Source organism: Gordonia sp. VNK1 (assembly GCF_040049135.1).
Lineage (GTDB): Bacteria > Actinomycetota > Actinomycetes > Mycobacteriales > Mycobacteriaceae > Gordonia > Gordonia oleivorans.
The window spans coordinates 57,672-106,754 of record NZ_JBDZDJ010000020.1 but is presented as its reverse complement, the minus strand read 5'-3'; the positions used below and the strand labels follow the sequence as shown (position 1 = coordinate 106,754).

The 49,083-nt window shown below is 66.7% G+C and carries 52 protein-coding genes, 1 tRNA gene and 1 pseudogene (1 of these 54 cut by a window edge); 30 read left to right on the top strand and 24 right to left on the bottom strand.

Translation table 11 applies throughout. The features are described from left to right. Positions 1–304: 304 nt before the first annotated feature. Both ABLE94_RS20620 and ABLE94_RS20615 read right to left on the bottom strand, forming a co-directional pair. A complete protein-coding gene (locus ABLE94_RS20620) occupies positions 305–1,063 on the bottom strand; it encodes an MBL fold metallo-hydrolase (RefSeq protein WP_348807371.1) in 759 nt (252 codons plus the stop codon). Between the two features lie 10 nt (positions 1,064–1,073). Beyond that, positions 1,074–3,014 (bottom strand): galactan 5-O-arabinofuranosyltransferase, encoded by a 1,941-nt coding sequence (locus ABLE94_RS20615; RefSeq protein ID WP_348809723.1) that lies wholly within the window; start codon positions 3,012–3,014, stop codon positions 1,074–1,076. Positions 3,015–3,112: 98 nt separating this feature from the next. Here ABLE94_RS20615 and ABLE94_RS20610 point away from each other — a divergent pair, with 98 nt between their 5' ends. Then, positions 3,113–3,772: a hypothetical protein gene (locus ABLE94_RS20610; protein WP_348807372.1), complete on the top strand. Its 660-nt coding sequence runs from the start codon at positions 3,113–3,115 to the stop codon at positions 3,770–3,772. 178 nt (positions 3,773–3,950) lie between these two features. On the opposite strand, the gene ABLE94_RS20605 is transcribed toward ABLE94_RS20610, so the two are convergent. The 5 genes from ABLE94_RS20605 to ABLE94_RS20585 form a co-directional block, all read right to left on the bottom strand. Then, positions 3,951–4,418 carry a hypothetical protein gene (locus ABLE94_RS20605; protein ID WP_348807373.1) on the bottom strand — a complete coding sequence of 156 codons (468 nt, stop codon included), beginning with the start codon at positions 4,416–4,418 and terminating at the stop codon, positions 3,951–3,953. A 173-nt stretch (positions 4,419–4,591) separates the two neighbouring features. After that, positions 4,592–5,353 carry a decaprenylphospho-beta-D-erythro-pentofuranosid-2-ulose 2-reductase gene (gene dprE2, locus ABLE94_RS20600; RefSeq protein ID WP_348807374.1) on the bottom strand — a complete coding sequence of 254 codons (762 nt, stop codon included), beginning with the start codon at positions 5,351–5,353 and terminating at the stop codon, positions 4,592–4,594. Between the two features lie 28 nt (positions 5,354–5,381). After that, entirely contained in the window at positions 5,382–6,806 is a 1,425-nt protein-coding gene (gene dprE1 / locus ABLE94_RS20595; protein ID WP_348807375.1) for a decaprenylphosphoryl-beta-D-ribose oxidase, read from the bottom strand. Between the two features lie 42 nt (positions 6,807–6,848). Next, on the bottom strand, positions 6,849–8,417 hold the full coding sequence (locus tag ABLE94_RS20590; protein ID WP_348809718.1) for a phytoene desaturase family protein: 1,569 nt from the start codon (positions 8,415–8,417) through the stop codon (positions 6,849–6,851). Positions 8,418–8,445: 28 nt separating this feature from the next. Further along, positions 8,446–9,675, bottom strand: coding sequence for an alpha/beta hydrolase family protein (locus tag ABLE94_RS20585; RefSeq protein WP_348809717.1), 1,230 nt, complete (start codon positions 9,673–9,675; stop codon positions 8,446–8,448). A gap of 87 nt (positions 9,676–9,762) precedes the next feature. Here ABLE94_RS20585 and ABLE94_RS20580 point away from each other — a divergent pair, with 87 nt between their 5' ends. From ABLE94_RS20580 to ABLE94_RS20560, 5 genes are all read left to right on the top strand, one after another. After that, on the top strand, positions 9,763–10,593 hold the full coding sequence (locus tag ABLE94_RS20580; RefSeq protein WP_348809716.1) for an aldo/keto reductase: 831 nt from the start codon (positions 9,763–9,765) through the stop codon (positions 10,591–10,593). A gap of 113 nt (positions 10,594–10,706) precedes the next feature. Then, a complete protein-coding gene (locus ABLE94_RS20575; protein ID WP_348809722.1) occupies positions 10,707–11,138 on the top strand; it encodes a GtrA family protein in 432 nt (143 codons plus the stop codon). Between the two features lie 39 nt (positions 11,139–11,177). Further along, on the top strand, positions 11,178–12,581 hold the full coding sequence (locus ABLE94_RS20570; protein WP_348809715.1) for a phytoene desaturase family protein: 1,404 nt from the start codon (positions 11,178–11,180) through the stop codon (positions 12,579–12,581). Between the two features lie 85 nt (positions 12,582–12,666). Beyond that, a complete protein-coding gene (locus tag ABLE94_RS20565; RefSeq protein WP_348809714.1) occupies positions 12,667–14,493 on the top strand; it encodes a glycosyltransferase in 1,827 nt (608 codons plus the stop codon). A gap of 6 nt (positions 14,494–14,499) precedes the next feature. Continuing rightward, on the top strand, positions 14,500–16,005 hold the full coding sequence (locus tag ABLE94_RS20560; protein WP_348809713.1) for a glycosyltransferase family 39 protein: 1,506 nt from the start codon (positions 14,500–14,502) through the stop codon (positions 16,003–16,005). Positions 16,006–16,027: 22 nt separating this feature from the next. Here ABLE94_RS20560 and ABLE94_RS20555 read toward each other — a convergent pair whose 3' ends face one another. Next, positions 16,028–16,906, bottom strand: a complete 879-nt coding sequence (locus ABLE94_RS20555) for a TIGR03619 family F420-dependent LLM class oxidoreductase (RefSeq protein ID WP_348809712.1) — start codon at positions 16,904–16,906, stop codon at positions 16,028–16,030. Positions 16,907–17,147: 241 nt separating this feature from the next. On the opposite strand from ABLE94_RS20555, the gene ABLE94_RS20550 reads away from it, so the two are divergent. Together ABLE94_RS20550 and ABLE94_RS20545 are read left to right on the top strand one after the other, a co-directional pair. Next, a complete protein-coding gene (locus tag ABLE94_RS20550) occupies positions 17,148–17,942 on the top strand; it encodes a DUF222 domain-containing protein (protein WP_348809711.1) in 795 nt (264 codons plus the stop codon). Continuing rightward, complete coding sequence (locus ABLE94_RS20545; protein WP_348809710.1) at positions 17,869–19,173, top strand: 13E12 repeat family protein; 1,305 nt, start codon at positions 17,869–17,871, stop codon at positions 19,171–19,173. Before ABLE94_RS20550 ends, ABLE94_RS20545 begins: the two co-directional genes overlap by 74 nt. A 1-nt stretch (position 19,174) precedes the next feature. On the opposite strand, the gene glfT1 is transcribed toward ABLE94_RS20545, so the two are convergent. The 4 genes from glfT1 to ABLE94_RS20525 form a co-directional block, all read right to left on the bottom strand. Continuing rightward, positions 19,175–20,083, bottom strand: a complete 909-nt coding sequence (gene glfT1, locus ABLE94_RS20540) for a galactofuranosyltransferase GlfT1 (protein ID WP_348809709.1) — start codon at positions 20,081–20,083, stop codon at positions 19,175–19,177. Continuing rightward, complete coding sequence (wzt, locus tag ABLE94_RS20535; RefSeq protein ID WP_348809708.1) at positions 20,080–20,940, bottom strand: galactan export ABC transporter ATP-binding subunit Wzt/RfbE; 861 nt, start codon at positions 20,938–20,940, stop codon at positions 20,080–20,082. The genes glfT1 and wzt overlap by 4 nt, the downstream gene beginning before the upstream one ends. Positions 20,941–20,945: 5 nt before the next feature. After that, positions 20,946–21,806 carry a galactan export ABC transporter permease subunit Wzm/RfbD gene (gene wzm, locus ABLE94_RS20530; RefSeq protein ID WP_348807386.1) on the bottom strand — a complete coding sequence of 287 codons (861 nt, stop codon included), beginning with the start codon at positions 21,804–21,806 and terminating at the stop codon, positions 20,946–20,948. 71 nt (positions 21,807–21,877) lie between these two features. Next, a complete protein-coding gene (locus ABLE94_RS20525; protein ID WP_348807387.1) occupies positions 21,878–22,450 on the bottom strand; it encodes a bacterial proteasome activator family protein in 573 nt (190 codons plus the stop codon). A gap of 93 nt (positions 22,451–22,543) precedes the next feature. On the opposite strand from ABLE94_RS20525, the gene ABLE94_RS20520 reads away from it, so the two are divergent. Both ABLE94_RS20520 and ABLE94_RS20515 read left to right on the top strand, forming a co-directional pair. Then, the gene (locus ABLE94_RS20520; protein ID WP_348807388.1) at positions 22,544–23,740 is read left to right on the top strand and encodes an aminotransferase class V-fold PLP-dependent enzyme; all 1,197 of its coding nucleotides are present in this window, start codon (positions 22,544–22,546) and stop codon (positions 23,738–23,740) included. Between the two features lie 101 nt (positions 23,741–23,841). After that, complete coding sequence (locus ABLE94_RS20515) at positions 23,842–24,321, top strand: MarR family winged helix-turn-helix transcriptional regulator (protein ID WP_348807431.1); 480 nt, start codon at positions 23,842–23,844, stop codon at positions 24,319–24,321. Positions 24,322–24,325: 4 nt separating this feature from the next. On the opposite strand, the gene ABLE94_RS20510 is transcribed toward ABLE94_RS20515, so the two are convergent. Together ABLE94_RS20510 and ABLE94_RS20505 are read right to left on the bottom strand one after the other, a co-directional pair. Next, on the bottom strand, positions 24,326–25,300 hold the full coding sequence (locus ABLE94_RS20510) for an NAD(P)H-quinone oxidoreductase (RefSeq protein ID WP_348807389.1): 975 nt from the start codon (positions 25,298–25,300) through the stop codon (positions 24,326–24,328). A gap of 163 nt (positions 25,301–25,463) precedes the next feature. Next, entirely contained in the window at positions 25,464–26,039 is a 576-nt protein-coding gene (locus ABLE94_RS20505) for an SHOCT domain-containing protein (RefSeq protein WP_348807390.1), read from the bottom strand. Positions 26,040–26,168: 129 nt separating this feature from the next. Here ABLE94_RS20505 and ABLE94_RS20500 point away from each other — a divergent pair. Then, positions 26,169–26,254 (top strand) — tRNA-Ser (locus ABLE94_RS20500). Here ABLE94_RS20500 and ABLE94_RS20495 read toward each other — a convergent pair. Then, complete coding sequence (locus tag ABLE94_RS20495; RefSeq protein ID WP_348809707.1) at positions 26,236–27,645, bottom strand: SPFH domain-containing protein; 1,410 nt, start codon at positions 27,643–27,645, stop codon at positions 26,236–26,238. The two genes, ABLE94_RS20500 and ABLE94_RS20495, sit on opposite strands and share 19 nt — an antisense overlap. 110 nt (positions 27,646–27,755) lie before the next feature. Beyond that, complete coding sequence (locus tag ABLE94_RS20490) at positions 27,756–28,316, bottom strand: hypothetical protein (RefSeq protein WP_348807409.1); 561 nt, start codon at positions 28,314–28,316, stop codon at positions 27,756–27,758. Positions 28,317–28,526: 210 nt separating this feature from the next. On the opposite strand from ABLE94_RS20490, the gene ABLE94_RS20485 reads away from it, so the two are divergent. Next, positions 28,527–28,724 carry an antitoxin Phd gene (locus tag ABLE94_RS20485; RefSeq protein ID WP_348807410.1) on the top strand — a complete coding sequence of 66 codons (198 nt, stop codon included), beginning with the start codon at positions 28,527–28,529 and terminating at the stop codon, positions 28,722–28,724. A 51-nt stretch (positions 28,725–28,775) separates the two neighbouring features. Here the strand turns inward: ABLE94_RS20485 and ABLE94_RS20480 are convergent, their stop codons facing one another. Then, on the bottom strand, positions 28,776–29,159 hold the full coding sequence (locus tag ABLE94_RS20480; RefSeq protein WP_348807432.1) for a DUF5997 family protein: 384 nt from the start codon (positions 29,157–29,159) through the stop codon (positions 28,776–28,778). An 80-nt stretch (positions 29,160–29,239) separates the two neighbouring features. Between ABLE94_RS20480 and ABLE94_RS20475 the strand changes: the two genes are divergently transcribed. From ABLE94_RS20475 to ABLE94_RS20460, 4 genes are read left to right on the top strand one after another with little or no spacing between them, the layout of a single operon-like run. Further along, positions 29,240–29,998 carry a LysR family transcriptional regulator substrate-binding protein gene (locus tag ABLE94_RS20475; protein ID WP_348807411.1) on the top strand — a complete coding sequence of 253 codons (759 nt, stop codon included), beginning with the start codon at positions 29,240–29,242 and terminating at the stop codon, positions 29,996–29,998. 40 nt (positions 29,999–30,038) lie between these two features. Further along, positions 30,039–30,623, top strand: coding sequence for a hypothetical protein (locus ABLE94_RS20470; RefSeq protein WP_348809706.1), 585 nt, complete (start codon positions 30,039–30,041; stop codon positions 30,621–30,623). A 30-nt stretch (positions 30,624–30,653) separates the two neighbouring features. Further along, a complete protein-coding gene (locus ABLE94_RS20465) occupies positions 30,654–31,133 on the top strand; it encodes a hypothetical protein (protein ID WP_348807413.1) in 480 nt (159 codons plus the stop codon). Beyond that, a complete protein-coding gene (locus ABLE94_RS20460; protein WP_348807414.1) occupies positions 31,130–31,549 on the top strand; it encodes a DUF2628 domain-containing protein in 420 nt (139 codons plus the stop codon). The genes ABLE94_RS20465 and ABLE94_RS20460 overlap by 4 nt, the downstream gene beginning before the upstream one ends. A 48-nt stretch (positions 31,550–31,597) precedes the next feature. On the opposite strand, the gene ABLE94_RS20455 is transcribed toward ABLE94_RS20460, so the two are convergent. After that, positions 31,598–32,212 carry a dihydrofolate reductase family protein gene (locus ABLE94_RS20455; RefSeq protein ID WP_348809705.1) on the bottom strand — a complete coding sequence of 205 codons (615 nt, stop codon included), beginning with the start codon at positions 32,210–32,212 and terminating at the stop codon, positions 31,598–31,600. Positions 32,213–32,218: 6 nt separating this feature from the next. Continuing rightward, entirely contained in the window at positions 32,219–33,115 is an 897-nt protein-coding gene (locus ABLE94_RS20450) for an SDR family NAD(P)-dependent oxidoreductase (protein ID WP_348807417.1), read from the bottom strand. Positions 33,116–33,139: 24 nt separating this feature from the next. Here ABLE94_RS20450 and ABLE94_RS20445 point away from each other — a divergent pair, with 24 nt between their 5' ends. The 6 genes from ABLE94_RS20445 (at position 33,140) to ABLE94_RS20420 (ending at position 37,161) form a co-directional block, all read left to right on the top strand. Beyond that, complete coding sequence (locus tag ABLE94_RS20445) at positions 33,140–33,556, top strand: CoA-binding protein (protein ID WP_348809704.1); 417 nt, start codon at positions 33,140–33,142, stop codon at positions 33,554–33,556. Positions 33,557–33,581: 25 nt separating this feature from the next. Then, complete coding sequence (locus tag ABLE94_RS20440; protein ID WP_348809703.1) at positions 33,582–34,295, top strand: hypothetical protein; 714 nt, start codon at positions 33,582–33,584, stop codon at positions 34,293–34,295. After that, the gene (locus tag ABLE94_RS20435; protein WP_348809702.1) at positions 34,292–34,759 is read left to right on the top strand and encodes a MarR family winged helix-turn-helix transcriptional regulator; all 468 of its coding nucleotides are present in this window, start codon (positions 34,292–34,294) and stop codon (positions 34,757–34,759) included. The genes ABLE94_RS20440 and ABLE94_RS20435 overlap by 4 nt, the downstream gene beginning before the upstream one ends. A gap of 10 nt (positions 34,760–34,769) precedes the next feature. Further along, positions 34,770–35,258, top strand: coding sequence for a hypothetical protein (locus tag ABLE94_RS20430; protein ID WP_348809701.1), 489 nt, complete (start codon positions 34,770–34,772; stop codon positions 35,256–35,258). A gap of 65 nt (positions 35,259–35,323) precedes the next feature. Then, positions 35,324–36,388 carry a type IV toxin-antitoxin system AbiEi family antitoxin gene (locus tag ABLE94_RS20425; protein ID WP_348809700.1) on the top strand — a complete coding sequence of 355 codons (1,065 nt, stop codon included), beginning with the start codon at positions 35,324–35,326 and terminating at the stop codon, positions 36,386–36,388. Continuing rightward, the gene (locus ABLE94_RS20420) at positions 36,343–37,161 is read left to right on the top strand and encodes a hypothetical protein (protein WP_348809699.1); all 819 of its coding nucleotides are present in this window, start codon (positions 36,343–36,345) and stop codon (positions 37,159–37,161) included. Before ABLE94_RS20425 ends, ABLE94_RS20420 begins: the two co-directional genes overlap by 46 nt. Before the next feature lie 7 nt (positions 37,162–37,168). Here ABLE94_RS20420 and ABLE94_RS20415 read toward each other — a convergent pair whose 3' ends face one another. Further along, positions 37,169–37,708: a DUF1697 domain-containing protein gene (locus ABLE94_RS20415; protein WP_348809698.1), complete on the bottom strand. Its 540-nt coding sequence runs from the start codon at positions 37,706–37,708 to the stop codon at positions 37,169–37,171. Between the two features lie 16 nt (positions 37,709–37,724). Beyond that, positions 37,725–38,864, bottom strand: a complete 1,140-nt coding sequence (locus tag ABLE94_RS20410) for a citrate/2-methylcitrate synthase (RefSeq protein ID WP_348809697.1) — start codon at positions 38,862–38,864, stop codon at positions 37,725–37,727. Positions 38,865–38,919: 55 nt separating this feature from the next. Between ABLE94_RS20410 and ABLE94_RS20405 the strand changes: the two genes are divergently transcribed. Further along, positions 38,920–40,176, top strand: a complete 1,257-nt coding sequence (locus ABLE94_RS20405; protein WP_348809696.1) for a citrate synthase — start codon at positions 38,920–38,922, stop codon at positions 40,174–40,176. Here ABLE94_RS20405 and ABLE94_RS20400 read toward each other — a convergent pair. Beyond that, positions 40,135–40,902 (bottom strand): methyltransferase domain-containing protein, encoded by a 768-nt coding sequence (locus ABLE94_RS20400; RefSeq protein WP_348809695.1) that lies wholly within the window; start codon positions 40,900–40,902, stop codon positions 40,135–40,137. The two genes, ABLE94_RS20405 and ABLE94_RS20400, sit on opposite strands and share 42 nt — an antisense overlap. A gap of 36 nt (positions 40,903–40,938) precedes the next feature. Here ABLE94_RS20400 and rnhA point away from each other — a divergent pair, with 36 nt between their 5' ends. From rnhA to ABLE94_RS20375, 5 genes and pseudogenes are all read left to right on the top strand, one after another. After that, complete coding sequence (gene rnhA, locus ABLE94_RS20395) at positions 40,939–41,430, top strand: ribonuclease HI (RefSeq protein ID WP_348809694.1); 492 nt, start codon at positions 40,939–40,941, stop codon at positions 41,428–41,430. Then, positions 41,427–42,338, top strand: a complete 912-nt coding sequence (locus tag ABLE94_RS20390) for a D-isomer specific 2-hydroxyacid dehydrogenase family protein (protein WP_348809693.1) — start codon at positions 41,427–41,429, stop codon at positions 42,336–42,338. The genes rnhA and ABLE94_RS20390 overlap by 4 nt, the downstream gene beginning before the upstream one ends. Positions 42,339–42,395: 57 nt before the next feature. Beyond that, positions 42,396–42,863: a MerR family transcriptional regulator gene (locus ABLE94_RS20385; RefSeq protein WP_348806545.1), complete on the top strand. Its 468-nt coding sequence runs from the start codon at positions 42,396–42,398 to the stop codon at positions 42,861–42,863. Then, positions 42,860–43,848 (top strand): annotated as a pseudogene (locus ABLE94_RS20380) (aldo/keto reductase). Before ABLE94_RS20385 ends, ABLE94_RS20380 begins: the two are co-directional and overlap by 4 nt. Positions 43,849–43,923: 75 nt before the next feature. Continuing rightward, on the top strand, positions 43,924–44,730 hold the full coding sequence (locus ABLE94_RS20375; RefSeq protein WP_348809692.1) for an SDR family oxidoreductase: 807 nt from the start codon (positions 43,924–43,926) through the stop codon (positions 44,728–44,730). Between the two features lie 27 nt (positions 44,731–44,757). Here ABLE94_RS20375 and ABLE94_RS20370 read toward each other — a convergent pair whose 3' ends face one another. Continuing rightward, positions 44,758–45,327, bottom strand: coding sequence for a YdeI/OmpD-associated family protein (locus ABLE94_RS20370; protein ID WP_348809691.1), 570 nt, complete (start codon positions 45,325–45,327; stop codon positions 44,758–44,760). A gap of 45 nt (positions 45,328–45,372) precedes the next feature. Between ABLE94_RS20370 and ABLE94_RS20365 the strand changes: the two genes are divergently transcribed. Next, positions 45,373–46,050 (top strand): hypothetical protein, encoded by a 678-nt coding sequence (locus tag ABLE94_RS20365; protein ID WP_348809690.1) that lies wholly within the window; start codon positions 45,373–45,375, stop codon positions 46,048–46,050. A gap of 117 nt (positions 46,051–46,167) precedes the next feature. Beyond that, complete coding sequence (locus tag ABLE94_RS20360; RefSeq protein WP_348809689.1) at positions 46,168–47,118, top strand: hypothetical protein; 951 nt, start codon at positions 46,168–46,170, stop codon at positions 47,116–47,118. A gap of 79 nt (positions 47,119–47,197) precedes the next feature. Here ABLE94_RS20360 and ABLE94_RS20355 read toward each other — a convergent pair whose 3' ends face one another. Further along, positions 47,198–49,083, bottom strand: partial view of an ABC transporter ATP-binding protein gene (locus ABLE94_RS20355; RefSeq protein WP_425476255.1) — the 3' portion only. Its footprint extends 73 nt past the window's final position; only the last 1,886 of its 1,959 coding nucleotides appear in the window; its start codon lies beyond the right edge, outside the window; the stop codon is at positions 47,198–47,200.

Genomic DNA, 49,083 nt, shown 5'->3' with positions numbered 1-49,083 from the left:
GGCATCCTGCACGGCTGCCTGGTCCGCGGAGTCCCCTACGACCCCGAAATCGCATGGAAAGACCAAACGCCCGAAGCCGCAGCTTGACAACTTAACGCCCTGGGATGTCTCGACCGGCGAAACAACGGCTCGACCGGCTGGCAAAGGAGCTCGACCGGCGAATGGGAGGCGCTCGACCAACGGGGTAAGACCCTCGCCCACAGATAGATAACAGACCAACCAACCCGCACCCGGCTCCGGCCGGGACCGCATCGGTTCCTTGAGAACTCCATAGTGAATTGGGACGCCGACCTCGGGTCGACGGTCAGCGCGACAGCGCTTCTCGCGCCATGTCGGCCACCGAACCGTCGACTCGAGGTCCGTGTCCCGGGAACAGTACCGTCGCATTCAACTCGGTGAATGCCTCGACGCTACGACGGGCCGCGGCCACATCATGCTGGAAGACGTCCGGAATGCATTGGCAGCCATGGATTCCGGAGATCGGATGGTCGCTGACCAGCGCATCGCCGGACACCAATGCAGCCCCGTCGGCGACGAGGTAGGCGCTGTGGCCGTCGGTGTGGCCGTGTGAGGCCACCGGCACCGGCGATCCGGGTAGGTCAAGGCGCTCCGGGAAGGCCTCCGCCGAGTCGATTCCCTTGCGGCTCAACACTCCCAGCGGGGTCACTTCGGCCAGCCATCGCCACACCCTCGGCCGATACGCCACCGACGCGATGTCGAGCGGCGACGCCTGCTGGAGGTGATCGCGATGGGCGTGGCCCACCTCTGCGGGATCGACGAACACCGGAAAGCCGTACCGCTGCACGAGTTTCGCCACCCCGCCGATGTGGTCGACGTGCGCATGGGTGAGCAAGGCGCCACGAATGTCCTCGGGGCGTGCGCCGATCCGGGAAATCGACTCGACCACCAGATCGGCCTGGCCGGGGTAGCCGCCGTCGATCAGGGTGAGTCCGGACTCATCCTGGAGGACAACCCAATTGACGGCATGGGTGCCGACGAACCAGGCCCGTGACGACGCGCCGTCGACATGACTGAGGTCGAACTTCTCGGCCGGCACGATCACCTCCTTGGTGTCACTGACGAACCACCAACACGAACGGCCCGATCTCGGTGACCTCGAAACGAGGATCGTCGAAGGCCTTCGGATCGAAGGTGACGGTGTAGCGCTTCACATTCGGATCGTTCGGATACACATCCTGCGCCAACCGCAAAGCGTAGCCGTCCGCGGAGTAGCGGAACAGGAAGACATTCGGTGCGGGCCAGGCGGCGTGGTCGAGCTGATCGATCATCTCGTCGGGCGTGGTGACCTGTGCCCACTTGGCGATGGTCGCGGCCCGTTTGTCGAACTCGGCCAAGGGATTCGCGTAGTGCGACGTCAATCCCTGGAAACCCCAGTAGGGATACACCGAGAGGAATCCGTAATCGGCCGTGAGAACCACATTGTCGGTGGCCGGACGGCCGGTCTGCGCGGTGATCTTCCGGTCGATCTCCGGGAAGAAGGACTCGGCACCGGCCGGACGCTGGTCGGCGCGAACGCCATAGCCGTCGGTGTCGGTGTAGGCGGTGGTGATCTCACCCGACAGGTACTCGGGAATGCCCTGTGCCGCAGCGATTGCAGTGGCGGCCGCGACGACTCCGATCAACGTCCGGATATCACCGAACCGGCCGACCGCCCACCGTGACAATTCGGCGACACCGAGGACACCGGCGGCGGCCAGCACGGCCACCAGGATCGGTTCGAGCCGGAACGACAGCAGCGTCGACCCGACGGCCGTGCGGATCATCGACAGCAGGCAGAACAGATAGATCCCGACCACCGTCACACCCAGGGCGAGCGCGATGGTGCGCTCGCGGAACCGCAGCAGCAACCAGATCAGCCCGATCATGGTGATGACGCCGACGATGGTGAGGTGGAGCATCGGGAGTGGCAGAACCGCGCCGCGCCCGGGCAGATAGTGCTCGGCGGTCCCGCCGCTGGACGGCGCATTGCTCACCCGCGCCAACAGGTAGGGCGTCCAGACAAGCAACGCGACGATCCCCGACACGGCAGCCATCACGATCAGACGCACACCCACCGCGACGATCACGGCCCGCCGCGCCGCGGACACCTCGGCCGACGGCAGCGCCTTGTTGCCCGCCCGGACCCACCCGAACCCGATCAGCACCAGCGCCATCAACACGGCGACACCGGCGAACAGCCCGGCGTACAGCGTGTAGAACGTCGCACAGAGTCCGAGGAACAGCCCGGCAGCGATCACCGCAGGCCAACTCGTCCCCGCCCGCAGCGACCCGGTCGGCCCGTCGGCCATCCGGCTTCGACCCCGCAATGCGTACAGCATTGGGATCAGCATCGGCACACCGATGAGGACCAACACCGCGGCGTACGGCTCGGGGGAGGCCTCCATCAGCGTCACGACGGTGACGGCGAGCGCGATCGCCGCGCCACGATCCGCGCCGACCATCCGGTTCCACAACACGACACCGACGGCCGCGGCGACCGCGATGGTGAGGATCGCCCACGGCTTGTACGCCTCCCAGCCGGGCATGCCCTGCGCGGCGGCGAACCGACCGCCCCACCAGAACCAGCCCGCCGGGTAGTAGGGCGGCAGATCGAGGTAGGTCATGTCGGCCAGATGCGGGCTCGAGGTCATCCGGGTCAGGTATTCGGTGCGGAACTGCTGATCCGCCGACAACCCGAATAGATACAGCCGGGTCGCACCCAACGGCATGCCCAGCGTCACGGTCACCAGGCCCGCCACACCGGCCGTCGACAGCACGGTGGTCAGCCATCGGGACCGGCCGTACCGATACAGCAGGGCGGCTCCGACCAGCACGATCACCGCGATGACCTGGCCGACCGTGGTCAGTGCACGCGTCACGTTGGAGGAGTTGAACGCCGGCCACTGGACCGCGTCGATGACCTTGAGGCCGACGACGGAAATCACCACTCCGAGGGTCACGGCGATGACGAGGTCTGCGAGATCGGAGAGGAGGGGTCTGATCTGTCGCAGCACTCGGGTCTGCCGCTCTCGGGTCTGCGCAGTCACGCAGTCAGTTGTAGCAAGACGCGACAGTCATTCGGAGAGGGGACGTCGGTAATGGGCATCGTTAGGTGTGCGAAATAACTCGCGAGGCCCATCCACCACCCGGAAGGACGATCACGAGGACTCGCTTCACCGTCGCCGGCGCCACGGCATCGCTGGCCACCGCCCTGCTGCTCACCGGATGCGGGGCGTTGAGTTCGCCCAACGACCCGACGTCGACCACCATTCACACCTCTGCGGCAGCGCCCACCGAGGTCGCCGATACTGTCACCGCCACGGTGACGACCGACACGACTGCCACGAGGCCCATCGCTACAAGGCCCGCCGACACCACAACGTCGACGACAGACCCCACGCACACCCTCCCGCCCGGCCACGGGACCGGCATCTCGGCCTTCGCCGGTCACTGGCAACGCCACGAGTCGTCCCTGGACACCACACTCACCGGAACACTTCTGATGGGGGCGTCCGCGATCGACGACGAGAAGTGGAACTTCACCTGGGAACGTCGCGATACCGACTCCGACACCCACATCGTCGGCACCCTGACCACGCAGATCAACAAGTCTGGGACCGGCGTCGGATTGCACGCCGGACAGACGTTCACCGCCCGACTCTCCACCGATGCGTCGAACACGACGATCCTGCTCACCGACGGACTCGGCGACACCGGAGGCACGCTCACCTGGTGCATGGTTGGAGCGCCTTCACCCGATTGTGGGGCGTGAAAGCTCGGATCCGGTACCGCTGAACGGTGTTCGGCAGGGGAACGCTGACCGGCTGGTTCAGGGACGTGGGTCACAGCGACTTTGTGGTGAAAGTTGCTGCCGCACAGGGCTAGTTCGTGGATTCGTTCCCTGCTCACCACCGCGCTGCGATGCTGCCCCGCTGCCTCCCAGCGGGCGGTCAGGAGACGGTAACTGACAGCCGCAGGAAGCGTTCTGGGCCGGGGTACAGCGCGCAGACCCAATTCGCATTGAACACACTCGCAATATAATTGTGCGAATCGAACGAAATTCCGACGCCCAGGAACAATTCCTGATTGATCTCTACAGGAACAATGTGAAAGTCGTCAAGATACTGCTCAGCAGGCCGGTCTCTGATTCCAAGATAGCGGGAGACGGAGGCAGGCAGTCTGACCGATTCGTCCGCTGACGCACGCCGGATCACTGTCTCGAGGATGATTACGGGATCGCTGGGAAATTCACGCCACGCATACTCGTTCCGATGTACGTCAGCCTCATGTGCGGTGGTGAGCCATAGATCGCTTCCATCGTCAAGTGACCACCAGTAGGCCGACCCTTCTGTGGGTTTGATACCAGTGGGGCCATCAGCGAACCAAACCCGATTCGACGAGTTCAAGAAGGATTTCATTCTGCCCATGCGAACCATCGAACCACGGCGCCAGGATCCGGTAGATTCCCGCAGGCCGAGGCCAGTTGGCGATCACTCAACGGTAGGAACGAGTGATCGAGTCCAGTGGTCGTGTGACGTCGGGATCGCTCTCACGCCTCGGAGACGAGCTGAGATGGCACCTCTAGACCGCTCTATACCGGCAGCTTGCGGAACACCTTCCGCGGGACGTGGCGCAGCACCATCATGATGAAGCGGAACGTTCCGGGGACCCACACGATCTCCTTGCCGGCATCGACCGACTTTGCGACCGCCCGCGCGACGTCATCCTTGTTGACGGTCAGCGGTGCCTCGGCGACGTTGGCCGACAGCCGGGTACGCACCTGGCCCGGCCGGACGACGAGGACGCCGATGCCCTCGGGTGCGAGTGCCTCGCCGAGGCCGAGGTAGAAGCCGTCCAGACCGGCCTTGGATGAGCCGTAGAGGAAGTTGGACCGCCGAACACGTTCTCCGGCAACCGAACTCATCGCAACGATCTGTCCGTGTCCCTGCCCGCGGAATTTCTCGCCGAGCAGCACGCCGACGCTGACCGCGGCGGTGTAGTTGATGGTCACCTCGGTGACCGCCTTCTTCTGGTCCTGCCAGACGGCCTCGTCGTCGAATTGCACACCCGCGGCGACGATGGCGAGATCGATGTCGCCACCGGCAAACGCCTTGTCGATGACGGCGGCGTGGGTGTCGGGTGCCAGCGCGTCGAAGTCGATCAGTTCGACCTCGGAGGCGCCGGCGGTCTTCATGGTGGCGACGGCCGCCTCGGCGGTCGGATCGCCGGGGACGACGGCGAGAACGACCCGCGCCGGGCCGCGGGTGAGGAACTCACTCGCGATGGCCAGGCCGATCTCGGAGCTGCCGCCGAGGATGAGGATGGACTGGGGGGCGCCTACGGCGTTGAACAAGGTTTCTCTGCTTTCAGATCGGATCGGGTCAGGCCAGCTCGAGGCGCCGGGCCATGTCGGACATGAACACACCGGTCGGGTCGATGGTGCGGCGGGTGGCGATCCACTCGTCGATCTGCGGGTACATCTTGTGGAAGTTCTCCGCCGAGGTGCGCGAATCCTTCGCGGTGTAGAGGCGCCCGCCCATCTCCATGACGCGCCGATCGAGGTCGTTGAGGAACTCCGCGAGCCCCTTGCGGACCGGGAAGTCCAGGCACACATTCCAGCCCCGGAACGGGAAGGACAGCGGCGCGCGATTGCCGTCGCCGAACAGCTTGATCACGTTGAGGAAGCTGACGTGCCCGGAGGCCTGGATGTCGAGGATGAGCTGCTTGAAGTCGCCCTCGTTGCCGGTCGGCACGATGAACTGGTACTGGGTGAACGCGCCACCGCGGCCGTAGGCGTTGTTCCAGTTCCCGATCAGATCGAGCGGGTGATAGAACTGCGGCAGGCTTTCGATGATGCCGCGCTTGTTGGAGCCCATCCGGTAGTACAGCTCGCCGATCAGCGAGAAGTCGAACTTGTTGTCCAGGCCGCGCGGGAAGACATTCGGCAGCGAGATCAGCGGCTTGACGTCGAACTTCAGTGCCTTGTCGCGCAGTTTTGCGGGCAACTCGTCGAGGGTGGCCAGGTTGCCGCGGCTGAAGGAACCGCGACCCAGCTTCGATCCGCCGCTGATGGTGTCGAACCACCCCGAGGCGTATTCGAAGCCGTCCTCGTAGCGCTGCTCGAGGTGCAGGTCGATGGTCTCGTCGAGGTTTGCGGTGGTGAAGGTGTCGGCCAGGAAGTACGCGGTCTCGGTGCGCTTGAGGGCGATCTTGGCGCGCAGCACGATGCCGGTCAGGCCGATACCGCCGACGGTGGCCCAGAACAGGGTGCCGTCGGGATCATCCGCCGATCCCTCGGGCGTCAGGATCAGGATCCGCCCGTCCGCGACCAGCAGGTGCATCTCGACGATGTGATCGCCGAAGGTGCCCGTCGCGTGGTGATTCTTGCCGTGGATGTCGTGGGCGATACCGCCACCGATGGTGACCTGCCGCGTTCCGGGCATGACCGGCACCCAGAAACCGCGGGGTACGACGACCCGCATCAGGGCATCGATGGACAGTCCGGCGTCGACGTCGACGATGCCGGTGTCCTCGTCGAGGGAGTAGATCCGCGTCAGCGGCGTCATGTCGACGGTGAGGCCGCCGGAGTTCTGCCCGGACTCGTTGTAGGAGCGTCCGAGTCCGCGGGCGATCACACCGCGCTTGAGGTAGTCGGGTTTATCGGCGTTGTCGTCGGCGACGCGCGCCACCGCCTCGGCGATGACCTCGGGATACGGCGTCGAGAGCACGTGGCCTAGGACCGGTGTGGTGCGTGACCATCCGACCAGTTCACGGGTCGTGATCGGCAGCAATTCATCTGTAGACATCGCTCAAGAGAGTACCCGCATCGGTTTTGCGGCCCGCGGCGTTCACCATCCCAGGACGGCGGCCGCGGCATTTCGTCCGGGGATTCCGCTGACGCCACCACCGCGGCGGGCGCCGGCACCGCACAGTTGCAGTCGTGGGTGGCGGGTCTGGACACCCCAGGTGCCCACCTCGGTGGCCTCGGGCGCCCAGGGCCACTGCAGTGAGCGGTGGAAGATGTTGCCGCCGGGCAGACCCAGTGCGGTCTCGAGGTCGAGCGGGGTCTTGGCCTCCAGACAGGGATTGCCGTGGACATCGTGGGCGATGACCCGTTGAACCGGTTCGGCCAGAACCGAATTCAACGACGCCAGGGTCGCCTCGACGGCCTGTGCGGCGGCGCCACCGGCGGCGAACACCGCCGGCGGCATGTGCAGGCCGAACAGGGTCAACGTGTGTTTGCCGGCCAGTTCGGGACCGAGGATCGACGGATCGGACAGGGTGTGGCAGTAGATCTCGCACGGCGGCAGGGCCGGCACCTCGTCATTGCGGGCCTGCTGCCAGGCCGTGCGCAACTGATCGTAGGACTCGTTGATGTGGAAGGTGCCGGCGAACGCGGCGGTCGGCGACGTCGTGGGGTCCCGCAGTTCGGGTAGCCGGTCGAGCAGCAGGTTGATCTTGAGTTGGGCACCCGCGGTACCCGATTCGGTGGTGAGGGGTTCGTCGAGCATGGTGTTGAGCACGTCCGGCGCGCACGCCCCGTGCACCATCTCGCCCCGGACGGTGGCCACGCGTTGCCGGGAACTGCCGTGATCGGTGGTGAGGTATTCGACGATCCCGTCGCCCGGGTCGATCCCGACGACGGTGCTGGTGGTGTGGATGTCGGCGCCGGCGGCCAGTGCGGCCTGATACAGCGCGCCGGAGACCGCACCCATGCCGCCGACCGGCACATCCCAGTCGCCGGTGCCGCCGCCGATGAGGTGATAGAGGAAGCAGATGTTCTGCCGCAGGGAGGTGTCGTGCAGGTCGGCGAAGGTGCCGATCAGGCCGTCGGTGGCGACGATGCCGCGGATCAGGTCGTCGTCGAAGTACCTCTCGATCAGCTCGCCGAGGGGGCGTTCGGTGAGCATCTCCCAGAGTTCGGCGCGCGACGAGTCGCCGTCGACGACGAGATCGGTCATCTCCTGCGCCGAGCGCAGCGGCTCGATGAGGGTGGGGAACACCGCGCGTGCGATCTCACCCATCCGCTCGTAAAACCATTGCCACGCACCGAATTCCGTGTCGCTGCCGGTGACCCGGGCGAAGGAATGCGCGGTGGCGGCGTCGTCTGCGGTGTCGACGAGGACACCGCGCGTCGGATCGGCCGGCAGCGGTGTGTACGAGGAGTACCGGCGCCGGATCAGGGTGACGTCGAGGTCGAGGTCGGTGATGATCCGGGCCGGCATCAGCGACACCAGGTAGGAGTAGCGCGACAGGTGGGCGCTCATCCCGGGGAACGGCATCGCCGACACCGCCGCACCCCCGACGTGATCGGCGGACTCCAGCACCAGCACACTGCGGCCGGCGCGGGCGAGGTAGGTCGCCGCGGTCAGCCCGTTGTGACCGGCCCCGATGATGACGTCGTCGTAGGTTCTCACGGCGCCGCCGGCCTCATCGCCTGATCCGTCATCGCATGATCCGGGCGAGGAACGGGGTGGAGTCGGGGATCGAGGCGAGCACCGTACCGGAATGGTCCTTCGTGGGGTAGACGTGCAGTTCGACGGGCTGCCCGGCCGCCACCATCTGCCCGTACAGCGACAGTGCCGACGGGGCCGGGACGTCGGAGTCGAGCAGCCCCTGGCCGAGGAAGATCGGGCGGTCGTAGCCGGAGTACGGGGTGCCCATGTAGTCGGTCAACGCCTCGCGGATGCCGGGGATGGAGCTGACCGGCCGGGACAGCAATTGATCCAGCCGAATCCCGGACGCCAGCGGGGTCATCTCCGGGTCGCAGACGGTGCGCGCGTCGGCGACGAGTTCGCGGCCCTTCGGACCGAGGACCTGCGCGATGTCGATGTCGGGTCGGGCGTCGGCGAATCCGGCGAAGATGTAGGCCGTGTAGACCGTCAGTGCCGCGGGCAACGCGACGGGTGCGGGTGGGGCGAGGGAGACGATCTGCTCGATGTTGGCGGGGGTTCCGGTGGCGACGACGCCGCGGTAATCCAGCCCGGAGCCGGCCGACAGCGCGGTGGCACGACGCGCGGCGTTGAGGGCGGCACTCGCACCTTGCGACTGGCCGACGATCGCCCACTTCCGGGCGAGCGGCAGCCCCATCTGATGAGCGGCGATCACCGAGTCGACGACGGATTGTGCCTGCGACACCCCGCTCAGATAGTTCATCAGCCCCGGGGTGCCGAGCCCGACGTAATCGGTGGCGACGACGGCATAGCCCTGATCGAGCCAATGATCGAGGTAGGTGGTGTCGCGGGAGCTGCGTGGCTGCACCGACGGGGCGCAGTCATCGCCGAGTCCGGTGGTGCCATGTGCCCACGCGATCACCGGGTAACCGCCGGCGGGTGCGGCGCGTTTCGGCAGGAACACCGCGCCGGAACTCACCGCGGGCCGGCCGTGCACGTCGCGGGAGGCGTACAGGATGCGGTAGGCGCGACCGGCCGACGGCAGGGTGAGGGGACTCGCGAGCGGAACCTGTGCGATCAGGGTGCCGGGCGCACCGATCGGGCCGGAATAGCCGGTCGCGTCGAGACCCGAATCGATCGGCGTCGCGGTGGGTGGCGGACCGTCGGCGCGGGCCTCGGCGGGGACGAGGAGGGCCGGGATGAGTCCGGCGAGGATCAGGGACACGATCAGCGCCACGGAAAACCCGAGGGTTCTCGGCGCACCTCGACGGAGCACGGCCATGATCTCGACCATAGCGCTGGTCACCGGAGCCCGATACCGAAGCCTGTTACCCGACACCGATCGACGGTTGGCCCATATTCTTAGACGGTGGAGATCCCTTCGGTCACGCTCGCGTCCGGTTTTTCGCTGCCGCTGGTCGGCCTCGGCACCTACGACATGCTCGGGATGCCCTGCGCGCATGCCGTTTCGCATGCGCTGGGCGCCGGCTACCGGCTGCTCGACACGGCGTCGCGCTATTCCAATGAACGCAGCGTCGGGATGGGGATCGAGGAGTCGGGCATCGACCGTGCCGATGTCGTGGTGCAGACCAAGCTCGGCGGCGGTGATCAGGGATTCGACGAGGCGATCAACGCGGCCAAGGACAGTGCCCGGCGGCTCGGGGTGGCCTACCTCGACGTCTACCTCATCCACTGGCCGTGCCCGAGCCTGGGCAAGATGGTCGAATCGTGGAAGGCCCTGCTGACCCTGGCCGAGGAGGGATTCATCCGGGTGCCGGGTGTGTCGAACTTCAAGGCGCATCATCTGCAGGCGCTCTACGACGAGACGGGGAAGTGGCCGGAGCTCAACCAGATTCAGTGCTCACCCGCACTGGCGCGTGACGGCCTGCGAGAGTTCATGCAGCACAATGGAATCCATGCGCAGGCCTGGCATCCGACCGGCCGCAAGGAGGGCATGCTCGCCGACGCCGTCGTCATCCGGCTGGCCCGCAAGTACGGCAAGTCGCCCACCCAGATCGCGTTGCGCTGGTCGGTGCAGCAGGGTATCGGTGTGGTGCCCAAGTCGGCACACAAGGGCCGCCAGCTCGAGAACGCCGACCTGTTCGATTTCGAACTGACCGAGGCCGACGTGACCGACCTCGCGAGCCTGGATCGCGGTGAGAAGGCGGCCCGCGACTCCGATGTGGAAGAAGAATTCTGACCCGGCTGCCACGTGAATTCTCAGCGCCATGACCTAGGGTGATGCGCGTGGTGGACCAGAGTTCCGACGAGCCGAAGCACACGCACGACGAGTTCGCGACGCGTCATGCGCCGATGCCGCCGGAACTGCCCCTCGACGACGGGGAGGCCTCCACCGACGTCCCGCTGATGACACAGATCATCCGGTTCGTCATCACCGGCGCCGGGTCCGGGGTCATCGACTTCGGTCTCACGGCGCTGCTGCAGTACCTCGCGGGACTGCCGCCCGGTCTGGCCAAGGCCATCGGCTTCATCTGCGGCACCACCACCGCTTACTACTTCAACCGGCGGTGGACGTTCCGTGCTGAACCGAGCATGGCCCGGTTCATCGCGGTGGCCGTGCTCTACGGCATCACCTTCTTCGTCAACGTCGGCGTCTACGTCTGGCTGTCGCATCTGTGGCCCAAGGAGCTGATCTACAGCCTCGTCGCCTACGTCATCGCGCAGGGCTTGGCGACGATCATCAACTTCGTGGTCCAGCGGGCCGTCATCTTCAAGATCCGGTAGCGCGCCGTGGCCGGGGGCTCGCCGCGCACCGCGGCGGTCGTGGGTTCGGGGCCGAACGGGTTGGCCGCCGCGGTTCGGCTCACGCAGGCGGGCGTGGCGGTCACCGTGTACGAGGCCGCCGACGAGATCGGTGGTGGTACGCGATCGGGTGAGCTGATGGTTCCCGGCGTCGTCCACGATCACTGTTCGGCCTTCCATCCCCTCGGGGTCACCTCACCGTTCCTGGCGTCATTGCCGCTGCACCGGCACGGACTGCGATGGCGGTGGCCGGAGATCGACTGTGCCCATCCCCTCGACGACGGCACCGCGGCGCTGCTGTATCGCGACATCGAGGTGACGGCCGCCGGGCTCGGCGTCGACGGTCCGCGCTGGAAGCGTCTGTTCGGCCCACTCGCGCGGCATTTCGACGACATCGGCACCGACATTCTCCGGCCGTTCCTGCACGTGCCGCGACATCCGGTCACGTTGACCCGATTCGGTGTGCGGGCGCTCGCCCCGGCGACCGTGTTGGCGCGGACGATGCGGACACCGGGCGCTCGGGCCTTGTTCACCGGGATGGCCGCACACGGGTTCACGCGGCTGGACCGGCCGGGATCGTCGGCGGCCGGGGTGATGCTCGTCGCCGCCGGCCATCGCGCCGGGTGGCCGGTGGCCGAGGGCGGATCGTCGGCGATCGCGGCGGCCATGGCCGGGCTGCTGCGCGAGCTCGGTGGCGAGGTCGTGACGGGCCGTCGGATCGACCGTATGTCCGATATCGCCGATGCCGACGTCGTGATCCTGGACACGGCTCCCGAGTTCGCGGCGGATCTGCTGGGCACGGCCATCCCGCCGCGCATCGGCCGGACGTTCCGCGCGGTCACCCACCGGACCGCGGCCTTCAAGGTCGACTATGTGATCGACGGTGAGGTGGGCTGGACGGCGCCCGGCTGTGACCGGGCCGGCACCGTGCACCTCGGCGGAACCTCGGCCGAGATCGCCGACGCCGAGCAGAGCGTGCTGGGTGGGCGGATGCCGCAGCGGCCGTTCGTCCTGGTGGGGCAGCAGTGGCTGGCCGACCCGGGTCGCGCGTCGGGCTCACTGCGGCCACTGTGGGCGTATGCGCATGTGCCCAGCGGATACCGGGGACCGGTCACCGAGCTGGTGACCGCGCAGATCGAGCGATTCGCGCCGGGTTTCGCCGATCGGGTCGTCGACGTCCGGACGCGAACCCCGGATGAACTCGAGATGGACAATCCGAACTACGTGCGTGGTGACATCGGCGGTGGACCCAACGACCTGATGCACCTGGTCGCGCGGCCCCGGCTGACGACGACGCCGTATGCCACCGGAGTCCCCGGGGTGTACCTGTGTTCCTCGGCGACGCCGCCCGGTGGTGGTGTGCACGGAATGTGTGGATTTCACGCGGCGCAAGCGGCACTGGATCATCTGATTACGCGCGCGTGATTTCCGGCTGGTAGGTCGCTGTGAGTTAGTCTCGACGGGAATCGCGCCGAATCATCGAATCGATCCGTACGACAGCAGAGGCCTGATGCACAACGACGACCTGATGGTGGTCCAGCGAACCGTCTTCGCCGGACCCAATTCCCGTGTGAATCCCGGGATGTACGTCGACGCGGACATCGCGGCGGTACGAACGGTGCGGACCGAGGTCCGGATGGATGCGGGCGCGACACTCAGTACGAATACGTATTTCGGGCGATTTGCCGCGAGTTATTGGCAGCGATATTCCGCGATCACGGAGGTACGCCTCGAATTCGATCACGAGGTTGCCGACGATGCCATCCTGCGTTTCGAGGTGCATGCCTCCGACGCCAGTGGACGGGACCGTCCGGTGGAGATCATCGAGATCACCGGGACGGGTCGGGTGTGCCTCGACCTCGCGGTGCGGCGTTTCGTCGACGGGGGTGCCATCTGGTTCGATGCCACCGCCATCGGCGGGGGTGCGCGACTGGCGAACGTGACGTGGTCGGCGCCGCGACCGGAGCGGGTCCGGCCCGTGTCGGTGGTGATCTGCACGCACAACCGGCCATCCGAGGCGACCGCGACTGCCTTGGCGCTGGCATCAGAGGATTTGGTGCACAACAAGATTGCTGCGGTCTATCTCGTCGACCAGGGCACTGATCGGGTGGATTCACATGCGGACTTCGAACGGATCAAGGCGGCGCTCGGCGACAAGCTGCATTATCTGACGCAGCCGAATCTGGGTGGGGCCGGCGGGTTCAACCGCGGATTGTTCGAGCTCACCCGCGGCGACGTCTGCGACACCGACGTGCTGCTGATGGACGACGACATCCTGGTGGAACCGGAGTCGCTGCTGCGGTTGTCCACCTTCGCCGCGAGCACCGTCGAGCCGATGCTGGTGGGCTCGCAGATGCTGCTGCTGTCGGAGACCTACCGCGTTCACATGACCAGCGAGTGGGATCGACTGGGGCGCTACCGGGCGGGCATGAAGGGCGCATACAGCCGCAACGGCATCAACGCCCTCGAGAAACAACAGGAGATCCGGGTCGACGCCGGATACAACGCCTGGTGGTCATGCCTGATACCCGCGGAAGCTGCTGTATCACTTGGGCTCTCGCTTCCCATGTTCTTCCAATGGGACGACGTGGAGTACGGCATCCGTGCCCGTAGGCAGGGATTCGGTACCGTGACCCTGCCCAATTCCGGTGTGTGGCATGCGGATTTCCACCTCAAGGACTACGACGACTGGTCCCGCTACTTCGCGTGGCGTAACACGTTCATCGTCACCGCCCTCCACGGAACGGTGGAACCGCGTGGAGCCGTGACGGTTTCGTTGAGGGAGATCGGTCGTCAGCTCAGCTGCATGGAGTACGGGCTGGCCGCGACGTTCATTCTCGCCCTGCGTGACTTCTTGGCCGGACCCTCGGTCCTGGCCGACGGTGGTCAGGGAAAACTCGCCGAACTCGCCGAACTGAGATCACACTATCCGGAGACCAAGGTCCGTCCGGCTGCGGAGGTGGGACGCGAGATCCGTTCTCCGATCGTCGCGCGGCCACCGGAGCCACGAAAAGGCAAGCTGGACCGCGTGCTGGTCAAGCGGGCCGTGAAACAGGGTGTGGGCCGGGTGATTCCGGGTCCGGTGACGATGGCCAAGCTGGACGCCACCTGGTGGCACGTCGCCTTGTTCTCCTGGGTGGTGGTGACCGATGGGTCGCAGACGGGTGTTCGCGTGCGGCGCCGCGACGCCGACACCCTGCGACGACTGACCCGGGAATTGGCGGAGGTCTGTTGGGAGCTCTACCGACGCGGCCCCGAGGTGGCCGCCCAGTGGCGCGATGCCGCCCCCGCGCTGAGCAGTCGCGAGAACTGGCAGCGCCTGTTCGACGGTGACTGACCGATCATGAGCCGGCTGCGTGGCGTCAGCGCGCCCCTGCTGGTGGGTCTGATCGGTGCCCTGGTTGCCGCGTGGGGATCGTGGCGGCCATCGCTGTGGTACGACGAGGCCGCCACCATCTCGTCGGTGAATCGCACTGTCCCGCAGATCTTCCACCTCGTCGACACCATCGACGGGGTTCACGCGGCGTATTACCTGTTCATGCGGGTGTGGACGCTGGCATTCGGCTTCTCCGAGTTCTCCGTTCGGTTACCGTCCGCGTTGGCCGTCGGGCTGGCTGCGGGCCTCATGGTCGTTCTCGGACGGATCGTGTGGGACAACGCTTTCGGTGTGCTCTGCGCGCTGGTGTTGTTGACCGTGCCGCGAGTGATGTGGGCCGGTTCGGAGGCGCGCGGGTACGCGGGCGCGATGGCGTTGACGGTGGCGGCAATGCTGTTGCTGCTGATCGCCCTGGATCGTGGAAGGTGGTGGTGGATCGCCTACTCGGTCACGGGTGTCGCGATGGTGGTCTGGTTCTTCCTGTCGATCACGGTGATCCCGGCCCAGATCGTGATGATTCTGGTGTTACGCCGTCGAATTCCCCGGGCGGCGGTGTTCGCCATGGTTGCCGTCGTGGTTGCCGTGACTCCGTTCGCCTGGTGGGTTTTCGGTCAACGCCGCCAGATCGACTGGCTGCCCCCGATGACGTTGGATCGGCTCGAGACCCTGATCCTGTTCGAGATCCCCGATGGCTCCTGGCCCTACCTGATCGGGGTGAGTGTGGTGGTGGTGGCGGGAGTCGCGGTTGCGGCGTTCCGGTCTGCCGCGCAGCCGTGGCCGATCCTGATTGCCGCTGCGAGTTGGTGGTTGATCCCGACGGGTGTGATCGTGATCTATTCGTGGTTGGCGTCGCCGACCTACACCCCGCGCTACCTCATCTTCGCGGTCCCCGGCTTTGCGATCGTCGTTGCCTGGGCGGTGCGGGCGATGACGGGGGATCGTCGCGTGTGGCAGGCGGTGCTCGTCGGGCTTCTCATCGCACTCATGGTGCCGTCGTACCTCGCCCAACGCGGTCCCTATGGGCGCACCGGCGAGACCGACTTCTCACAGGTTGCCGAGTACGTGCAGACGCACGCGCATCCGGGCGACTGCGTGGCGTTCGGTCCGAGCCCGGGGTGGAGTCCGGTGTCGATGAGGGCGGTACTGCGTGGAAAACCCGATTCCTTTGTGGGCCTGCGCGATATCGGAGCGCGCAGGGGTGCCGCGGTATCGGGGTCGCTGTGGGACGAGGATCGACCGGTCGAGCGCTACCGTGAGTTCGCCGCAGGATGTTCGGTGATGTGGGTGATCGGGGATCGGGACCGCGATACCGCCGCGCAGACGTTCCCGGGCGGGATGCAGGTGTGGACCTTCCGTCGCGAGCGATTCGTCGACACTGCGCTCCACCGGGAGCTGTCAGACTCGGGACTACATGTGGTGCAACAGATCCCGTTCACCAATTCGCAGGTGATACTGATGGAGCGGGATCGATGAGCGCAGAGAACTCTGCCGGGACTCAGCCGTTGACCTTGGCGATGACGTTGTCCGCGTACCAGTTCAGGTGATCGATCTTCTTCTGTAGTGGTTCGGTGTCCTGACCGACGACGTAGGGCAGCCGGAATCCGACGATGACGTCGGTGATCCCCTTGTCCTCCAGCTTCTTCACGCCGTCGACGGTGTAGGCGTCGAGGGAGATGACGTGAATCTCGAAGGGATCGTTGGTCTTTCCCTCCGCCTTGCGGATGTCGGCGATGGTGTCGAGGAGGGCGTCGAGTTCCTCGGCCGGTCCGCCGCCGTGCATCCAGCCGTCGCCGCGGATCACCGCCCGTCGTAGCGCGGCGTCGGCGTGACCGCCGACGAGCAGCGGGATGGGTTCGGTGGGCGCCGGTGCCATCTTGATCTTGGGGATGTCGTAGAACTCGCCGTGGAACTCGAAGTATTCGCCGGAGGTGAGGCCGCGGATGATGTCCATGCATTCGTCCATCCGCTTGCCGCGCCGGCGGAAGTCCACGCCCATGATGTCGTAGTCCTCCGGCCATGGGCTGGTGCCGACGCCGAGCGCGAGCCGATTGCCGGTCAGGTAGGCCACCGACGCTGCCTGCTTGGCCACGAGTGCCGGTGGCCGCACCGGAAGCTTCAGGACGAACGGGGTGAAGCGGATGGTGGAGGTGACCGCGCCGAGGGCCGCCGCCTGGATGAAGGTCTCGATGAACGCCTTGTCCTCGAGGAACTCCCGATTGCCGTCGGGAGTGTAGGGATACTTCGCGTCCGACTCCTCGGGGTAGGCGAGGGAGTCGGGGATGGTGAATCCGGCATACCCGGCCTTCTCGGCGGCCTGTGCGAGCGGCGCGTAGTAGGCGGGGTCGGTCATCGCCTCGGCGAAGGTGAAACGCATCGGTGTGCCCCTTTGGTTCTCGTGGACCGGCTTACTCAGAGTAGAACACGTTCTAGTTTTCTGGGAGAGGGTTGGGGGATCGGGAGGCTTCTTGCCGGCCGCAGAGCGGGGAGCAAGGTGCGAACATCAGTTCGATTTCGAGGATCGGATCGTGGCGGTTCTGTCGGTGGCGTCGGCATAATAGAACATGACCGCGAACACACATGTATTCGTGTTGAGATGTCCGAGGGGGTGGCACCGCATGACCGAGGCGATGAGCGAGGGGACGGGTCGGCGGTGGTCGGCCGCGGATTTCTGGTTGGGGGAGTCGTTGTGGCCGGCGTTGCTCGACGAGTTCGTCAGTGATGATGTGGTGGCCGAGGTGATCGCCTCGTACCGTGCCGATGGTGATGACACGCCGACGGGTCCGGTGATCGGCGTCAGTGATGAGGCGGTGAACGGTTGGTCGGGGCAGCTGATCACGCTGCAGCGCGGCGCCTGCTATCTCGCTTATCACAGGTACGTGGCGGTGCGGGAGATCGCGCAGCGGGTGCGGCGGTTACGTCCGGCCGATGAGGTTCATGACTTTCTGTTGGCGGATACCACGGCGTTGATCGGTGCGCGGGTCGGGCAGTTGCTGAGCATCTCGCAGCGGGCGGCGGAGGTGCTGGTGGAGCATGCCGATGTGATGCATGAGCGGGTGCCGAAGGTGTTCGAGCAGTTGCGGCAGGGTCGGATCGTGCCGGAGTTGGTGCCGGTGGTGGTGGCGTGCACCGAGTTGCTCGACGGGTGCGACACGGCGGCGGCGGTCGATGCCGAGGTGGCCGAGGAGTTGGCGCGGCATGGTGGGGCGTGGTCGCGGGCGCAGTTGGCGACGATGGTGGATCGGATCGTGTTCCGTCATGATCCGGATGCGGTGCGGGAGCGGTGTCGGCGTGCCGGTGACAAGCGGTCGGTCCATCGCTCGGCCGCGTCCGGATGGGATGGCCTCGATCACGGCGACGATGACCGCGGAGAATGTGGCGATCGCGATGGCGGGGATTTCTCGGTTGGCTGATGCGGTGTGTGCCGAGGATCCGCGGACGCGGCGGCAGCGGTGTTCGGATGCGTGTTTCGCGTTGTTGTCGGGGACGGCGTTCGAGTGCTTGTGCGGTCGTGAGGAGTGTCCGGCGGTGATTCCGGAGGCGGGGACGGTGCCGCCGGCTGCGGCGGCGGTGATGGTGCATGTGGTGTGTGATGAGCGCACCTATGCGGCGGCCGAAGAAGCCGCGGCGGCCGAGCGGGTCGCGGCGCAAGAGCGGGCTGCGGCGCAGGAACGGGCTGCGGCGCAGGAACGGGCTGCGGCGCAGGCGTTTTCCACCGAGCCGCCACCCGCCGCGGAGGCGTCGGAGTCGCGGGGCGGGGTGCAGCAGTGCGTCGCCGACGGTGAACCCGCGGAGTCGCCTGCCGCCGAGCCGTCCACTGCTGAGTCGTCCACCCCTGAGTCGTCCACTGTTGGCGGTGGCCTCGTCGTCGGTGCTGCGGCAAGCGACGCGAATGTCGCTGCCGGGCAGTCAGATACCGGCGATGCGCCTGCGCCTGCTGGTTCTGCGGCGTTCATCTTCGGGCAGGGTGTGGTCTCGGATGTACAGGCGTTCGGGTTGATCACCCGGCCCGATGCGGTGGTGCGGCGGTTGATCGGGCCGCATGCGGTGGTCGGTCCCGATGGCGGTATCGAGGTGTCGGCGACCGCGCCGGGGAATCCGTATCGGCCGTCGTCGGTGCTGGATCGGTTCGTACGGATCCGTGACGGGTGGACGGTCACCCCGGGTGAGGATCGCTCGGCGATGAGCGCCGAGGTCGATCACGTCGCCGAGTTCGACCACCGCAACCCCGGTGCAGGTGGTGCGACGGTGCCGGACAACCTGAACGCGAAGTCACGGTTTGCGCACCTGCTCAAGACGTTTGGGGTCGGCTGGCTCGATGAGCAGTACCGCGACGCCGATGGCCGGTTGCGCACGGAGTTCCTCACTCCCGAGGGCATGGTGATTCTCGGTAATCCGTTCACCCTGGAAGACCTGTTTCCCGGGTTGGCGCGCATCCGGTTCCGGGCACCACCCACGCCGGCTCCGGATGAGGCAACACCTGCCGAGTCGGCGCGCATCCTGCATCCCACCCGACGCATGAGTCGGGTGGAGGCCAAACACGCCCGCCGACGCCAGGAACGCGAACGTAACAAACGCCGCCGCGAAGCGCAAGAGCACCGCGAAGCCCGGGAACGCCGCGAAGCCGAGCAGTCGGGAGGCTGATTCAGTCCGGCCGGATGAACCGTTCGCGGCGGCCGAGGCGCTGCAACCGCAGCCACTCGGCGAAACCCTTGACGTCGTGTTGCTGCACCAGGAAGTACCAGCCGAAACGGGCGTACTCCTGGGGGAGGAGCTTGCGCATGCCCGGTTGACTCATCAGGTAGCCGCGGTTGCGGTAGGTGAAGAAGCGTTTGGTCGGGTTGTCCGGGTACTGGGTGTGCATGCGCCCACCGAGGATCGGGCGGAACTCGTCGGTGCCATACGGATGCAGGTAGGCGGTGGTCAGGCAGGTACCGAAGGCGAGGCCCGACCGCTGCAGCCGACGGTGCATCTCCACCTCGTCGCCGCGGAAGAACAAGCGCAGGTCGGGCACGCCGATCATCTCGAGGGTGTCCGCGCGGAACAGTGCGCCGTTGAACAGCGACGCGATGCCGGGCAGCAGGTCGTCGTCGGGGTTGCCGGGTTCGAACAACTCGGATCGCTTGCGCCGCCACACGACTCCCCGGCGCAGCGGGAAGGCGAGGGTGTCCGGGTCGTCGATGTTGGCGACCACCGGGGAGACCTCGGCGAGATCGTGCGTGATCGCGCAGTCCATCAGCGTCGCGAGAACCTCACTGCCCTCGGGCCGGCCGTCGTCGTCGGCGCACCATACCCAGTCGGCACCGAGCGCCAGCGCGTGCAGCATGCCGAGGGCGAATCCGCCTGCGCCGCCGAGGTTTCGCTTCGATCCGAGATAGGTCGTCGGAACCGGCTGTGCGGCAACGAGATCGGCGACGACGGCCTCGTCGGCATTGTCGACGACGACGATGTGGTCGACCGGACGTGACTGCGTGGCGAGGACTTTCAGTGACGCCGACAACAGCTCGGCGCGACGGTGGGTGACCACCACCGCGACCACGATGTCGGTGCTCATGCCAGCGCGTCCCCGTCGGAGGTGTCCCCGTCGGAGGTGTCACTGGCGGCAGCCTCTTCACGCTTCATCCCGGCCAGCACCTCACGCACGTGCGCGGCGGCGTCGGGACCCTCGTAGGCGCCGACCACCTCTTCGATTCCGCCGTCCATCCGGACCTCGCCGTGATCGATCCACAGCGCACGGTCGCAGAGTTGGGCGAGGAACTCGTTGGAGTGGCTGGCGAACACCAGGATGCCGGACCGTTCGACGAGGGCCTGCAACCGGATTCGGGCCTTCTTCATGAATTCGGCGTCCACCGCGCCGATGCCCTCGTCGAGGATCAGGATCTCCGGATCGATGCTGGTGACCACGCCGAGGGCGAGTCGCACCCGCATACCCGTCGAGTAGGTCCGCAGCGGCATCTGCAGGTAGTCGCCGAGTTCGGAGAAGTCGGCGATCTCGTCGATCTTGCGCAGCATCGCCTTGCGCGTCAGTCCCAGGAACATGCCGCGGATGATGATGTTCTCGTAGCCGGAGATCTCCGGATCCATGCCGACGCCGAGGTCGAACACCGGGGCCACCCGTCCGGTCACCCGGCAGGCCCCACGCGTCGGCTCGTAGATCCCGGACAGCAGACGCAGCAACGTCGACTTGCCGGCACCGTTGTGGCCGACCAGACCGACGCGGTCACCGTGCTCGAGGTGCAGGTTGATGTTCTTCAGGGCCTCGACGACGATGACGTTGGAGTCGTTGGCGCCGATCACCCCGCCGGCCGCACCCATCACCGACTTCTTCAACGACCGGGTCTTCGCATCGAAGATCGGGAAGTCCACACACGCATCCCACGTGTCCACGCGCACCGAACTGGTATTGCTCATCGCCATCACACCCAATACGCCACGCGGGCCCGGTAGTTACGCATGACCGCCAACGCGGCGAGCCACCCGATCGCGGTGCAGCCGATGACGATCGCCCAGTGATAGAACGCCACCGACTGGCCGAGCAGGGGCCCCCGCGCGATGTCGAGGTAGTGATACATCGGGTTCAGTTCCACCAGCCGCAGGCGCGGATTCTCCCCGCCGACCTGGCTCAGGCTCTGCGTCGTCCAGATGATCGGCGTCATGAAGAACACCAACTGCACCGCCGTCGTCAGCAACTGCCCGATGTCACGGAACCGGGTGGAGAGGATGCCGAACACGATCGACACCCACACGCCGTTGATGACGTACAGGATGATCGCCGGAATCACCAGCACCACAGTCCAATTGACCGGCTGCGGGAAGACGATCAGGATCACGATGTAGATCACGATGTTGTGGGCGAAGATGATCAGCTGCCGCCACACCATCCGGTACACGTGCACGCTCACCGGCGCGGGTAGCTGCTTGATCAGGCCTTCGTTCTTGGCGAAGACCTCCGCCCCCTCGAGGATGGAGTTCTGGATGAAGTTCCAGAAGATGAACCCGAGCGTGACGTACGGCAGGAACGTCTTGATGTCCATGTGGAAGAGCTCGCCGTAGAGCAGGCCCATCGCCACCGCGGTCACGCCGGTGGCGATGGTGATCCACAGGGGACCCAGCACCGAGCGGCGATACCGCTGTTTGATGTCCTGCCACCCCAGATGCAGCCACAGCTCCCGCGACCGCATACCTTCGGCCAGGTCGCCGAAGGCCCGGCTCATCGACCGAGATCCCGCGCCCGGCGGGGGCGGTGGCACCTGCCCCTCGATCACTTCCGCTGACACGAGGCTTGAGCATACAGAGCGCTCATGTGGTCACCCGGCACAGAGGTTCTCGGGGGAGCTGCCGAGGTGCCCTACAGGTACTGCCCGGTACTTCCATGTCCGCTCCCCGAAGCCGGCATCATTCCCGGCGGCAATGCGCCCTGCCGCATCTGCTCGAGCTGCGCCCGGGCGGCCATCTGCTGGGCGAACAGTGCGGTCTGGATGCCGTGGAAGAGGCCTTCGAGCCAGCCGACGAGCTGTGCCTGCGCGATGCGGAGTTCGGCGTCCGACGGGGTGGTGTCGTCGGTGAAGGGCAGCGCCAGACGCTCGAGTTCCTCACGCAGCTCCGGCGCCAACCCGTCCTCGAGCTCACGGATCGACGACTCGTGGATCTCGCGGAGCCGGTTGCGGCTCGCCTCGTCGAGAGGTGCCGCCCGCACCTCCTCGAGCAACTGCTTGATCATGGTGCCGATGCGCATCACCTTCGCGGGCTGCTCCACCATGTCGGCGACGCTCGTGCCGTCGTCCGACGACTCGGCGGAGGCGGCGGCGGTGCCCAGGGGAGCGTCCGCACCCACCACCACGATGGAATCGTTGCCGGGTTCGGACGCGCCGTCGTGATCGGGACTACCGAAGGGGCTCGCAGGTGTGCCGTCGATGACCATGCCCCCATTGTGCCCAAGCCGTCGACGGGTCGGGGCGATACCCGTCGGCGATACCTCGCTGAGACGCGATGACGCCCGTCTATGGTGGGGCCCATGGCCTTCGATGTCGCCCATGCGCGCGGACTGTTCCCGTCGCTCGGTGACGGCTGGATCCGTCTCGATCCGCAGGCCGGCATGGTGATCCCGGATTCGGTCGCCAGTGCGGTGTCGACGGGATTTCGCCAGCTCGGAGCGGCGCCGTCGGGCCGGTATCCCGCCGCCCGCGCCACCGCCGACGCCCTCGACGGTGCGCGTCGGGCGATCGCCGACATGGTGGCCGCTCAGGCCTCCGGCGTGGTCCTCGGCCCGTCCCGGTCGATGTTGCTGTGGACGCTGGCCGAGGCGATCAAACCCAACACGTGGCTGTCGGGCAATGTCGTCGTCAGCCGCCAGGACGACGAAGCGAACATCCTGCCGTGGGTGCGCACCCTCGGTCGGGTGGGTGGCCAGCTGCGCTGGGCGGAGATCGACGTCGAGACCGGCGAGCTGCCCACCTGGCAGTACGACGACCTCATCGACGATCGCACCGCCGTCGTCGCCGTCCCGTTGGCGTCGTCGACGTTGGGCACCCTCACCGACGTCGCCGACATCGCCAAACGCACGAGGGCGGTCGGTGCGCGGCTGGTCGTCGACGCCACCAGCGCCGCGCCCTATGTGCCCCTCGACATCACCGAGCTCGGTGCCGACGTCCTGGTGGTGTCGGCCGAACGGTGGGGCGGTCCGCGGATGGCGGCGATGGTGTTCGCCGACCCACGGGCGATGGACAACCTCTCGTCACTCTCGTCCGATCCCCATGCCGTCGGACCCGAACGTCTCGAGGTGGGCGAACACCAGGGCGCACTGCTCGCAGGTCTGGTGGCGTCGGTGGAGCATCTGGCCGCCCTGGACCCGGACGCGTTCGGCAAACGCCGCCGACGCGTCGTCGCGGCCCTCGACGGCGTGTCGGAGTACCTGCAGCGACTCGGGTTCTATCTGGTGACCACACTCGACCAGCTCAATCACGTCTCGGTCATCGGCAAGAGCGACAACCGCGTCCCGCTCGTCAGCTTCGCCGTCGACGGGGTCGGTGCCGACACCGTGGTCCGCCGGCTCGCCGACAACGGGATCTGCGCGTTGGCCGACCTTCCCAGCCGGGCGCTGACGCGGATGGGTGCCGGCGACTTCGGTGGTGCGGTCACCGTGGGCCTCGGGCCGTACTCCACCCCGTACGAAGTGGATCATCTGGTCAGGACACTCGGCTCCCTCGCCTGAATTATCGCGGTGTCCGACAGTGTGTCGGTCGGGGTGTCGGTCGGACGACCCACACCGTTTCGTAAATCGACGCACACCGCACTATCTTCGACACAGTGAATATGCGGGAGCCCGAGTCGGGGCGCGGCCACGCGCCCACAGGTGATCCGTGCCGTCTCACCGAGAGTCAGCAGCAGGTCTGGCACAACTTCGTCGACGGTGGTTGGGCACTGATGGCCCAGGTCACCGCAGGGTTCGCCGCAGCCGGTTTCTCGGCGACCGACATGCGCCTGCTGGAGATCCTCGCGCCCCGCGACGCGATCGGTATCAGCGAACTGGCTGCCACCCTGCACGCCGGCGTCAGTACCGTCTCGCGCATCGTGAGCCGACTCATCGACGACGGAATCCTCGAGCGGGTGGCGTCGCAGGCCGACGCCCGTCACCGGCTGGTGCGGATCACCGAGGCCGGGCGGGTGGAACTCGACCGGCAGTTGAGCGTGCGCGACGGTCTGATCAAACGCCTCGTCGTCGACGTGGTCGCACCCGAGCAGTACGAATCCATCGGCGATGCCTTCGAGCGGATCCGCAAGGCCTGCGACTGACTTCTCAGTCCGACACCCGCAGCAGGACCTTCCCGATCGACTCGCCGCGCTCCAGGCGCTGATGGGCGGCGTCGGCGTCGTCGAGGCCGAAGACGCTGTCGATGACGGGGACGACCTTTCCGGCCTCGATCAGCGGCCACGTCAGTTCCCGGGTGCGCGCGACCACGTGTCCCTTGCCGTCGTTGCCGTCCACCGGCCGGGAGCGCAACGTGGTGCCGATGACCGAGGCCCGCTTGGCCATCAGTGTTGCGATCGACAGTTCGGCTTTCGTGCCGCCCTGCATCCCGATGATCACCAGCCGCCCACCCGTTCGAAGCGCAGAAACGTTGCGCGCCAAGTATTTTGCGCCGACGATGTCGAGGATGACGTCCGCGCCGCCATGCTCGGAGATGATCTGGACGAAGTCCTGCTCGGCGTAGTTGATGGTGATGTCGGCGCCCAGCTCGCGGCAACGGTCGAGTTTGTCGGCGGTGCGGGCGGTCACCGCGACCCGTGCGTCGAGGGCTCGCGCCAACTGGATGGCATGCGTGCCGATCCCGCTCGACCCGCCGTGGATGAGCAGGAGTTCGCCGGGGACCAGGTGGGCGGCCTCGATGACGTTGGAGACGACGGTGCAGGCCACCTCGGGCAGGGCGGCGGCGTCGGCCACCGACACCCCGGCCGGGACCGGCAGGACCTGGGCGGCGGGCACGGCCACCTGCTCGGCGTAGCCGCCGCCGGCGAGCAACGCGCACACCTCGTCGCCGGGCGCCCAGCCGACGACATCGGAGCCGACCGCCCGGATGCGTCCGGACACCTCGAGTCCCAGGGTGTCGGGCGCCCCGGGGGGTGGTGGATAGAGGCCGCGTCGTTGCAGCAGGTCGGCGCGGTTCACGCCGGCCGACACAACGTCGATGACCACCTCGTCGGGTCCGGCGACCGGATCGTCGATGGTGGCGATACTCAGTTCGCCGGAGTCGGAGACGGTGACCGCGCGCATGAGTCGATGGTGGCACATCGGTGATGGCCGGCAGTCCCGGACTGCGCGTCCGGTCGGTGACGCGGTGCCTGTTCGGTCGCGCGCTACCTGCGCGTACGCGCGGTCATTGCACTGCGGGCGTGGGTGCGAACGTGCCGCGTGAGCGATTGCGCCCCAGCGGGATTCACGTTCCGAGCAGGCGCCGCTTCTCCGCCTCGAACTCCGCGGTGGTCAGCGCGCCACTGGCGTGCAGGGCGGCGAGCCGCTCCAGGGCATCCAGCCGTGCGTCACTGTCCGCCGCTCCGTCGACGACACCGTCGCGGTTGAGGTCCATCCCGGTCGCCGCCTCGAACCGGCCGATCTCCTCGGGCGAGGCCGGTCGTCCGTTGATCATCACCGACGCCGCGCCTGCGGAATGTGGTGTGGCCGTTCCGGTTCGGTTCATCTGATCGGCGATCTGCCGGGCCGTTGCGGCGCCACGTTGCTGCCACGACGCGACCTCGTCCCAGAGAATGGTGAAGCATCGGGGGTTGGTCGCATCGGCCACGATGGGGAGGATCGTTCCCGGCGCGGGCCACTTGTCCACCTTCACCAGGAACTGGTCGTCGACGGGGAAGGCGGCGTATCCCGGGACCGAGACGACGAGGTGCATGCCGCAGCTGGCGGTGTGGGCGGTGTAGGGCGGCCGTGACGTCGAGACCACCTGCGCGCTACCGCGCACGGGGTTGCTGACCGTGCGGAACATGTCCATCAGACCCATGTCGACTCCTACCGCGGGTGGTTGCGATGGTAGTCGCCGTACCCGACCTCTGTCTCCGCTCGGAACGCGTTGCTCGGGCCGGGAGCCGATTCGGTCCCCGTGTGACCTCTCACGTACCCTTTTGCGCAGGGAAGCGTGGCAGAGCGGCCGAATGCACTCGCCTTGAAAGCGAGCGTGCCTAAACAGCACCGGGGGTTCAAATCCCTCCGCTTCCGCTGGGTTTGGGTTGCGCAGCCGGTACGGCAGCCTTGCTGATCCCGCCGAGCATCTCGGCCAGATCGATACCGGTCGTCGAGCGGATCGTCTCCAGTGCGCCCACAGCACTCTTGGCCACCGACTGGGTGATCCCGTCGGTATCGGATCCGATGAGGGTGACCGAGGCTCCTGCCAGCGGCTTGGCCGCGGCCTCGACGATGGCAGGCATCTTGGTCAGGATGAGTTCGAGCTGACCGACGGTGTCCATCTCGGCCAGCGCCTTGGCACGGGCCTCGATGGCCTGCGCCTCGGCCTCACCGCGCAAACGGGTCGCCTCGGCGTCGGCACGACCCCGGAGCTCGGTGCTCTGCGCGTCTGCCTGCGCGGCGGCGATCTTGGCCTTCTTCTGAGCCTCACCCTGCAGTTCGACGGTGCGGGCCTGCGCCTCGGCCTCGGCGATGCGTTGGGCTTTCTCCGCGGCGGCATTCTGCTCGGTCTCGAAGCGGCGGGCCTCGGCCGGGCGCTTGACCTCGGCGTCGAGCTGTGTCTGGCGCAGTTCGGCGGCCTTGGCGGCGACCTCGTTGTCCTTCTCGGTCTGGATCAGCCGGCGTTCTGCCTCGGCCAGCGGGCCGGCGGCATCGGCCTCGGCCGCCGCGCGCTCGGTGATCTTGCGGGCCTCTTGGCGTTCGACGTCGAGCTGGCGCTGCTGTTCGATCACGGCCTGCTGATTGGCGATGCGCGCCTGCTCGGCCTCACGCTCGGCCTGGGCCGCCGCGATGGCTGAAGCACTCTCGGCGTTCGCCTGGGCGATATGGGCGATCCGGGACTGTTCGGCGCGCTCGGCGGCGGCCAGGTCCTGGAAGTAACGTCCGTCGGCGTCGGAGACCTCGTTGATCGAGAAGGAGTCCAGGGCCAGACCCTGCGTGCGCAGGTTGGTCTTGATGGCCTCGGCCACCTGGTCGATGAGCGCCTTGCGGTCGACCAGGATGGCCTTGGCCGTCATGGTGCCCACGATCGAGCGCAGTTCACCCGAGAGTTGCTGGGTGACGAAGGCCTTGATCTTGTCGGTGTCGTCACGGAAGCGCTGACCCGCCTTGAGCACGTCCTCGGGCTCGTCGCCGACCTTGACGACGGCAGTGGCCGACACGGCCAGTTCGATGCCATCGTTGGCGGGGGTCGAGGTGTTGAGGGTGGCCTGGACTGAGCTCAGGGAGACACGGGTGGATTTCTGGACCACCGGCAGCACAAATGTGCCGGTGCCGCGGTAGACCTTGCCGGTCTGTCCCTTGCCCGTGCCGGTGACGACGAAGGCTTCGTCGGCGCCGGGGACCCGGTAGCGCGAGATCAGGGCGACGATCAGGACCACGAGTGCGGCGACGGCCACCCCGACGATGACGATGATGCTGGACAACGGTGCTTCCTTCTCTGGGTTGGTTTCTCGGAGTTGATATCTCGGACCGTCCGGCGCGGTTGTGCCGTCACGGGTAGTGCTTCGGCAGAGCCGATGTCATCGCCCGAAGGTCAGTCAGAACCCGTCGTCGGGCGATCGATCGACCAGAGCGACGTGGCGTACCAGATCTGTTCGTCGGGGTTCTTCGGCGATACCAGGTACGCGGTGTCACCCGGTCGGAGGGTCAGGCCGCGTGCGGTCATATCGGGGTCCAGACACACCGTGATCAGCTGCGAGCCATTGGGCGTGATGGCCTCGGCCTGGGCCAGTCGCTGCGGCGTGTCCAGACCGTCGACCATGCTGACCTTGTGCCCGGCCAGTTCGGTGGGCTCGGATTCCTTGCCGGCGCGCAGCAACATCCGCAGCACCGGGTACATGAGGACCATGGTGGCGGCCATCGCCGCCGCCCCCACTGCCAGGGCCACGATCGTCGGTGCCGTGTCCCCCAGGAGCATGAGTCCGCTGACGCCGGCGCCGATGGTGACGCCGGGGGTGAGCAGACTGAGCATGCCGACACCGGAATCCCCGATGTGGACGTCGATCGGCCCCAGATCCAGGCCGATGAGAGACAGCAGGCTCAGGCACAATCCGGTGGCGGCGACAATGAGGAGCACCATCGCCAACGGGTCCATGTGCTCGTTCTCCCTCTGGTGGTACCTGCCTTGTGTGCTTCATCAGGTCGTGCAGAATCATCTGGTCGCCACAGTAGAGGGTCGTCCCGCGAGTGTCGGCCAATCGTTCGACCAAACGAACGACGGACGCAGCAGGTCACGGGCGTGAATGAACACAACGGAGGTATCGTATTCGGTACCTTCCGGGTACCACGCGGAAAGGGTCCCTCGATGCCCTCACTCAACCTCACCTTCAGCGACGACGAGCTTCAGGAGCTGCGTGAGGCCGCTGAGCGTGCGAACGTCTCGCTCGAGACGTTCGCACACGATGCCGTCACGGCAGCGGCGAGTTCGGAAAAGCGTCAGGTCGCCGAGACGTCCAAGAGGGTCGCCGAGATCTCGGCGGATCTCAACCGCCGGTTGGCGTGAGGGCGAACTACCTCGATCGAGGCCGCCATGCACATACTCGACGGGTGGGGATCATGCGTCGTCCGGCGTCTCCGCCTCGTCGCGTCGCCGATCAGCGTGCAACGACTTGATGCGACGCTCCTCACGCAGCACCTCGACGTGCTTGGTACGTTCGGCCGCCAGCCAGTCGGGCATTTCGTCGAGGAGTGCGTTGATCTGGTCGGTCGTCAGCGCTTCGGTGATCTCGCCCCGGATCAGGCCGGAGTTCGAGATCCCGAGTTTGGCGGCGACGAGGTTCTTCGGGTGCGGACCGTTGGCGCGCAGGTCGCGCAACCATTGCGGCGGGTCGGCCTGCAGCGCGGCCAATTGCGCCCGCGTGATCGGGCCGGCGCGGAACTCCTCCGGCGTCGCCGGCAGGTAGACGTCAAGCTTCTTGGCGGCGGTGGCCGGTTTCATCGACTGCGAGCTCATGCTCGCAGCGTATCGCCGTTGCCGCGATTCTCCGAGGCGGTCAAGCTCCGGGGTAGCCTCGGGACGTGAATCCGCCCGCAGATGCCGACCCGTCGAGCCCGGCGGTGTTCCGGCTCGCCTACGTGCCGGGCACGACCCCCGGGAAATGGGTGCGCATCTGGGGTGAGCGCCACCCGGACATCCCGCTCGAGATGAATTCGGTCGAGGTCGCCGACACCGCCGCGGTGATCGGACGAGGCGACGCCGACATGGCGATCACCCGCCTGCCCGACGCGCTCACCCACGCCGATCCCGGGCCACACCACACGATCACGCTCTACGAGGAGACGACGGTGGTCGTCTTCGGCAAGGACCATCTGTTCAGCGCGGGCGACGAACTACAGCCCGATGACCTCGCCGACGAGGCTGTGCTGTGGCCGCTCGACGAACCACTCGCCGTGACCGACCGTCCCGGGACCGCGATCGAGCATCGCCCCGAAACCACCGCCGACGCCATCGAACTCGTCGCCGCCGGTGTCGGACTGCTGGTGGTGCCCCAGTCGCTGGCCCGGCTACATCACCGGCGCGACCTGGACTATCGACCGGTCGCGGGTCTGCCGACGAGCACCGTCGGACTACTGTGGCCCGATCCGACGTCGGAGGCGGCCGAGGAATTCATCGGGATCGTCCGCGGCCGCAAGGCCACCTCGTCTCGTGGCGCCACCGACGCACCGCCGAAACGGTCGGCCAAGGAGAAGGCGGCCGCCAAACGGGCGGCCCGGGAGGCGGCCGGGAAGGTGCCGGGGACACGGCGTTCGGGGAATCGCGCTCGTCGCCCGCGATGAGATCCCTCGTTGCCGAGATGCTCTCGATATGGTGGCGACCGTGAATGCCGTGGGGGAAATCGAACTCGTGATCCGGGCAGGGGTGCGGCCCACTGGTGCGGTGCTGTTCGGCGTCAACCTCGTGATCGGTGTCGTGATGACGTTCGCCGGGATTACCTTGATGGCAACGGCTTCCGATCCGGGCTTCTTCGTCATGTCCCTCGTCGCCGCGATCAGCGGAGCGCTTCTCCTCGTCGCCGTCGTGGTGATCGGTCTCGCCTGGTGGCGCGGAGAGGCTCTCGCGGTCATCACCGACACGTCGATCACTTTGTGCGCCATCGACGATCCTGCCCTGCGTGAGTGGGCGTGGTCGGACATCGTCCGAATCGACGTCGACCAGGAGATCGCAAACGGGGTGAGGATCGCGACCGTATATCGATTCACGCTGATCCCCGGGGAGCGAACCGACGCGTTGATGACCTCGATGCCTACCCGTACCCGGTGGCTGTTCACCAGACGCCCGGCCGATCCGACGTGCATGCGGGTCACGTCATTTCATACGCCGGCACCGCGGAGGATTCGGAAGTTCCTGTACTCCGTTGCGCCGAGGCGGGACGTCATTCGGGTGGATGGGCGACCGGCGTAGCCGTCCCGGCGCCGTGATATCACAGGTCTCGTGCCGAATCGCTCACTGACGTCGCTTGCCTCCTGGGAACCGATCATCCGTTCTCTGCGTGACGCCCGCGCCGACATCGCGTCGACCGACACCGTTGCGGTCACAGGTCATCTCAGCCGCTCGATGTCCGGGACGTGCGTGTTCCAGGAGCCCGGATTCGCGTCCGTCCGCTTCGAGTCCGGACTGTTGGATCCCTCGTCCGGCAGCGTCACCGGGATGACGCAGACGCTGGGCCGGTTACCGGCCCTCGAATACCTCAAGGTGCCGTATGCGACGTGGCTTGACCTCGTCGCCGCCGACGCGGTGCCGCCGTCGCTGATCGCCTGCGAAATCGCCGATGCACCAGGTGATCTGGTTCCTTGGATGGCGCTGACCAACAGCTTGCTGCTGGGGCGCGGACTCGATCCGGTCGAGGTGACGCGGGTCAGTGACAGCGGAGTCGACACGTTCATTCCCACCATCGCGGATACGAGGCCATGACCGACACCGGATTTCCACGCTCGCAATCTGTCCCATCGCACTGGGAGAGCCGATTCGCGTTCTACGATGCCCATGGCAACCCGGCTGATCCCGCCGGACGCGCAGCGTTTCGGGCGCTACCATTCGGGCGACGAATGCGGTTGGCGTTCAACGTCTTGGCCTTTCTGTTCGGCCCGATCTACTTCGCGGTCAAGGGGATGTGGCGCAAGGGGCTCACTCTCGTCGCCATCGGCGTGGCGGTCGGGGTTGTCATGGAAGTGGGCGGTTTGCCACCGTCGCTGAGTACGCCGGTCGCCGCCGCGATGGGAGCGCTCGCCGGCTCCACCGCGAACTACGCCTACTACCTGCACGTCCGTGCGAAGTCGCGCTCCTGGAACCCCTTCGAGGGGATGAGCGGGACGAAACGCACTCAGTGACACGGTCCCCGCGCCGCCGCGGAGGTGGCGTGCTGGTCCGCGCGGTCGTCACCGTGGTTCGGGCTCGACCACCGCTGTTCTGCGCTCGTACTCGTTGATGAGCACCCCGGACTCGTAGGCGCGACTGCGGGTGAGGTCGAAGCCACGCACACCGGACAGTGCGTCGGTGAGCATCGGAGTGCCGGCGAACAGCGGGATGCCCGCGCCGAGCAGGATCGGATTCACCTTGAGGATCAGCCGGTCGATGTCGTCGATGAGCGAGGCCGCCAACACGCCACCACCGCACAACCAGATACCCTGGCCCTCTTCACTTTTGAGTCGGCCGACGACATCCGAGGGCGACTCGGCGGTCACCGTCACGTCGTCGGGGACCGCACGATCCGACCGTGAGAAGACGAACTGCCGCAGATGCGGGTACGGGCTGGACAGGCCGACATCCGCGCCCACGGCATAGGTGGCGCTACCCATCAGGACGGTGTCGAACACCGTTGTCGGAGGCGTGATGCTGAGCGCGTCGAGAGCCGGTTTCGGTAGCGCGTCGGCGAAGTCGGACAGGATGGTCGCCATGTGATCGCCCTCGGCGTCGAAGGCGTCAAAGTTGCCGTCGGTGTCGGCGATGAATCCGTCGAGACTGACTGCAACGTAATAGATCAGTGGACGCATGGTGACCTACTGTACGGAAAGCGTGGTCCCCGTGGCCTTCTCGGCCGTATCCCACAACCGGCCCGCGAGCCCGAAGTCGCAGGCGGTGCGCGACCTGCCGAACAGCACCGGCGCACCGCGTAGTGCGCCGAACCCGTCGACGCCGACGTAGCTGCCGGTGGCGATCGGTTCGGTCAGGCAGTACAGCGTCGTCGCCGCGCCGGCGTCGACGTCGTTCGCCAGTAGTCGCGCACCGCCCTGCACGATCCGATGCGCGATACCGAGGTGCGGCTTGTTGGAGATGTTGGACGCCACCCAGCCGGGAGTGGTGAGCATGGTCTCGATGGGTGAGCCCGCCGACCGCAATCGGCGGTCGAGTTCGAGGCCCCACAACATCACCGCGAGCTTGGACCGCGCATACGCGCGCGGGGGACTCCACTGTGCCGCAGACAGATTCAGATCATCGGGGTCGATCCGGGCGACCTTGTGGGCGTCGGAGGCCACGCACACGATCCGTCGACGGATCTGGGGCGCAAGCAGATTGGTGAGGGCGAAGGGCCCGAGGAAGTTGGTGCCGATGGTTCGCTCGTGGCCGTCGACGGTCTCGCCGCGACCGGTCGGGAACATGCCGGCGTTGTTGATCAGGAAGTCGATCGGCCCGTCGATGGCCTCGGCGCACGCACGCACCGACGACAGGTCGGCCAGATCGAGCGGTACCACCGCACAGTCGCCGCCGAACTCGTCGGCCCGCGCCCGACCCAACTCGACGTCCCGGGCGGGTATCACCACCGACACGCCGGCCCGCGCGAGTGCTCGTGCGGTGGCCATGCCGAGTCCGTTCGTCGCTCCGGTGACCACCGCGCGGGTCCCGGCGAGGGCGGCCAGGTCCAGCTCGGCGAACGGTTCGGTCGTGGTGCGCCTCATGAAACCGACCATAGACTCGTCGTCATGAGCACAGACGAGATCGTCGAGAAGATCCTGAACACCTACGACACCATCACCGTCGTCGGCGCCAGCGCGAATCCGCACAAGCCCGCCAACGAGGTTCCCGCCCTCATGCAGGCCAAAGGCTGGCGCATCATCCCGGTGAATCCGACGGCCACCGAGATCGTCGGCGAACAGGTGTATCCGACCCTCGCCGAAGTGCCCGAGCAGGTCGGGTTCGTCGACGTCTTCCGTCCGTCGGCCGACGCCCCGGAGATCGCCCGGCAGGCCGTCGCCGCCGGGGCGGGCGCATTGTGGCTGCAACTGGGCATCACCTCGCCGGAGGCACGCCAGATCGCCGAGGACGCGGGCCTGCTCTACGTCGAAGACCGCTGCCTCAAGATCGAACAGGCCCGCACCGGGATCATCGCCGGCGCCTGAGCGCACCGATCAGGAGGTCGCCGAGGTGGACTCGTTCTGGAATGAGCCGAAGGTGCCGTTGGCGTTGCTGTTCGTCGCGTTTCTGGTGACCTTCCTGATCACCCGCACCATCACGCGGTTGATCCGGGCCGGTAAGGGTCCGTTCCGCAACAACATTCAGGGCGGCGTGCACATCCATCACGCGGTCCCGGGTCTGATCCTGCTGCTGATCGGTGCGGTGACGTCGGTCGCGGTGGCCGGGCATGCACCGGGATCGCTGATCGCGGCGGTCCTCATCGGTGTCGGCGCCAGCCTCGTCCTCTACGAGTTCGCGCTGATCCTGCACCTCACCGACGTGTACTGGACCAAGGAGGGACAGCTGTCGGTGCAGGTGGTGAGCCTGACCGTCGCACTCCTCGGCCTGCTCGCGCTGGGTATCGATCCGTTCACCGAGGACGATCTCTCCGCGGTCGGGCACCTCGGCCTCCTCGTCGTGCTGCCCGTCCACATCGCATGCGTGCTGGTGTGCGTGGCGAAGGGTAAGTACTCGACCGCCGCGGTGGCCGCCTTCATCCCGCCGGTGGGATGGATCGGGGCGGTACGCCTCGCCCGGCCGGGTTCGCGGTGGGCGCGCCGTCACTACTCCGACGCCAAGAAGCAGCGCGCCCGCGACCGGGCGAGCGCGTTCGACGCCCGCTTCGGTCGCTGGGGCCTCGACGTGGAGGACCTGGTGGCGGGCAAGCCTACGATGGGAGAATGACCGAACCGGACAATCCGCTGCTGCTGGAACGGCAGGTGTGTTTCGCCCTGGCCGTGGCCAACCGTTCGGTGCTGCGGATCTACCGGCGACTTCTCGATCCACTCGGACTCACCCACCCGCAATACCTGGTGATGCTGGCTCTGTGGGAGTCCGCCCCGCGCGGCGTCAAGGAGATCGGCGCGGTCCTGCAACTGGATTCGGCGACGCTCTCACCGCTGCTCAAACGGCTCGAGGCGAATGGACTGATCGAGCGGCGTCGGCGCGACAATGACGAACGCAACGTCGACATCGACCTCACCGACGCCGGGCGCGCCCTGCGTACGAAGGCCCTTGACATCCCGCCGGCCGTCGTCGACGCGCTCGGCGTCGACATCGCCGACCTCGAAGAACTCCACGGCGTCCTGACCCGGGTGAATGCCGCCGCCGTGCGCGCCGAACGGCCCGCGGCCCGGGCCGAGGGATAGGGTCGAGGTCATGTCGCCCGTCGCGATCATCGTCATCGTCGTCATTGTTGCCGTCGCGTTGTTCACTCTCGGTGGAGCGATCTGGTTCGCCTGGGATTCCGACAAACGCATCCGCGCGTTCGCCCGGTCCACCGATCTGATCCCCGGCAAACCGAGTCGTGCGCCCAAGGAGTGGACGACGGATACGAGCCCGGAGGCGTTGCTGCACCGGCGGGTGCGCTACGCGATCGCCGATGTGCACCAGAATCCGGCCATCCCGCACGACGACGAGACCGTTGCGGTGCGAGATCGGCTCGACGACAAGGTTTTCGATCTCGACGATCAGCTCATCGCGGCCGCCTCGTCGAGTGGCGACGAGAAGACCGAACGACTCGAGGAACTCGAGACCGCCGTCAAGGCGCTCGAAGAGCTGCCCCGGCAGTTGTGGGAAGCGCCGTTCGCCCAGCAGCGTGACGATATGAATGCCGTCATCGGGGCGATTGATCGGGTGGTGTACTGAACCACCTCGGGCGTTCAGTTTTGTCGAGTGTTCAGTTTCTGTGAACACTGCGCTATTCTGAACGCATGTCGGATGTGATCCCCGCTGCACTGCTGACATCGGTGCGACATTGGCTGGAGATGTATGGGGTGCAGCTGACCTCGTCGGCACTGGGAGATCTGGCAGAGAACGAGAGCAGGACGATCAAATTCACGATCGTCGGCGGTGAGAAAATGGCCGTCGAAGGACGCTATCTAAGTGAATTCTCCATGGCGGGATTGGGGGAGATCGGTCGGATGTCCGAGGGGCAACGACAGGCCGGGACCCAGGTCTTGGTGATCGCGCCGTACATACACCCGCGGAGTGCCGAAACCCTTCGCTCCCTGAATATCTGGTTCGCCGACGGCGCCGGGAACGCGTACTTGCGCGCACCTGGTCTGGTTGTCGACGTCCGAGGTCGCAGCCGGCCCACGAAGCTGCTGGACCAGATCTCGGTATCCAGATCACGGTCATCAACCTTGTTCACCCGCAAGCGGTCTCAGGTGGTTGCAGTGATCCTCGCTGATCCAAGGTTGGTGGATGCGCCGCTGCGCGTGCTCTCGGAGTGTTCGGGTACTTCGGTCGGGTTGGTCAAGAACCTGATGGATGATCTGGTCGATACCGCCTTCGTCGAGGTATGGGGTGAGCATCGCAGGCCAGGCAACCTCGTTGCGCTCCTCGATTCTTGGGCCGTGTCTTATGCGAACCAGGTCGACACGATTTTCGACGGCGAGGGCACGGTGAATCCTGTTGTGCCCAAGGGCACCCGACTGTTCCTCAGTGGAGAGCGCGCTGTTCCGGAGCTGATCCACCACGCTCCAACACTCACCGCCTACGTCAACAGCAGCCCAACGCAACCGATACCGGTAGACCTCATCCGAGAAAACCGTTGGAGGAGAAGCGCAACGCCGAATGTTCACCTCCGCAGATGGTTCTGGAATGGCATTGAGGGGATGCACACGGGAGCCGACGGATTCGCCGTCGCGCCGACACCGATCGTCTACGCCGATCTCCTGGGCTCCAATGAGGAGCGGCAACGCGAGGCCGCAGAAGGGGTGAGGCGGGGATGGATCAAGGCGATCGAGCCTACCGTGGCGAGCATGCGGACATAGCCAGGGTGGTTGCCGAGATCGCCGACGTCATCGATCCGGCGCAGATCATGCTGGTGGGTGCGCGTTGTCGAGACATCCTCCATGCGCGGCTTGCCGATGGTGCCCGGTTTCGTGCAACCAACGACACAGATCTTGCCGTGGCCATCCCTGACTGGTCAGTTTTCGAGGAACTTCACGCTCGTTTTGGATCCACGGAACCTGCGTGGCAGAGAATGATGATTGCAGGGATACCCACCGACGTTGTGCCTTTCGGCGCACTTGAAGAGCCTCGTGGGACGATCTCGCGCGAGATCGGCAGGATCGAGTTGAATGTCCACGGCTTTGCCGACGTCTTCGACGCTGCAGACGTCTTGGCGCTCAACGATGCTCTTCGCATTCGAATACCCACCCTCCCTGGATACGCCGTGTTGAAAGCTCATGCCTGGCTCGATCGGCTGGAGAAGTACGAATACAAGGATGCGCAGGACCTCGCGCTGTGCATTCACTGGACCTCGCTCCGGTCCGACGACCTGTGGGGCGACGCGTTTTGGGCCCTCGAACGGGAAGACTTTGATCTCCATCGAGGCGCAGCGGCACTGCTTGCCGCGGAGATGCTGGCGCTCTTGAGTGTCGAAGAGGCGGCGGTGCTGCGAGATCGGATGGGGTCGATGAATGTGGAACTGCTTGCGCAGCAGTGTGTTCTTGCTGCGCCAGGCTGGCCGACCTCTGCAGACGCACGTCGAGCGGTGGTGGCTGCGCTCGTTCGTGGAGTCACTGATGTTCCTCAGTGCTGATCGGAGATCACGTCGTGCCTTCCGCGATCTCGATCAGTGTCCGCACCGTCTTCAGGTTGCGTCCGGTGCCCGCGACGCCGAGCCCGCGCGCGATCTTCGGTGAGCTGAGCGTGCTCTTGCCGACGCCGCCGGCGTAGTAGATGTGCAGATCGGCGCCGATCACGGCGAGTTGATCGTCGCCGAAATCCGTGTCGAGGAAGGCTTTCGTCTTGTCCGGATCGGGGATTCCGGTGAGGAAGTAGAGGTGGGCGAACTTCTCGTCGTCCGCCTCGAAGGGGAAGGCCGCCACCGCATTCCGCAACTCGTCGACCGACCGCACGATGACCTCGCGGGAGAACCCGTGGCGCGCTTCGATCAGTTCCTCGAGGGCGCTCGCGAATGCCGCCGGTGACTGTGGTGGGGCGCAGATCAGGTTGCCCGACGCGATATGCGTACGGACTGCGGTGGCACCGAGTTCGGTTGCCTCGGAACGAAGGTCGGCCATCGGCAACGTCGCGCCACCGACGTTGATCGCGCGGATCAGGAAGATGTGCGGGAGCGAGGCCATGCCTCAGTGTGGCACGTCACGGCCGCTGCACGTCGGGACTCGGGCCCACATAGCGCGCCGCGGGCCGAATGATCTTGCGGCTCTGCGCCTGCTCGAGGATGTTCGCGCACCAGCCGACCATCCGGCTCACCGCGAACGTCGGCGTGAACATCGATCGGGGAACGCCACAACATTCCATCACGACGCCGGCGTAGAACTCCACATTGGCATACCGCGGCTGCTCCGGATGTGCCTGCGCGAGGACGTCGGTGATGGCCTCCTCGGCCGCCACGGCCCGTTCGACCAGTGGTCCACCGAACCCGAGTGCGATGTCGCGCAACATCATCGAACGAGGATCGGCGGTGCGGTAGACGGCATGCCCGAATCCCATGATGCGACGGTGTGCGGCCACCTGCTCCGCCGCCCAGGTACGCGCATCCCCGTGGGCGGCGATCTCGTCGAGGGCATCGAGGGCCCGATCCGGGGCCCCGCCGTGCAGCGGGCCGGAGAAGGCGCCCAACGCGCCGCAGACCGCGCCGAAGACGTCGGCTCCGGTCGACGCGATCACCCGGGCGGTGAATGTCGACGCGTTGAACCCGTGATCCATCGTGGCGATCAGGTAGTGCTCGATGGCTCGCGCCTCCTGCGCCGTCGGTTCCCGGCCGGAGATCAGATACAGCCAGTTGGCGGCCACACCGAGGTCCGCGCGAGGTTCCAGGGGACTCTCACCGGCGCGGATGCGGTGCAGGGCGGCCAGAATCGTCGGGGTGAGAGCGGTTGCGCGCAGGGCGTCGTCGACGCGTTGCCGCGGGTCGGCATCCCAGAGTGGGCGGGCCCCGGTCGCGGGTCCGGTGGCCGAGAGGACGGTTCGCAGGCCGGCGAGGGATTCGCGCTCACCGCCCAGCAGCGCCGCCGTGCGCAGGATGCCGGCGAGCTCGTCCGGAAGCGTGCGCAGGGCGGTTGTGCGCGTGATGAACTCGGCCAACGCGGCGGCGTCGGGGAGATGGCCGTGGACGAACAGGTACCAGACCTCCTCGAAGCTGCGGGTGCGTGCCAACTCGATCGCCGAGTACTGGCGGTAGTGGAAGAAGCCCTCGGCGCCGCGGACGTCACCGATCTCGGTGTCGGCGACGATCACGTTCTGCAATCCGGGTGGGGCGATGAGTTGTTCGGTCATACCCACGACGATGAACCGTATTGAGCGGTCCGGTCAATGTTGATTCAATCAACATGTGACCCGCACCCACACCCGCCGCTATCCGACGCCCATCCACCACGACGGGCGGGACTATCTGACCACCGAGCAGGTGGCAAAGATGCTGGGGGTCAAGGTGTCCACCGTCTACGCGTATGTCAGCCGTGGGCGTCTGAGCAGCCGGCGCATCGACGGCCACGACGGCAGCATGTTTCCGGTCGACGAGGTCGACGGGCTCCTCGACCGCACCCGCCATCGTCCGCCGACCGGGGTCGCCGAACGCATCCGCACCCAGCTCACCTTCCTGAGCGGGGATCGGCTCTACTATCGTGGCCACGACGTCGTCGAGCTGTCCCGTACCGCCTCCTTCGAGGATGTCGCCGCGCTGCTGTGGGATCGGCCGTGGACCGTGCCGTCGTCGTCGGCAGACCAGCGGGCCATCGGGGCCGCGGTGCGACGTGTCGCCGGTGTCCGGGCGCGCGGTGTGGACCGAATCCGACTGACGGTCGACCTGGCCGGGGCGCGAGATCCGTTGCGCCATCAGATCGATCCCGAAGCGGTGACCACCAAGGCCGCGTCCGCGATCGCCGCTGCCGTTGAAGCACTGGCTGACGGACCATCGGAAGGGGCTGTCGCGCAACGGCTCTGGCCGCGGCTCACCGATGAACCCGCCACCCGGCGGACGGTGGCGCTGGTGAATGCCGCGCTGGTTCTGCTCGCCGATCACGACCTCTCGGCCGGTGCGGTCGCCGCACGCGTCGCCGCGAGTGCCCGGGGCAGCGTCTACGCGGTGATCGGCGCCGGACTCGGCGCCTTCGACGGTCCGAGTCACGGTGGCGCAACGACATTGGCCTACCGGTTCCTCGTGGGTGCGCTCGACGACCCGACCGCCGCCCTCGCCGATGCACTGCACACCGGAACCCCGATCCCCGGGACCGGTCACGTGATCTATCGGCACTGCGATCCTCGGGCCGAGGAGATCATCGACAGGCTGGGTGCCATGGGCGGGGGAGACCGGCGGGTGATGCCCGCGGTGCGGACCATCGTCGATAACCTCGGTCCGGGACAGTTCGTCAACTCCGATTTCGCGTTGGCGGCCATCGCATTGCGGTACCGGATGAGTCCGGATGCCGCCGAGACGATCTTCGCGCTCGCCCGGATGGTCGGGTGGACCGCACACGCTCTCGAGGAGTACCGGGAGCCGCGGCTGCGCTTCCGTCCGGAAGGTGTCTACACCGGTATCCGGCCCGGATCAGGGCCGGGTGGCCACGGCGAAGGTGCGCCGGAACGGTAGCGGGGTGCCCCACGAGTGGGTTGGATATGCCTCGCGCAGGCGAACTTTCACCTCGTCGGTGAACGGCGCGACGAGATCGTCGGGCAGCGCCTGCAGATAGGGCCGGGCACCGGTACCCGAGATCCAGTCGAACACCGGGTCCGCACCGGGCAGCACGTGGAGGTAGGTGGTCTCCCAGGCGTCGACGAGATAGCCGCGGTCGGCAAAGAACTCCAGGTAGAGCGCCGGGTCCGTGGTCGGCAGACGACGCGCGTGAGTGAGGTGTTCGGCGAAGGGCTCCTGCTGCGCCACCTCGGCGAGCGTCACATGCGTCGGCGAGTCGGCGTTGTTGGGGACCTGCACGGCGAAGGTGCCGCCCGGCGCGACGAACTGCAGCAGACGGGCGATCACCTCGAGCTGATTGGGAACCCACTGGAACATCGCATTCGACACGAACAGATCGACCGGCCCGTTCGGCTGCCACGTGGTCACGTCGACCGCGTCGTAGTTGGCGAAGGCATCGAAGTTGGACCGGATCGCCTCGTCGATCATCTCCGCCGACGAATCGATGCCGAGGATCCGTGCCTGCGGCCAGCGGGCCCGCAGATACCGGGTGAGGTGTCCGGGGCCGCAGCCGAGGTCGACGATCGAGGCGGGTGCGCCGGGCACCTGGGCGATCAGGTCGAGAAACGGCCGGGTGCGAGAGTCGGCGAACTGGAGGTAACGATCGGGGTCCCAGACGGGCATGGTTTCACCCTAGCCCCGCTGGGTAACCTCTGAGGAATGGCGAGCGACCCGCAGGACACCGCACCCGACCCGGCAACCGACGATTCCGTGGTGGAGATCTCGACCGACGGCGCCTGCCTCGGCAACCCCGGACCCGGCGGCTGGGGCGCGGTGCTGCGGTACAAGGGCACCGAGAAGAAGATCTCCGGCTCCGCCCCGGACACCACCAACAACAAGATGGAGCTCCAGGCGGCGATCGAGGGGCTCGCGGCGCTCACCCGGCCGTCGACGGTGATCCTGTACACCGACTCCAGCTACGTCCGCAACGGCATCATGAAGTGGGTCGCCGGGTGGCAGCGCAACGGCTGGAAGACCGCCGACAAGAAGCCTGTCAAGAATTCCGATCTGTGGAAGCGGCTCATCGAGGAGGAGAAGCGCCATCAGGTGACGTGGCGTTGGGTGAAGGGCCACAACGGCGATCACTACAACGAGATCGCCGACCGTCTGGCCACCTCGGCGGCCCGCGAGATCGCCGGAGTTCGGTCGTGAGTGACCTTGCGGTAGCCGTCGAGCCGGTCCGCGACGAGCATGTGGTGGCCGCCGTCGAATCCACCGGCGCGCGGGTCGTCGACCTCGCCGACGCCCGGGTGCTCGTCTGGCTCGGCGACCCCACCGGATTTCCCGATCTACCCGACACCATCGAATGGGTGGCGCTCAAGACCGCGGGAATCGAAGGGTTCGTCGACGCGGGAGTACTCGATGAGAAACGGATCTGGACCAACGCGTCCGGCTTCTACGCCGAGAACGTGGCCGAACATGCTCTGGCACTGTTGCTGACCGGGCTGCGGCAGATCCACACCTCGATCCGCGACGGCTGGGACAAGGACCGCATCGACACCGCCGTGCGCACACTGCGCGGAGCGACGGTCGCGATCATCGGCGCCGGCGGCATCGGCGCGTCGCTGATGCCGCGCCTGAAGGCTTGCGGCGCACAGGTTCTCGCGGTCAACCGGTCAGGCCGCCCGGTCGAGGGGGCCGATACCACGTTGCCGTCGTCGCGGATGGAGGAGGTATGGACCTCCACCGATCACGTCATCCTCGCGGCACCGTCAACGCCGGAGACCCATCACCTGATCAATGCGCGCAGCCTCGCCGCATTGCCCGGCCATGCGTGGGTGGTCAACGTCGCGCGCGGCCCGCTGATCGACCAGCAGGCGCTGTACTGGGCGCTGCGCGGCAACGAAATCGCCGGTGCCGCACTTGATGTCACCGACCCCGAACCGCCGGCGGACGACGACCCGCTGTGGTCGCTGCCCAATTGCATCATCACCCCGCACATCGCCAACCCGGCGTCGGGACTGACCCGCGAACTCGCACCGTGGGTGGCGCGCAACATCGGACGCTTCGCCGCCGGTGAGGAACTCATCTCGGTGGTGCCGGTGGGGCGGGATTACTGAGGTCTCACCGAAGCGGGTCTTGCCTTTGAGTGCGCTCGAAGGCCTAGCGTGATCCTCATGAGTACCGACCACCTGATGCGCAAGGCGCTCGCGGCCCTGCGGGAGCTCGACGGACCGATGTCGGTCGAGGTGATCCACGAACTCGTCGACGCCGGCGAGATCACCGAACCGCTGACCGTCGCCGAGGCCGCCGATCTGCTCGACGTCTCGCCCCATACGTTGCGCTACTACGAACGCATCGGCCTGGTGGCCGTCGGGCGTGACGGTGTGGGCAACCGGCTCTACGACGATGCGGCCATTCGCCGGTTGATCTTCCTGACGCGAATGCGGTTGTCCGGCATGGCTATCCGGGACCTGCAACACTACGTCGCCCTCGTCGACCAGGGCGAGAGCACCGTCGACGAACGCCTCGAGATGCTGCTCGAACATCGTGACACCATCCGCCGCCAGATCGCCGAACTCACGCTGTCGCTGGCGGCCACCGAATACAAGATCGCCACCTACGGAGGACGGACCCAACCATGACCACGCCACGTACCACCACTCGCCGCATCGGCTCACTCGAGGTCTCGCCCATCGGATTGGGTTGTATGGGAATGAGTTTCGCCTACGGCCCGGCCGATCGGGACGAATCGATCGCGACCCTGCGCCACGCCCTCGACGCGGGTGTCAACCTGCTCGACACCGCCGACATGTATGGCCGCGGCGACAATGAACGCCTGCTGTCGCAGGTGCTCGCCGAGCGTCGCGACGAGGTCGTCCTCGCCACCAAGTTCGGCATCCTGGTCGACGAGGACACCGGCTATCCCACCGGCGACGTCGACGGATCGCCCGACTACGTCCGCCGCGCCGTCGACGCGTCGCTCGGCCGTCTCGGGGTCGACGTCATCGACCTCTACTACGTGCATCGCATCGATCCCGCCCGGCCCATCGAAGAAACCATCGGGGCGATGGCCGAGCTCGTGACCGCGGGCAAGATCCGCGAGATCGGGCTCAGCGAGGCCGACGCCGAGACGATCCGTCGTGCCGCGGCGGTTCATCCGATAGCTGCGCTGCAGTCGGAGTGGTCGCTGTTCAGCCGCGACGTCGAGGAATCCGACGTCCCCGCCGCCCGGGAGGCCGGCGCCGCCATCGTGCCCTACAGCCCACTCGGACGCGGCATGCTGACCGGATCGGCGGCCGCGGCAGCGCCGGGCGACGGCGATTTCCGATCCACCCTGCCGCGGTGGCAGGCCGACAATCTCGAGCACAATCTGGCTCTGGTCGCCGAGATTCGTGCGGTGGCCGCCGAGGTCGGCGCCACCGCCGGGCAGGTCGCACTGGCGTGGCTGCTGGCACAGGGTGACGACGTGGTGCCGATCCCGGGACCAAACGCCGCACGTATCTCGACGAGAACATGGGTGCGACCTCGGTGGACTTGTCCGATGAGCAACTCGTTCGGCTCGCCGCACTACGCCCGGCCGGTGATCGCTACCCGGACATGGCGTGGGTGGCCGGACGATCGGCGTGACGCGCCGCCGGCCGCACCGGATCAGAACCACGAATCTCTAGAACATGTTCTAGTTTGTGTGGCAGGCTCGGGAGTGTGATCCTCGACCGCTTCCTCCTCACCGACACCGTCGCCATCGTCACCGGCGCGGGCCGCGGCCTCGGGGCCGCGATCGCCATCGGATTCGCCGAGGCCGGCGCCGATGTGCTGATCGCGGCACGCACCGAGGACGAGTTGCGGAAGGTGGCCGACGAGGTCGCCGCACGCGGTCGCCGTGCGCACGTCGTCGTCGCCGATCTTGCCGATCCCGACACGGTGGCTGGTCTCGCCCAGACCGCCGTCGACGAGTTCGGCCGCCTCGACAGCGTCGTCAACAATGTCGGCGGTGCCATGCCGCGGCCGTTGCTCGACACCAAGGCGCACCACATGACCGATGCCTTCACGTTCAACGTGACGACGGCGCACGCACTGACCACCGCGGCGGTACCGCATCTGCTGGCCACGGCCGACGGTCCGGGGAGCAGCGCCGGATCGATCATCAACGTCACCTCGGCGGTCGGGCGTGTTCCCGGTCGCGCGTATGCGGCGTACGGCACCGCCAAGGCGGCGCTGGCCCACTACACGCGCCTGGCGGCGATGGATCTCAATCCCCGCATCCGCGTCAATGCCATTGCGCCCGGGGCCATCTTGACCTCCGCACTGGAGATCGTCGCCGGCGACGACACGATGCGCACCGCCGTCGAGTCCGCGACGCCGCTGCACCGACTGGGCGCCCCGGAGGACGTCGCCGCCGCCGCGGTGTACCTCGCCTCACCGGCCGGGGAGTACGTGACCGGCAAGATCCTCGAGATCGACGGCGGCATCATCACGCCGAACCTGGATCTGCCGATACCGGATCTGTAGTCGGCGCGCGCGGGTCAGACGCGCGGGTCAAGGGCGCTGATTGCGCGCGGCCTTCTCCACGATGAGGGCGATCCGGCGCGTCTTGGTGTCCGGTTTGCGGGCCATCGCGATCTGGGTCAGCGCCAGTTTGCGCGCGCTCGGCGGGAAGGCGTCCCAGTGGGCCCGGGCGTCGGGCACGGCGTCGAGTGCCGCGGTGAGTTCCGGATGCTCGATGCCGGCCTCCGCGTCGTCGAGCAACGACCACAGGCCGCGCGCCTTGGCATCGTCGATGACGGCCCGTCCCGGCGGTCGTATCCGGCCGGCGTCGAGCAGTTCGGCCACCCGCCTCTTGTTCGACGCGGCCCACGCGGAGTTGCGTCCGCGCCGGGTGAACCACATGCCGCGGCGGTGATCGTCGATCGTGCGGGTGTGGCCGTCGATCCATCCCCAGCACAACGCCTCGCGGACCGATTCGTCGTAATCGAGTGGTTCGCGGCCGGAGTCCTTGCGCCAGAACACCAACCAGACACCGGCCGACGAGGAGTGGTTCGCCGACAGCCAGGTGCCCCACTCCTCGATGGATGCGACGAGCAGGGTGGGGGCGTCGGGATCGGCCACGTGCTCACGCTAACGCCGAATCGACGGCGTCGGTACCCTGGTCGGGTGGACCAATTCCTCCACTACGCGACGGACTACTGGTGGCTGATCTTCCCGGTCGGCGGCGTCGTCGGGGGCTGGGCCGGTCACATCGCGCGGTACAACGAGAAGCGCCGCAAGGACAAGATCGAACTCGCCCGGATCAAGGCCACCGCGACGACCGAACAGATGCGGATCACCCAGGCCGACAAGGCCCAGGTGATCAAGGTGACCCGCCGCCACGACGAGATCAACGAGAAGTGGTTCCAGTACGAACTCGACCTGGCCACCCTCATCGAATACCCGATGCTCATCGACATGCGGGAACCGCTGACCCTGGCGTTCCATCAGGCCAAGGTGCGCGCCGACGACCTGCGTCCGGCGCCGGGGGAGACCCTCGATCCGCAGACCTTCGCCGACTACCGCGACGCCGTGCAGGTGTACGCGGCGTCCTTCGACGCCGCCGAACGCGAGGCTCGTCGTCGTAAGCAGTCCGACTTCTCACCCATCGAGCGCGAAACCCTCGACCGCGCCCGCAAACTCATCGCCGTGGCCGCCGACGCCGCAGCCACCCCGGCCGAACGTCAGGCCGCCTACCGCAAGGCCCGCACCGAACTCGACGGCCTCATCGACGTTCCGCAACCGGCGGCCGAGCAACTCGAGCGGGGCATCGCCGGGGAATTGGAGCGCGGCCGCGAGTCGTGAGGTGGGAGTTGCGCGCGGGACTCCCACCTGCACGGAATGCATTGTGTGTTTCTGGGAGTTCAGCATGCATGTGGATTCGGATGGCACCGAAACGCCGCGGCGTGCGTCCAATCCTGCATGACACTCTCACCGGCGCCTTACCGCATCACTTTCCCGACCGACCCGCACGGCATCGTGTATCGAAAGACCGCACGCGAGCACGGAATCACCGACAATCAGCTCGCACGTGCGGTGGACCAGGGCCACCTTCGGCGGATCTGGCCGGGCGCGTTCCTCCCGTCCTCGACGGTCCTCGAGCACGAGGCGCTGCACCGGGTCCGCACCATCGCGGCCATGACGTGCAGCACCACCGATCATGTGGCGAGTCATACGTCGGCGGCGGTGTTGCACGGACTGTCCATGCTGATGCCAGATCTGGGTCGCGTGCATCAGCGCACCGGAACGGCCACCGGCGGCCGGGTCGATTCCTACCGGCATCTGCACAGCGGGGTGCTCGACGAGTCCGACGTCGTCCTCGTCGACGGATTCCCGACGACGTCACTGGAGCTGACCGCCATCGATCTTGCCTGTGGGGTAGGCGAATTCGCGCGAGCGTTGGCGGTGTTCGACTCGGCCCTGCGGTTGGGTGCCGACGCCGAGGCGATGGCCGAATCGTTGGAGCGACGACGAACCGGGGTGGGTCTCGCGCGCTTTGCGCTCGGGCATGCGAACGGACTGTCGGAGAATCCGGGCGAATCCTGGGGCCGCGGGCAGATGATCGTCGAACACCTGCCGCTTCCGATCCTCCAACGTGTCTACCTCGACGAGCGCGGTGAGTTCGTGGCCCGCTGCGACTACGACTGGGAGGGCAAACTCGTCGGCGAGTTCGACGGGAAGGTCAAGTACCAGAAGCTGCTCAAGCCGGGTGAGGACGTGACCGCCGTGGTCGTCAGGGAAAAGCGCCGGGAGGATGCCGTGCGCCGGTTGGGGCCGATGGTGGAACGCTGGGTGTGGACCGATCTCGTCCGCAACGTCATGATCCCGCGGTTGACGCACAACCTGCAGACCGTCGGCATCCTGAAGAAGTGAGATGCGCGCGCAACTCCCACCTGCACGGAATGCATGGTGTGCACATGGGAGTTGAGCATGCAGGTGCCGGAGCCGGCCGCTATTCCGTGTCCAACGCCCCCGCGAACTGGCTGCGGTAGAGCCGGCAATACGCGCCCTGTGCCGCCAGCAGTTCCTCGTGATTGCCCTGTTCGACGATGTGCCCGTCCTCCATCACGATGATGGTGTCGGCGTCGCGGATCGTCGACAGACGGTGCGCGATCACGAAACTCGTCCGGTCGGCCCGCAGGTTCGCCATCGCCTGCTGGATGAGCAGTTCGGTGCGGGTGTCCACCGAACTGGTGGCTTCGTCGAGGATCAGGATGGTCGGCCGCGCCAGGAAGGCCCGGGCGATCGTGATGAGTTGTCGCTCACCGGCACTCACGCCGCCACCCTCGTCGTCGAGGACGGTGTCGTAGCCGTCGGGCAGGATGCGGACGAAGTGGTCGACGTGACTGGTCATCGCGGCCTCGAGGACCTGCTCGCGGGAGGCGGTCGGGTCGCCGTAGGCGATGTTGTCGTAGATGGTGCCGCCGAACAGCCACGAATCCTGCAGCACCATGCCGGTGCGTTCGCGCAGGTCGTCGCGGGTCATGTCGCGGGTCTCCACACCGTCGAGGCGGATGGTGCCGGAATCGACGTCGTAGAACCGCATGATCAGGTTGACCAGCGTGGTCTTGCCCGCACCGGTCGGCCCGACGATGGCCACCATGTGCCCGGGTCGTGCCACCAGAGACAGATCCTCGATCAGCGGCTTGTCCTCGACGTAGCGGAAGGAGACGTCGTCGAACTCGATGCGGCCCTTGTCCTCTGCCGGTGTCGCGGGCTGCTTGGGGTCCGGTGTCTGTTCGTCGGCGTCGAGGATCTCGAAGATCCGCTCGGCCGAGGCCACCCCGCTCTGCATCAGGTTGATCATCGACCCGATCTGGGTGAGCGGCTGGGTGAACTGCCGCGAGTACTGGATGAACGCCTGCACCTCACCGAGACTCAGGTTGCCCGACGCCACCCGCAGACCGCCGACGACGGCGATCGCCACGTAGTTGAGGTTGCCCAGGAACATGATCGTCGGCATCACCATGCCGGAGATGAACTGAGCCCGCCAACTCGACTGGTAGAGCTTCTCGTTGCGTTCGTCGAAGACCGCTTCCACCTCGGCCTGGCGGCCGAACACCTTGACCAACTCGGCGCCGGTGAACGCCTCCTCGATCTGCGCGTTCAGCTTTCCGGTGGACGACCACTGGGCGATGAAGTGCGGCTTGGATTGTCGGGCGATGATCGCGGTGGCCGCCACCGCGAGGGGCACGGTGATCACCGCGATCGACGCCATCAGCGGCGAGATCCAGATCATCACCACGAGCAGCGCGATCACCGTCAGTATCGAGTTGAGGAACTGCGAGATGGTCTGTTGCAGACTCTGCGAGAGATTGTCGAGGTCGTTGGTGACGCGGCTGAGCAGATCACCGCGCGGGCTGGTGTCGTAGTAGCGCAACGGAAGTCGGTGCACCTTGTCCTCGACGTCGGCGCGTAACTGCCGGATCGTGGCCACCACGACGGTGTTCAGCAGATACGCCGCGACCCAGGACAGGAACGACGACGCGACATAGCAGACGAGGACGATCAGCAGCGTCTGTCCGACGGCGGTGAAATCGACGCCGACGCCGGGCGTCACATCCATCGACGAGATCATGTCGGCGACGGTGTCCTGCCCCCGCTCGCGCAGCCCGTCGATGGCCTGCGCCTTGGTGATCCCCTCGGGGAGTGCCTTGCCGATGACACCGTCGAAGATCAGGTTGGTGGCGTGACCGAGGATGCGCGGTGCGATGGCGAGCAGGATCACCGACCCGACGATCGCGGTCAGCACCGTCACCATCCGCAACGGGTAGGCCATCAGCAGCCGCACCAGACGCTTCATCGACGGGCCGAACGAATGCGCCTTCTGCAGAACGG

Excerpts from the sequence above, each read along its gene's own strand:
- ABLE94_RS20400 (WP_348809695.1), bottom strand. The coding sequence starts at position 40,902 with ATGCCCGTCTGGGACCCCGATCGTTACCTCCAGTTCGCCGACTCTCGC.
- ABLE94_RS20485 (WP_348807410.1), top strand. The coding sequence starts at position 28,527 with ATGCCCTCACTCAACCTCACCTTCAGCGACGACGAGCTTCAGGAGCTG.
- glfT1 (WP_348809709.1), bottom strand. The coding sequence starts at position 20,083 with ATGAGCACCGACATCGTGGTCGCGGTGGTGGTCACCCACCGTCGCGCC.
- ABLE94_RS20360 (WP_348809689.1), top strand. The coding sequence starts at position 46,168 with ATGACACTCTCACCGGCGCCTTACCGCATCACTTTCCCGACCGACCCG.
- ABLE94_RS20415 (WP_348809698.1), bottom strand. The coding sequence starts at position 37,708 with ATGGCCTCGCTCCCGCACATCTTCCTGATCCGCGCGATCAACGTCGGT.
- rnhA (WP_348809694.1), top strand. The coding sequence starts at position 40,939 with ATGGCGAGCGACCCGCAGGACACCGCACCCGACCCGGCAACCGACGAT.
- ABLE94_RS20520 (WP_348807388.1), top strand. The coding sequence starts at position 22,544 with ATGGCCTTCGATGTCGCCCATGCGCGCGGACTGTTCCCGTCGCTCGGT.
- ABLE94_RS20550 (WP_348809711.1), top strand. The coding sequence starts at position 17,148 with ATGACCGAGGCGATGAGCGAGGGGACGGGTCGGCGGTGGTCGGCCGCG.
- ABLE94_RS20480 (WP_348807432.1), bottom strand. The coding sequence starts at position 29,159 with ATGAAACCGGCCACCGCCGCCAAGAAGCTTGACGTCTACCTGCCGGCG.
- ABLE94_RS20450 (WP_348807417.1), bottom strand. The coding sequence starts at position 33,115 with ATGAGGCGCACCACGACCGAACCGTTCGCCGAGCTGGACCTGGCCGCC.
- ABLE94_RS20435 (WP_348809702.1), top strand. The coding sequence starts at position 34,292 with ATGACCGAACCGGACAATCCGCTGCTGCTGGAACGGCAGGTGTGTTTC.
- ABLE94_RS20455 (WP_348809705.1), bottom strand. The coding sequence starts at position 32,212 with ATGCGTCCACTGATCTATTACGTTGCAGTCAGTCTCGACGGATTCATC.
- ABLE94_RS20410 (WP_348809697.1), bottom strand. The coding sequence starts at position 38,864 with ATGACCGAACAACTCATCGCCCCACCCGGATTGCAGAACGTGATCGTC.
- ABLE94_RS20420 (WP_348809699.1), top strand. The coding sequence starts at position 36,343 with ATGGATCAAGGCGATCGAGCCTACCGTGGCGAGCATGCGGACATAGCC.
- ABLE94_RS20425 (WP_348809700.1), top strand. The coding sequence starts at position 35,324 with ATGTCGGATGTGATCCCCGCTGCACTGCTGACATCGGTGCGACATTGG.
- ABLE94_RS20385 (WP_348806545.1), top strand. The coding sequence starts at position 42,396 with ATGAGTACCGACCACCTGATGCGCAAGGCGCTCGCGGCCCTGCGGGAG.
- ABLE94_RS20565 (WP_348809714.1), top strand. The coding sequence starts at position 12,667 with ATGCACAACGACGACCTGATGGTGGTCCAGCGAACCGTCTTCGCCGGA.
- wzt (WP_348809708.1), bottom strand. The coding sequence starts at position 20,940 with ATGAGCAATACCAGTTCGGTGCGCGTGGACACGTGGGATGCGTGTGTG.
- dprE1 (WP_348807375.1), bottom strand. The coding sequence starts at position 6,806 with ATGTCTACAGATGAATTGCTGCCGATCACGACCCGTGAACTGGTCGGA.
- ABLE94_RS20585 (WP_348809717.1), bottom strand. The coding sequence starts at position 9,675 with ATGGCCGTGCTCCGTCGAGGTGCGCCGAGAACCCTCGGGTTTTCCGTG.
- ABLE94_RS20505 (WP_348807390.1), bottom strand. The coding sequence starts at position 26,039 with ATGGGTCTGATGGACATGTTCCGCACGGTCAGCAACCCCGTGCGCGGT.
- ABLE94_RS20430 (WP_348809701.1), top strand. The coding sequence starts at position 34,770 with ATGTCGCCCGTCGCGATCATCGTCATCGTCGTCATTGTTGCCGTCGCG.
- ABLE94_RS20555 (WP_348809712.1), bottom strand. The coding sequence starts at position 16,906 with ATGCGTTTCACCTTCGCCGAGGCGATGACCGACCCCGCCTACTACGCG.
- ABLE94_RS20515 (WP_348807431.1), top strand. The coding sequence starts at position 23,842 with ATGCGGGAGCCCGAGTCGGGGCGCGGCCACGCGCCCACAGGTGATCCG.
- ABLE94_RS20490 (WP_348807409.1), bottom strand. The coding sequence starts at position 28,316 with ATGGACCCGTTGGCGATGGTGCTCCTCATTGTCGCCGCCACCGGATTG.
- ABLE94_RS20575 (WP_348809722.1), top strand. The coding sequence starts at position 10,707 with ATGCCGCCGGAACTGCCCCTCGACGACGGGGAGGCCTCCACCGACGTC.
- ABLE94_RS20545 (WP_348809710.1), top strand. The coding sequence starts at position 17,869 with ATGGCCTCGATCACGGCGACGATGACCGCGGAGAATGTGGCGATCGCG.
- ABLE94_RS20445 (WP_348809704.1), top strand. The coding sequence starts at position 33,140 with ATGAGCACAGACGAGATCGTCGAGAAGATCCTGAACACCTACGACACC.
- ABLE94_RS20460 (WP_348807414.1), top strand. The coding sequence starts at position 31,130 with ATGACCGACACCGGATTTCCACGCTCGCAATCTGTCCCATCGCACTGG.
- ABLE94_RS20525 (WP_348807387.1), bottom strand. The coding sequence starts at position 22,450 with ATGGTCATCGACGGCACACCTGCGAGCCCCTTCGGTAGTCCCGATCAC.
- ABLE94_RS20605 (WP_348807373.1), bottom strand. The coding sequence starts at position 4,418 with ATGAAATCCTTCTTGAACTCGTCGAATCGGGTTTGGTTCGCTGATGGC.
- ABLE94_RS20560 (WP_348809713.1), top strand. The coding sequence starts at position 14,500 with ATGAGCCGGCTGCGTGGCGTCAGCGCGCCCCTGCTGGTGGGTCTGATC.
- ABLE94_RS20510 (WP_348807389.1), bottom strand. The coding sequence starts at position 25,300 with ATGCGCGCGGTCACCGTCTCCGACTCCGGCGAACTGAGTATCGCCACC.